This window comes from Nocardioides limicola (assembly GCF_016827675.1).
GTDB classification, from domain to species: domain Bacteria; phylum Actinomycetota; class Actinomycetes; order Propionibacteriales; family Nocardioidaceae; genus Nocardioides; species Nocardioides limicola.
On the sequence record NZ_JAERJA010000006.1, the window covers coordinates 1 to 57,671 of the forward strand.

Below are 57,671 nucleotides of genomic sequence, written 5' to 3' on the forward strand. Positions count from 1 at the left end.
CTCCTCGGCGAGCCGAACCATGTCCGGCTCCCTCACCGCTGGCAACGTCGTACTCTCAGACTCGTGCTCGCTCATGACGTGATGCTCCTTCGACCACGGACCCAGCCCGTGGCATCACGCCGATGCGCTTACACAAAATTCCTGACAGACCCCGGCCAGGAGCAGGACCGCATCAGCAAGGCCCTCGCCAGCATCACCAGCGAGCTCAAGGCCACCGAAGCCGAGTGGGACACCGTCGAGACCAACCTCCAGATGGCCCTCGACCTCGCGACCGACTGCCACGCCGCCTACCTCAGCGCGCCCGAGCACATCCGGCGCATGTTCAACCAGGCGTTCTTCGAACGGATCCTCGTCCTGCCCGACGACAACGACCGCGTCGGCATCCGGCTCGAAGCCGAACTCGCAGAACCGTTCGACACGCTGCTCACCAAAGCAAAGAGGCCCGCCGGTGAAACCAGCGAGCCTCTTGACTCATCAAACTCTTCGGCGGCACTTACTCAGTCCATATGTTTGAGTAGCGCCACCATGGTGGAGCCTAGGGTGTGATCCGTCAGGACATCCCGGACACATCTCTCAAGACATCCCGGACAACTGACCAAGCAGCACATGCACCTACCGGCAGCCTCAGGCCATGTCGAAAGCACGGCTGGTCATCACCGCAGTCGAGATCGAAGGACGAACCGTCACCGAGGTCGCCAACACCTACGCCGTGTCCCGGTCCTGGATCTACGAACTCCTCGCCCGCTACCGCACCGAAGGCGACGCCGCGTTCGAACCCAGATCGCGACGACCACACTCATCGCCCACAGCGATTGACCGGGCCACCGTCGACCTGATCATGCGGATCCGGAAGCAGTTAACCGAGTCCGGACTCGACGCCGGCCCCGACACCATCGCCTGGCACCTCCAACACCGACACCAGGTCACAACCTCGGTCAGCACCGTTGCCCGGACCCTGACCCGCCAGAGCCTGGTCGAACCACAGCCGAAGAAGCGACCCAAATCCTCCTACATCCGTTTCGAAGCCGAACAACCCAACGAGACCTGGCAGTCCGACTTCACCCACTACTGCCTCGCCGGCGACAACGGCCCCGGTCAGGACACCGAGGTCATCACCTGGCTCGACGACCACTCCCGCTACGCACTCCACGTCTCAGCTCACCACCGGATCACCGGCCAGATCGTGCTCGACACATTCACCAAAACCGCAGATCAACACGGGTACCCCGGGTCCGTGCTCACCGACAACGGACTCGTCTACACCACCCGATTCGCCGGCGGCCGAGGCGGCCGCAACGGCCTGGAGTCCGAACTGCAACGCCTCGACATCGTCCAGAAGAACTCCCGACCCAACCACCCCACGACCTGCGGCAAGGTCGAGCGATATCAACAAACGATGAAGAACTGGCTCAGCGCCCAACCCGAGCAACCCACCACCATCGGCGAACTACAGGCGACGATCGACGCCTTCGTCGTGGCCTTCAACCACCACCGCCCGCACCGCTCCCTCACCCACCGAGCGACCCCAGCCACGACCTACCAAGCACGCCCGAACCCAAGTCCTCAAACTCGTCGACGGACTCCACGTCCGCATCATCAACGCCGCCACCGGCGAACTGCTGCGCGAGCTCACCATCGACCCCACCCGCAACTACCAGCCACTCGGCCGACCACCCGGACCACGCCCCGGAAAAACCAGAAGACCGGACCCAAGTTCTGGGTCCGGTCTGTCCGGTATCTCCTGAGAGATCACATGGTGGAGCCTAGGGGACTCGAACCCCTAACCCCCTGCTTGCAAAGCAGGTGCGCTACCAATTGCGCCAAGGCCCCTGGGCCGGCAACGGGGTGCCGGCGGCGGGTGTCAGGCCCGGTCGACGTTGTCGGTGGCCTCGGCCCACAGGGCCTGCTCACGCTTGGACTCGTCGTACTTCTTCCAGGCCACAGCGGCACCGGCGGCCGCGATCAGCAGGACAATGATCTTCTTCACGGCTCTACTCCATCGTCGATGGTGGGTTGCCCGCAGAAGGGGCACCACGGGACGGATCCCGTGCTGGTGGGCCTAACAGGACTTGAACCTGTGACCTCTTCCTTATCAGGGAAGCGCTCTAACCGTCTGAGCTATAGGCCCGCATGAACCGACGGGGAAGATTACCGCAGGTTCCGGTGCGGCGACAAAACGGGGTCGCCGCGAGGACTCAGTCCTCCGCGAGGGTGACTTCGATGCCGCCCAGCAGGGCCGCGGCCATGTTGTACAGGAACGCGGACAAGGTGGCGATCGCGGTCAGCAGGATCACGTCCACCACCGACACCAGCATGGTGAAGCCGAGCACCCGGGTCATCCCGACGTACGACTCGATGTCGAAGTTCGCGCCCTCGTCGCCGCCGATCACGTCCTGGACGGCGGCGTTGATCGAGTCCCAGACCCCGGCCGCGCCCAGCACCGACCAGACGATGAAGACCGACACCACGGTCACCACCGCGAACGCCACCGAGAGCAGGAACGCGGTCTTCATCACCGACCAGGGGTCGATCCTGGTCAGCCGGAGTCGGGCACGCCGCTGCTTGCGGGGACCGTCGACCATCACTGAACCCCTCTCGGCCTCGGCGGCCTCACGCAACTCCGCGGTGGCCTGCGCGAGCTTCTCCTGGACGCGGTTGGCGAACCCGGACCGGATCGCGGTGTCCTCGGGTGCGTCACTCATGATTCCTCGTCTCGTGGCTGGTCGTCGGCGGCCATTGTGGCATCGGCGCCCGAATCGACAGATTCGCCAGCGACCTCCTCGTCAACCTCGTCGGCGACCTTGGCCTCCACCGACCGGGTCACCACGGCCACGCTGTCGCCCTTCTTCGGGGAGACGAACTTGACGCCCTGGGTGGACCGACCGGTGGGCCGGAACTGGTCGTCGATCGGGCTGCGCACCACCTGACCGGCGGCGGTGATGGCGAGCACCTCGTCACCGTCGGTGGCGATGAAGGCACCCACCAGCTGGCCGCGCTCGGTGTTGGCCAGCGACATCGCCTTGATGCCCAGACCGCCCCGCGACTGCAGGCGATACTCCGAGATCCGGCTCCGCTTCGCGAACCCGCCGTCGGTCATCGTGAAGACGTACTGCACGTCCTCGTCGGCGTCCTCGACAGCCGCCTGCGCGGCCCGGATCACCGACATCGACAGCATCGAGTCCTCGTTGCGGAACTTCATCCCCGTGACACCGCCGGTGGCCCGGCCCATCGGCCGCAACTGCGCGTCGTCGGCGTGGAAGCGGATCGCCTGCCCCTTCCGGGAGACCAGCAGGATGTCGTCGTCGGCCGAGACCAGCTCGGCGCCGATCAGCTCATCGGTCTCGGAGCGGAAGTTGATCGCAATGACGCCGGCCTGACGCGGCGAGTTGTAGTCGGCCAACCGCGTCTTCTTGACCAGCCCGTCCCGGGTGGCCAGCACCAGGTAGGGAGCCTGCTCGTAGTCGCGGATCGCCAGCACCTGAGCGATCTGCTCATCCGGCTGGAAGGAGAGCAGCCCCGCCACGTGACCGCCCTTGGCGTCCCGGGAGGACTCGGGCAGGTTGTAGACCTTGGTCCGGTAGACCCGTCCGGCGGTAGTGAAGAAGAGCAGCCAGTGATGGTTGCTGGTGGCCAGCAGGTGCTGCACCACGTCGTCGCCGCGCAGCGCGGCGCCGCGCACCCCCTTGCCGCCCCGCTTCTGGGTGCGATAGGAGTCGGCGCGGGTCCGCTTCGCATACCCGCCGCGAGTGATCGAGACGACCATCTCCTCGTCCGGGATCAGGTCCTCCATGGACAGGTCGCCGTCGGCGGGGATGATCTGGGAGCGCCGGTCGTCGCCGAACTTCTCGACGATCTCGTTGAGCTCCTCGCCGATGATCCGGCGCTGCCGCGACTCGCTGGCCAGGATGTCCTGGAGGTCGGCGATGATCCGCTCCAGCTCGGCGAGCTTGTCGATGATCTTCTGCCGCTCCAGGGCCGCCAGCCGGCGCAGCTGCATCTCCAGGATCGCGTTGGCCTGGAGTTCGTCGATGCCGAGCAGGTTGATCAGCCCGGTGCGGGCCTCCTCCACGTCGGGCGACCGGCGGATCAGCGCGATCACCTCATCCAGCGCATCGAGCGCCTTCACCAGGCCGCGCTGGATGTGCGCGTCCTCCTCGGCCCGGCGTAGCCGGAAGCGGGTCCGCCGCTGGATGACCTCGAGCTGGTGGGTGACCCAGCTGCTGATGAACTGGTCGATGGTCAGGGTGCGCGGCACCCCGTCGACCAGCGCCAACATGTTGGCGGAGAAGTTGGTCTGCAGCTCGGTGTGCTTGAGCAGGTTGTTCAGCACCACCCGGGCGACCGCGTCACGCTTGAGTACGACGACCAGTCGCTGGCCGGTGCGCCCCGACGAGTCGTCGCGGACGTCGGAGATGCCCTGCACCTTGCCGGTGTCGACGAGCATGGCGATCTTCTCGGCCAGGTTGTCGGGGTTGACCATGTAGGGCAGCTCGGTGATCGAGAGGCAGGTGCGGCCCTTGTTGTCCTCGTCGATCTCGATGACCGCCCGCTGGGTGACCGAGCCCCGACCGGTGCGGTAGGCCTGCTCGATGCCCTGGCGGCCCACGATCAGCGCGCCGTTGGGGAAGTCGGGGCCCTTGATCCGCTCGATCAGCGCGTCCTGCAGCTCCTCGCGGGTGGCGTCGGGGTGCTCCAGCGCCCACCGGGCACCGTCGGCGACCTCGCGCAGGTTGTGCGGCGGAATGTTGGTGGCCATCCCGACCGCGATCCCCGCCGACCCGTTGACCAGCAGGTTCGGGTAGCGCGAGGGCAGCACGGTCGGCTCGGTGGAGCGACCGTCGTAGTTGGGCTGGAAGTCGACGGTCTCCTGCTCGATGTCGCGGACCATCTCCAGCGCCAGCGGCGCCATCCGGCACTCGGTGTATCGCATCGCGGCGGCCGCGTCGTTGCCCGGCGAACCGAAGTTGCCCTGCCCCTGCACCAGCGGCGCGCGCATCACCCACGGCTGGGCGAGCCGGACCAGGGTGTCGTAGATCGCCGAGTCGCCGTGCGGGTGGTACTGACCCATCACGTCGCCGACGACGCGCGAGCACTTGGAGAAGCCGCGGTCGGGGCGGTAGCCGCCGTCGTACATCGCGTAGAGCACCCGGCGGTGCACCGGCTTGAGTCCGTCGCGTACGTCGGGCAGGGCCCGGCCCACGATGACCGCCATCGCGTAGTCGATGTAGGCGCGCTGCATGGAGGTCTGCAGCTCGATCGGTTCGATGCGTCCGCCGCTGGGAGTCTCGGTCACGATTGCTCTCTCTGCCTATGTCTAACGGAGTCTAGGGAATGTCGAAGAGTGGTCTCGACAAGCTCGACCGACGAACGCCGCCGGCGTGCGGGGTCTCGACAAGCTCGACCGACGATTGGCTCATCAGATGTCGAGGAAGCGGACGTCTTTAGCGTTGCGCTGGATGAAGGAGCGGCGCTGCTCGACGTCCTCCCCCATCAGCGTCGAGAAGACCTCGTCGGCCTGGGCGGCGTCGTCGAGGGTGACCTGGAGCATCAGCCGCTGCTCGGGGTTCATCGTGGTCTCCCACAGCTCCTCGGCGTTCATCTCGCCGAGACCCTTGTACCGCTGCACCGCGTTCTCCTTGGGCAGCTTCTTGCCCTGGGCGAGACCGTCGCGGGTGAGCGCGTCGCGCTCGGGGTCGGAGTAGACGAACTCGTGCTCGTGCGGCTTGTTCCACCGCAGTCGGTACAGCGGCGGCTGGGCCATGTACACGTAGCCCTGCTCGATCAGCGGCTTCATGAACCGGAACAGCAACGTCAGCAGCAGGGTGTTGATGTGGTGGCCGTCGACGTCGGCGTCGGCCATCAGCACCACCTTGTGGTAGCGCAGCTTCTCCAGCGAGAACTCCTCGTGGATGCCGGTGCCCAGCGCCGAGATGATCGCCTGCACCTCGGTGTTGGCGAGCACCTTGTCGATGCGCGCCTTCTCGACGTTGAGGATCTTGCCGCGGATCGGCAGGATCGCCTGCACCCGCGGGTCGCGGCCCTGCCGGGCGGAGCCGCCGGCGGAGTCACCCTCGACGATGAAGACCTCGCACTCGGCCGGGTTCGTGGACTGGCAGTCCGACAGCTTGCCGGGCAGTCCGCCGCCGCCGAGCAGGCCCTTGCGGTTGCGGGCCAGGTCCCGGGCCTTGCGGGCCGCGATCCGGGCCGACGCCGCCGCCTGAGCCTTCCGGACGATGTCGCGCCCCTCGGCCGGGTTCTGCTCCAGCCAGGCGCCGAGCTGGTCGTTGACCAGCCGTTGCACGAAGCCCTTGGCCTCGGTGTTGCCGAGCTTGGTCTTGGTCTGCCCCTCGAACTGGGGCTCGGCCAGCTTGATCGAGATGATCGCGGTGAGGCCTTCGCGGATGTCGTCGCCGGAGACCCGGTCCTCGCGCTTCTTGATCAGCCCCCACTCCTCGCCCCAGTGGTTCACCAGGGTGGTCAGCGCGGCCCGGAAGCCCTCCTCGTGGGTGCCGCCCTCGTGGGTGTTGATGGTGTTGGCGAAGGTGTGCACCGACTCGGTGAACGAGGTGTTCCACTGCATGGCCACTTCGAGGCTCATGTGGTTCTCGACGGAGTCGGGAGTCTCGTCCTCGAAGGAGATGACCGTCGGGTTCGCCTTGTCCTTGCGCCGGTTCAGGTGCTCGACGTAGTCGACCAGTCCGCGGTCGTAGCGGTAGCGGCTCTCCAGGCCGACCCCCTCGGCCGGGTGCACCTGGTCCTCGCCGTTGTCCGCCTCCGGCTCCAGCCCCTCGGCCACGTCCTCGGCGGTCTGGCGCTCGTCGCGTACGACGATCTCGAGGCCCTTGTTGAGGAAAGCCATCTCCCGGATCCGGGTGGTGATGGTCTCCAGGGAGAAGGTGGTGGACTCGAAGATGTCCTCCGAGGGCCAGAAGGTGACCGTGGTGCCGGTCCCCTCCCCCTCGGCGAGCGGCCGCACCTCTTCGAGGTCGGCGTCGGGGGTGCCGAGTGAGAAGCTCTGCTGCCAGAGCCGGCCCCGGTTGCGCACCTCGACGAGCAGTCGGCTCGACAGCGCGTTCACCACCGAGACGCCGACGCCGTGCAGTCCGCCGGAGACCTTGTAGCCGCCGCCGCCGAACTTGCCGCCGGCGTGCAGGACGGTCAACGCCAAGGTGACGGCGGGGATGGACTGGCCGGGAGCGGTGTCGGTGGGGATGCCGCGGCCGTTGTCCTCGACCCGGACCGCACCGTCGTCGGTGAGGGTGACCACGATCCGGTCGCAGTGTCCGGCCAGGGCCTCGTCGACAGCGTTGTCGACGATCTCCCAGATCAGGTGGTGCAGGCCACGGGCGCCGGTGGAGCCGATGTACATGCCAGGTCGCTTGCGGACCGCTTCGAGGCCCTCCAGGACCTGGATCGCTGACGCGTCGTAGGCGACCTGCTCGGTGGCCTTCGTTGGCTGCTCGTCGGTCACCTGATTGTCGTCGACCACGCGCACTCCGTCCTACTCCCTCGGCGTACCGCCGCACGAGCGCGCAGCGGACATGGAACGGGTCGCAACCGGGGGTTATGCCGCGTTGCGACCTCGTGGGCCATGATACCCCGCAGAGGGCCTCAGAACACGCTCGTGCGTCCCCAGGGCAGGGTCGAAACATGCCCTGTGAGCTCTATTTGGCCCGTTGCGGCCGTTTTCGCGCGTTCGAGGTGCTCGTGTGGGGTGCCCCTTGCACCCCACACGAGCATCCTGAGTCAGGCGGCGATCGGCTCGTTGTGCAGTGAGCGGAACGCGTACGCCGTCAACAGCGTGCCGATCGGGATGGCCGCGATCAGGCCCACCAGGCACAGGATGGCGCCGACGATGGTGACCGCCAGCACGCACAGGTAGACCAGCAGGACCTGGACGAAGTTGTCCTTGACGAAGTTGAAGCTGGCCTTGATCGCCTCGACCGCGGTCAGGTTGCGGTCACCCACGAAGTGCAGGGTGTAGGAGGTGAAGAAGTAGAACACGATGCCCGGCAGCACGCAGAGCAGCAGGCCGATGGTGCCGCCGATGGCGATCAGCACCGCGGCCACGAAGACCTGCACGAGCTGGTCGGTGCGGAACATGCTGGCCGCCGTCACCGGTCGGCCGGCGGTGATGTCGAGGGCGGACCGGATCATGCCGGCCATGATCAGCATCGCGACCAGGTTGACGACCAGTCCGATGACGCCGTTGACCAGGTTCGTGGCGATGAAGCCGAGGCCGCCGCTGGTCACCCAGCGGCCGGTCTCCATGTCGAAGACCAGCGTGGGGTTGCTCATCGAGCTGATCACCGCCTGGACGATGCCGCCGAAGACCAGCACACCGAAGATGGCCAGGCCCGCGATCACGAACGGACCGAGGTTGGCCTGGAACTTCTCGAAGGCGTACTTGAACGCCGCACCGATGTCCACGCTCGGGCCCGGTGCCCCGGCCGGCGGGGGCGGCGGCGCCCCGTAGCCCGGCGGCGGCGGGGGTGGCTGGTTCGGGGGCTCGTTGGGTGGCTCGTTGGTGCTCATCGGATCCCTCCTGATCGTCTTGCCGAGTCAAGTGATGACAAAGATGTGTCGTCACCGCACTGCAGCCTAGCGGTGAACGGTGTTCGTTGGGGCGGATCGGGTGCCGGGGGTGCGGGGTCTCGACAAGCTCGACCAACGAATCCACACCACCCGGCGACCAACGTGCTCGGCATGGCGTCGGCCGTAGGCGGCAGTCTCAGCCGTAGGCGTCAGGCGTCAGCCGTAGGTGTCGCGGGGGCCGCGGCCGTCGCGCACCGACCGGGGGCCCTTCTTCCAGGTCGGCCCGTGCGGGCCGAGGACCTCGATGAAGGTGACCGTGTCGTGGCCGAGCTCGGTGTTGAGGCGCTTGAGCAGCGTCGGGGCCAGCAGCCGCAACTGGGTGGCCCAGGCGGTGGAGTCGGTGCGCACCGACAACCGGCCCTCGGCGAAGGACTCCGGCGTGCAGTGGGTGGCGATGTCGTCACCGACCAGCTCCGCCCACCGGCCGAAGACCCCGTGCACTTTCAGGTCGACGGTCCAGCCGTGCTCGGTGACCAGCCGGCCGAGCACGTTGTCGAGCAGCTGCGGGTCGCGATCGTCCGGATGCGCCCCGGACGCCTCCGCGGGGGCGGCCCTGCGACGCCGTCCCCGACGGCCCCGGGCCCGGGAGGTGACCTGGAGCCGGGACACAGCGCGGGCCTGGGCGCGGGCGAAGTCGAGTCCGTCCGGGGTCGGCTCCTCCGGTTCGGTCACTGGCGGCGCACCTCCCCTGCGGAGACCTCGTAGCGCACCGCGTCCAGCTGCATCGGTACGTCGTCGGGCACTGCGGCCGTGACCAGCACCTGCTCGGTGCCGAGCACACGGTCGGCGAGTCGGTCCCGCCGGCCCTGGTCGAGCTCGGCGAAGACGTCGTCCAGGATCAGGATCGGGTCTTCGCCCTCATCGCGCAACAGGTCGTAGGAGGCCAGCCGCAGCGCGAGCGCGAACGACCACGACTCTCCGTGCGAGGCGTAGCCCTTCACCGGCAGCTCGAGCTGGCCGTCGCCCAGGGTCAGCAGCCACTCGTCGCGGTGCGGTCCGACCAGGGTGATGCCCCGATCCAGCTCGTCGCGGCGCCGCTCCTCGAGCGCGGCCTGGATCGCCGCGGCCACGCCGGCGATCTCCCGGGGCGACTCGGCCTCATCCTCGGCCCAGGACGGCCGGTAGCTGGTGCGCGCCTGCGACCGGTGCACCCCGTCGGCCACGTCGGCGTACGCCGCGATCAGGTACGGCGCCAGGTCCTCGTCCAGTTGCAGCCGGGCTGCGGTCAGTTCGGCACCGAACGCCACCAGATGCTCGTTCCACAGATCCAGGGTGGACTCGGCCGCCTCCCGGGCCGCCCGGTTGCTGCGGGCGCTGCGCAGCAGCGAGTTGCGTTGCTTCAGCACCCGGTCGTAGTCCGCGCGCACCCCGGCCAGCCGCGGCGTACGGAGCACCAACAGGTCGTCGAGGAAGCGGCGCCGCATCGACGGGTCGCCCTTGACCAGGGCCAGGTCGTCGGGGGCGAAGACGACGGTGCGGACCAGGCCGATCAGGTCGCGTGGCCGAGGCAGCGCGGCCCGGTTGATCCGGGCCCGGTTGGCGCGCCCCGGGTTGAGCTCGACCTCCAGGGTGGCGGTCCGGCCCTCCTTGACCACGGCGGCGCGCACCAGCGCCTGCTCGGCACCGGCACGCACCAGAGGCGCATCGCTGGCGACCCGATGCGAGGCCAGCCGCGACAGGTAGTCGATCGCCTCGACCAGGTTGGTCTTGCCCTGGCCGTTGCGGCCCAGGAAGGCCGACCGGCCGGGCTCCAGCGCCAGGTCGAGGTCCCCGTAGGAACGGAAGTCGTGCAGGGTCAGGTGCGCGATGTGCATGCGCTACGACGAGTCGCCCTCGGTGCGCACCGCGTGGCCACCGAACTGGTTGCGCATCGCGGCGATCGCCTTCATCGCCGGGCTGTCGTCCTGCCGGGAGGTGAACCGGGCGAACAGGGAGGCGGCGATGGTGGGCAGCGGCACCGCATGCTCGATGCCCGCCTCGACCGTCCACCGACCCTCGCCCGAGTCCTCGGCGTAGCCGCGGATGCTGGCCAGATCCGGCTCGGCGTCCAGCGCGTTGACGAAGAGATCCAGCAGCCAGGACCTGATCACGGTCCCCTCCCGCCAGGAGGCGAAGACCTCGGGCACGTTGTCGACCATGTCGACCTTCTGCAGCAGCTCCCAGCCCTCGGCGTAGGCCTGCATCATCGCGTACTCGATGCCGTTGTGGACCATCTTGGAGAAGTGCCCGGCGCCCACCGACCCGGCGTGCACCGCACCCAGGTCGCCGGGGGGCTTGAGGGCGTCGAACGCCGGCTGCACCTTGGCCACGTCGGCGGCGTCGCCGCCGTACATCAGGGCGTAGCCGTTCTCCAGACCCCAGACCCCGCCGGACACTCCGCAGTCGACGTAGCCGATCTCCCGCTCGGCCAGCAGCCGGGCGTGCTCGAGGTCGTCGGTCCAGCGGGAGTTGCCGCCGTCGACGACCACGTCACCGGCGGCGAGCAGGTCGGCGAGCTCGGCGACCGTGCTGCGGGTCGGATCACCGGCGGGCACCATCACCCAGACCACCCGCGGTGCCGGCAGGGCAGCCACCAGGGCGGCGAGCGAGTCGACATCGGCCAGCTCCGGGTCATGGTCGAAGCCGACGACACTATGCCCGGCGCGGCGCAGCCGCTCCGCCATGTTGCCGCCCATCTTGCCCAAGCCGATGAGTCCGATGTGCATGAGGTGCGCTCCTGAGGTGAGCCGTGGCGGGGTCAGGACAACAGTCTGCGGGGCATCAGCAAGTACTTGAACCCCGGATCCTCGGAGCCGTCGCTGGGGATGCCGCGCATCACCACCGGCTTCGACGCCTGGGTGAAGGCCAGCTCGACCACCGGCTCGTCAACCGCGTTCAGCCCCTCGAGCAGGAACGAGTGGTTGAAGCCGGTGGTCAACTCGGCGCCGCTGATGTCGGCCGCCACCTGCTCGGTGGCCTGGGCCTGGTCACCGGAGCCGGCATCGAGGGTGACGCCGCCGTCACCGAAGGCGAGCTGGACCGCGGTGTTGCGTTCGGCGACCAGCGCGACGCGCTTGACCGACTCGATCAGCGCGGCCTTGTCGACCAGGGCGGTGGTCAGGTGCTCGGCCGGGAAGAGGCTGCGGACCTTGGGGAACTCCCCGTCCAGCAGGCGGGTGGTGGTACGACGTACGCCGCCGGGGCCGGCGCCCTCGAAGCCGATGATGCCCTCGCCCGCGGCGCTTCCGGACAGCGAGATGGTCACCTCGCTGCCCGAGGTGAGCGACTTGGCGGTGCCCTCCAGAACCTTCGCCGGGACCAGCGCGGCCGCGGACTCGTCCGGGGAGTGCGGGTTCCACTCCAGCTCGCGGTGGGACAACCGGAACCGGTCGGTGGCCAGCAGCGAGATCGTGGAGCCGCTGATCTCGATCCGGACCCCGGTCAGCACCGGCAGCATGTCGTCGCGGCCCGCGGCGGTCACCGCCTGGCTGACGGCGTGGGCGAAGAGCTGGCTGTCCACGGTGCCGGTGGCGGCCGGCATCGGCGGCAGCGTCGGGTAGTCCTCGACCGGGATGGTCTGCAGGCTGAACCGGGCCGAGCCACAGGTCAGCGAGACGCGGGGACCCTCGAGCACCATCTCGACCGGCTTGTCGGGCAGGCTGCGGCAGATCTCGGAGAGCAGCTTGCCGCTGACCAGGGCGCGGCCCTCCTCGCTGACCTCGGCGGCCAGCGTGGCGCGGGCGGAGGTCTCGAAGTCGAAGGCGGACAGCACCAGGCCCTGATCACCGGCCTCGATGAGCATGCCGGCCAGCGCCGGTGAGCTCGGGGCTCGCAACGGCAGGGTGCGCGCTGCCCAGGTGACAGCATCGGCGAGAACGTCACGGTCGACGCGGAACTTCACGTGGCCTCCATGGTCGTGAACTTCAAGTCTGGTCCGGGACGGGCCCCGGGGTGAGCATCCTGCCACGTGTCGGCTCCGCACCACAGGGGTGCGGGGGGCGAGAGCGGGTTATCCCCAGGAGTGGGCCGGTTCGAATTGCACGAGTTTTGTGAGTTGTAGATGGGTTATGAGTGGTCATAGCAACGGTGGAAACTGTGGACAACCCCTGTCCGTGCAGGTCAGAGCCGATTTCTTCGTGCACAGGGGGTGTGTGTCGAGCGTGGGAGGAGTGACGCCGGCATGTGGGTCCACGTCGTCGGTCGACGCCGGGTGGCTGGTCATCCACACGATGTCCCCCGCCGATGCACAGGCGAGTGAACAGGGTGGAACCACAGATTCGCGGGGCGATCTGGTGTGGCGAACTACGATGACGCCATCACCATGACGTCCGATGCCCGCAAACTCCTCCTCGTCGTCGACGCGCCGTCGCTGCTGCACCGCAACCACCACGCCCGGGCGCACACTCGGATCACCGACCGCTCGGGCAGGCCGGCCTGGGCCCTGCACGGGATGCTGCGGCAGATCATCGAGTCGATCGAGCAGTTCGCCCCGGACGCGGTGATCTTCGGGCTCGACGACCGCACCGCGTCTGTGCGCCGGGACCGCTACCCCGACTACAAGGCCGGCCGCGCCGAGAAGGACCCGGCGCTCGTCGACCAGCTCGAGCGCGCCGGCGCCCTGCTCGACGCGCTCGGCCTGGCCACGCTCACCCCGCCGGGGCTGGAGGCTGACGACGTGAACGCGTCCGGCGCCGCCTGGGCGGTCCGGCACGACTGGAACTGCGTGATCATCACCTCCGACCGGGACGCATTCGCCTGCCTCAGCGACCACACCCAGGTGCTGCGCCTGATCAACGGCGGCATCAACGGGTCACCGCTGCTGAACCCCGCCCGTCTCTTCGCGATGTACGGGGTCGCCGCGCACCACTACCTCGACTACGCCGCGCTGCGCGGCGATGCCAGCGACAACCTGCCCGGCGTCTCCGGCCTCGGGGAGAAGTCCGCGGCCGCGCTGCTCGCAGCCGCCGGCTCCATGCAGGCGGTCTGGGCCGACATCGAGCACGACCAGGGACGCGCGGTCACCGCCGCCCTGGACGCGTTGGCGCAGGAGAACGGCGTACGCCGGATGGGGTCCACGGTGGTGCGGCGGCTGCGGGCGCCGGGCGCCCGGGAGCGCTACGAGTTCAACGTGGAGATGATGCGCGGCCACGAGGAGCTCGACCTGGGACTGACCCCGGAGATCCCCGGCACCCCCGGGCTGCTGCCGCTCGACATCGACCGGGTCAGCCGGGTGCTCGGGTTCCTCAACGTCGAAGCCACCACCGCGCTCGCGGTCCGGGTGCTCACCGGCGACCCGGCCTCGGCGGCCCGGCTGCGCAGCTGAGCGTTCGTCAGGGGGTTCGTCAGGACTGGCGGGCCTGCAGCTTGATCCGGTTGGTCAGTTCGCTGACCTGGTTGAAGACCGAGCGCCGTTCGGCCAGCAGCTGGTTGATCTTGCGGTCGGCGTACATCACCGTGGTGTGGTCCCGGTTGCCGAACTGGGCGCCGATCTTGGGCAGCGACAGGTCGGTCAGTTCGCGGCACAGGTACATCGCGATCTGGCGGCCCTGGACCAGGTGCCGGCCGCGGCTCGGGCCGGTCAGGTCCTCGATGCTGACGCCGAAGTAGGCGGCCGTCTGGGCGATGATCAGCGCCGCGGTGATCTCCGGCTCGCCGCCCTCGGGGATCAGGTCCTTCAGCACGATCTCGGCCAGCGTCAGATCGACCTCCTGGCGGTTCAGGTTGGCGAACGCGGTGACCCGGATCAGCGCCCCCTCGAGCTCGCGGATGTTGGTCTGGATCTTGCTGGCGATGAACTCGAGCACGTCGGCCGGGGCCGAGAGCCGGTCCATCGCGGCCTTCTTCTGCAGGATCGCGATCCGGGTCTCCAGGTCGGGAGGCTGGACGTCGGTGATCAGACCCCACTCGAACCGGTTGCGGAGCCGATCCTCCAGGGCCTCGAGCCGCTTGGGTGCCCGGTCCGAGGTGAGCACGATCTGCTTGTTCGCGTTGTGCAGCGTGTTGAAGGTGTGGAAGAACTCCTCCTGGGTCTGGGTCTTGCCCTCCAGGAACTGGATGTCGTCGATGAGCAGGACGTCGACATCGCGGTAGCGGCGCTTGAACCGATCCTGCCGGTCGTCACGGATCGCGTTGATGAACTCGTTGGTGAACTCCTCGCTGGAGACGTAGCGCACCTTGGCGCCGGCGTACAGGGAGCGCACGTAGTGGCCGATGGCGTGCAGCAGGTGGGTCTTGCCCAGACCGGAGTCGCCGTAGACCAGCAGCGGGTTGTAGGCCTTGCCGGGCGCCTCGGCGACGGCGACGGCCGCGGCGTGCGGGAACCGGTTCGAGGAGCCGATGACGAAGGTCTCGAAGGTGTACTTCGGGTTGAGCCTGGTCTCCAGGGCGCTGGCCTTGGCGGCGGGATCGCCTCCGGCCGGGTCCTCCCCCAACCCAGTAAAGTCAATTTGTTGATTTGTCGATATATCTACAACAGGGGCCGGGGGTGGCGGGGTGGGTGCCGCGTCGGGCTCCAGCGCCGGGTTGATGGTGACCGCGATCCGGATCTCTCGACCGAAGGCATCCGAGAGCGCATCCTCGAGCTGGCCGCGCAGCCGACCCTCGATCTGACCGCGGGTGAAGTCGTTGGCGACCGCGATGATCGCGGTGCTCTCGTGCAGGGTCACCGGCTGGCTGGCGCGCAGCCAGGCGCGCTGATGGGCCTGCAGGTCGGCGATCACCTGGTCCCAGGCCTCGGCGATGCCGATCGATGACTCGTCTGTGCCTGGAATGTCGGTCACGCCTGTTCCTCCTCGGGTGGGTGTCCACAGTTTTGTCCACAGGTTGTGAACTGACCCGCGAGGGTGGTCAGGTCCCCGCTGCGACCTGGCCCCCGTACACCGGCTGACCGTGACGTTCTCCCAGTTCAGCACGGCATTGGGCACCGTATGTCCCGAGCCCTGCTCCGGGTGATCCGGTCGGTGTGGGCCGGTTCCGGTTCAGCCTCGGTGAACCGGAAACATAACTCCCGGCGCACCTGTGGATCAACCCTTCATCCACAGGGCGTGCCTGCGACCACTGGCACAGGTTTCGTGAGTTTGACCCGGATTGCCGGCACCGCGTACCGTTGCAAGGTCGCCCACCGCCTGTCCGCGCCGGATTCGAGTGCTGGTGGGCCGCCAGACTTCGAACCCGATCGAATACGAGGATGCCGTGAGCAAGCGTACGTACCAGCCGAACAACCGTCGTCGTCACAAGGTGCACGGCTTCCGTCTCCGGATGCGGACCCGTGCCGGCCGCGCGATCATGAACTCGCGTCGCCGCAAGGGCCGCAAGTCGCTGACTGTCTGACTCGGCGTCGACGCGGTCTCGTGCTGCCCCGTGCACACCGCGTGGTGTCCGGTGACGATTTCTCGTTCGCCGTACGCCGTGGGCAGCGCGCCGGAACGGATTCACTGGTCGCCCATGTGGCCGCAGGTGGCGCCAGCCCCAGCGCCCTGGAGCCGGCCCGGATCGGTTTCGTGGTCAGCCGCGCCGTCGGCGGATCTGTGGTCCGCAACCGCGTGAAGCGACGGCTCCGGCACCTGGTCGCGTCCCGACTGGCGGTGCTGCCGGCCGGGATCGTGGTGGTGATCCGGGCGTTGCCGGCCTCGGCAGCGATGTCCTCGGAGCAACTGGCCGGGGATCTTGACTCTGCCCTGGACCGCGCGATCGACCGGTTGGGGTCGCCCGTGCGGCCTAGCAGCGCCGCCTCATGAAGTATCTGCTGATCGGCTTCCTGCGGCTCTACCGAGCGTTCATCAGTCCCCTGTACGGCCAGGTCTGCCGCTATCACCCGTCCTGTTCGGCGTACGCCCTGGAGGCCGTGCAGGTGCACGGTAGTCTCCGTGGTGGTTGGTTCGCCGTTCGACGCCTCGGACGCTGTCATCCGTGGGCCCCCGGGGGCTACGACCCCGTCCCTCCGCGCCGCTCCAGTGGCGCCACCACCTGAAGGAGCTTCTGCGTTGTTCGAGTTCTTCGGCGCCATCGGCGGGTTCATCATGACGCCGCTGTACTACCTGGTGTCGTTCATCATGGTGTTGTTCCACCGTCTGCTCACCGACGTGATGGGACTGGACCCGGACGGCGGTCTCTCCTGGACCCTGGCCATCGTCGGCCTGACGCTCGTCATCCGTACGCTGTTGATCCCGCTCTTCGTGAAGCAGATCAAGTCGTCGCGGAACATGCAGCTCATCCAGCCGCGGGTCAAGGAGCTGCAGAAGAAGTACGGGCACGACAAGGAGCGGCTCGCCCAGGAGACGATGAAGCTCTACCGCGACACGGGCACCAACCCGTTCGCCTCCTGCCTGCCGATCCTGCTGCAGATGCCGATCTTCTTCGCGCTGTTCCGGATGATCGACCAGGCCGCCCGGCACCACCGCGGCAAGGGAGTCCTCACCGACGCCCAGGCCACCCAGTTCCAAGAGGCTGAGCTGCTCGGCGTACCGATCTCGCAGACGTTCATCGGTGCCGGCGGCCAGATCGGCGTGATGGTGATGGCCGCGGTCCTGGTGCTCGCGATGACCGCCACCACCTTCCTCACCCAGCGTCAGCTGATGAGCAAGAACATGCCCCCGGACGCACTGACCGGGCCGTACGCGCGCCAGCAGAAGATGCTGCTCTACGTGCTGCCGCTGGTCTTCGCCGTCGGTGGTGTCGCCTTCCCGATCGGCGTGTTGGTCTACTGGACCACCTCGAACCTGTGGACGATGTGCCAGCAGTTCTACGTGATCCGGAACAACCCCGCTCCGAACACCGCCGCGGCGGCTGCCAAGGAGGCCCGGGACCGGGTCAAGGCCCACAAGAAGGGCAAGAAGACCCCCGCCGAGCTGGCTGAGGAAGAGGAGCGGCTCAAGGCCGAGGAGGAGGCCGCCAGCAAGCCGGCCCGCCAGCAGCCGAAGAAGCAGCCGCGCGCAGCGCGCAAGGGCGGCAAGTCAGGCAAGAACCCCCAGAACAGGAAGAAGTAGAACGGTGACGGAGAACGTGGTCGAGGCCGATTCGGTGCAGCAGTTGGAGCGCGAGGGCGACATCGCCGCTGACTACCTCGAAGAGTTGTTGGACATCGCCGACCTCGACGGTGACCTGGACATCGACGTGGACGGCGACCGCGCATCGGTCTCCATCGTGGGCGCGGACCTGAGCCAGTTGGTCGGGCGCGACGGCGAGGTTCTCGAGGCGCTGCAGGAGCTCGCGCGGCTGGCCGTGCACCGGGAGACGGGCGAGCGGTCCCGGCTGATGCTCGACATCTCCGGGCACCGGGCGCAGAAGCGGGCTTCCCTCGAGGAGTTGGCCAAGGAGGCCATCGAGCGTGCGCGGGCCGAGGGCGAGCGGATCTCGCTGGCGCCGATGAGCCCGTTCGAGCGCAAGGTGGTGCACGACGTGGTGGCGGCCGCAGGCCTGACCTCGGAGTCCGAGGGCGCTGAGCCGAACCGGCACGTCGTCATCGTGCCGTGAGTGTCGACGCCTGAGTCTTGATGACCCCTGTTTCACGTGAAACATCTCCCCCGGCGGTGGCCGAGACGCTCTTCGGCGATCGGCTCCCGCTGGCGGTGGAGTACGCCGAGTGGCTGAGCGGCCCGGGCGTGGAGCGCGGCCTGATCGGTCCACGCGAGACGCCGCGCCTGTGGGAGCGCCACATCCTCAACTGCGCCCTGCTCGGTGACCTGGTGCCGACCGGTGCTTCGGTGTGTGACGTCGGCTCCGGTGCCGGCCTGCCGGGTCTGGTGCTGGCGATCCTGCGGCCCGACGTCGAAGTGACGTTGGTCGAGCCGCTGCTGCGTCGGACCACGTTCCTCGACGAGGTGGTCTCGGCCCTCTCCCTCCAGGTGGAGGTGATCCGGGGTCGGGCCGACGTGCTGCACGGTGCCCGGACCTTCGACGTGGTCACCTCGCGTGCGGTGGCCCGGTTGCCCAAACTGCTCGCCTGGTCGATGCCGTTGGTGGCGCGCGGTGGCGCGCTGGTGGCTCTGAAGGGCGCGTCGCTGCCCGAGGAGATCACCGAGGCGTCGGGGGCGGTGCGTAGCATGGGCTTGAAGCAGCCCGAGGTCGTGGTGTTGGAGTATCCCGGGATTGAATCCACGACAGCCGTTCGTGTGGCTTGGAAGGCTTCCCGCCGGTAGGTTGTACCTCTGCATCCGTGCGGGGTAGCCAGAGTTATCCACCGATGAGAATCGGTCTCTGAGCGTGGTTGTCCACAGGTGGGGCGGTTTCATCCACAGGATGGCGGCGCTCGACGCGGGTGGTGTGAGGACGTGGCTGGACACAAGTGAGAGTGAGTTGAACGTGGTTTCACGTGAAACATGGGCCGTGCGGACGGCCGGAGATCGAGCCGACGAACCCACCCCGCTGGTCGATGCGAGCACTCCCCTGGCCCAGGCCGCCGAGCACTCGGTGTTGATCCGTCGCGGCTTCCAGAGTGGCAGTCCGCTGCCCCGCCCGGAACGCACTCGGGTCTTCGTGGTGGCGAACCAGAAGGGTGGCGTCGGGAAGACCACGAGCACGGTCAACCTCGCCGCCGCGCTGGCACATCTGGGCCAGCGGGTTCTGGTGATCGACCTGGACCCCCAGGGCAACGCCTCCACGGCGCTGGCCATCGAGCACCGACGCGGAGTGCCCTCGACGTACGACCTCCTGGTGGACGGGCGGCCTCTGACCGAGGTCATCCAGCCCTGCCCCGATGTGCCCGGACTGGATGTGGTCCCCTCGACGATCGACCTGGCCGGCGCCGAGATCGAACTCGTCAGCGTGGTGGCCCGGGAGAGCCGACTGAGCAAGGCCATCGTCGCCCATCCACGCGTCGGCGGTCCCGAGGCCGGCGAGGATCGCTACGACTACGTGCTGATCGACTGCCCCCCCTCACTGGGCCTGCTCACCCTGAACGCCCTGGTGGCCGGCCAGGAGATGCTGATCCCGATCCAGGCCGAGTACTACGCCCTGGAGGGGCTGGGTCAACTGATCGAGACGGTCGAGATGGTCCGCAAGCACCTGAACCCGGCGTTGTGGGTCTCCACCATCCTGGTCACCATGTACGACGCCCGGACCCGGCTGGCCGCCGGCGTCGCCGACGAGGTGCGTTCGCACTTCGGTGATCAGGTCCTCAAGACCACCATCCCCCGGTCGGTGCGCGTCTCCGAGGCGCCGTCGTACGCCCAGACCGTGATGACCTACGACCCGGGTTCGCCGGGCGCACTGAGCTACCTCGAGGCAGCGCGCGAGATCGTGACCAAGGAAGGGCGCAAGTGAGCAACAAGCAGCGAGGCCTCGGTCGTGGACTGGGCGCCCTGATCCCGACGGCGCCACCCGACTTCGAACCGGGTGGCCCCATCGAACCGAGTGGCCCCACTGAATCGAATGCACCCCTCGGAGCGAATGGCGGCCCAGCGGTCTCCGTCGACCCGGTGACCCCTCCCCCCGCCGGAGGCGCCTTCTTCATCGAGCTCCCCGTCGGTGCGATCCGGCCCAACCCGCGTCAGCCCCGCCAGGTCTTCGAAGAGGAGGCGATGGCGGAGCTGGTGCACTCGATCTCGGAGGTCGGGCTGCTGCAACCGGTCGTGGTGCGCCCGGTCGGCGACGACTACGAACTGGTGATGGGTGAGCGGCGCTGGCGGGCCACCCAGGCCGCCGGCCTGACGATGATCCCGGCGATCGTCCGGCCCACCGACGACGACGACCTGCTGCGCGACGCGCTGCTGGAGAACCTGCACCGATCCCAGCTGAACCCGCTCGAAGAAGCCGCGGCGTACGGGCAGCTGCTGGAGGACTTCGGCTGCACCCACGAGGAGCTGGCCCAGCGGATCGGCCGCTCCCGGCCACAGATCAGCAACACGCTGCGGCTGCTCAAGCTCTCCCCCGCCGTCCAGCGCCGGGTGGCCGCCGGCGTCCTGTCCGCCGGCCACGCCCGATCGCTGCTGGCGATCGAGGACGGAGACCTGCAGGACCGGCTGGCCCAGCGGGTGGTGGCCGAGGGGATCAGCGTCCGTGGTCTCGAGGAGATCGTTGCGGTCGGTGAGCACCGCGGCAGCGGCGGGCAGCGTGGCCCCCGGAACCGGCCCAAGGCGCCGGGGCTCGACGACCTCGCCGAGCGGCTGTCGCACCGGTTGGAGACCAGGGTCAAGGTGGACCTGGGCAAGTCCAAGGGGAAGATCACGGTGGAGTTCGCCTCCCTCGACGACCTGCGCCGGATCGTCGACATCATGGATCCCCAGACGACGCCGGAGCACTGACCACGACTTATCCATAAAGCGATAAGTAACTTTGTCGACAAAGAGCCTCGCGGGGGGTGACGGATGCACCAGGAACAGCACCTGGCACGGCAACTGTCCCCGTTCGCCGCTGCCCTGGCGGCCGCTATCCGAGCCTCCGGCAGCACCCTCGACCGGCTCAGCAGGAAGCTGGCCGCCCACGGCCACACGGTCAGCGTCACCACGCTGAGCAACTGGCAGCGGGGGGTGGCCCACCCGCGCAGGATCGCCTCGCTGCTCGCCCTGGCCGACCTTGAGCTGCTGTTGGCCCTCGGACCCGGTGAGTTGAGCTCCCTGGTCGAGCACCACCGCCGGGGTCCGGTGGCCGAGGACGACCTCGACCGGCCGCTGGTGCCGGACCATCCCGCGCTGCAGCGACTCCGGGCCCGCGTCGGTGCGGACCGGATCGGCGGCTTCGACATCCTCGGGCTGCACGAGCACCATCGGATCGGCTCCGACCGAACCCCGGTCGGCCACCACAGCCGAATGGTCATCCGGGCGACCCGCCCCGGCGTGGACAGCCACCACTTCTTCTATCTCCCGCGCAGCGGACTCGACGGAGGTGGCCACCGGGCGGTGGTCACCGCCGGACAGGGATGCAGCGTCGGCGAAACCTGGCAGGAACCCCCCGACCTGGCCTGTGCCGAACTCAGGTTCCCCAAAGTGCTGGGCCCGGACGAGACGCACCTGTTCGACTACTCGGTGGCGTTGGCCTACGACGACCCCCCGGTGCCCGAGTTCCGCCGCGGACTACGCAAGCCGGCCCAGCAGATGGTGCTCCAGGTGACCTTCGACCCGGACTGCACCCCGCACCGAGTGCTCGCCAGCCACTGGGAGGCTCCGGACGCGCCCCCGACCGACCTGAGCACCCTCAGCATCGACGACGAGGGCAGCGCGCACCACGTGCTGCTGAACCCCGGGGTCGGCATCCACGGACTGCGCTGGGAATGGAACGGAACAACGGGAAAACCTTGACGCTGGCTCTCCCCGAGAACGCTGTGCCGTACGCCGGATCCACGCCATGATGGGGCGAGGCCGATCCGGGGGGACCGGCCGCCGGGCCGACGCCGACACGGCGCCAGCCGGCAACGCAGGTTGACGGGGGCTTGTTCGGCGCCCACCCGACCCGGGTGGGCACCGAACAAGCGTCGCGCTACTTCTTCTTGCCACCCTTCGTGTTGCCGGCCCTCTTCGCCGCCTTGCGGGCGGCCCGCTGACGCAGCTCCTCCGCGTCCAGCTCCAACGCCTGCTCCGGCGTCGGCGCCGAACCGCCGTACGCCGCCGGCAGCCACCAGGCACCCGGAGGCTTCTCGTCCTCGGGGTACTCGGCGATGCACCGGTCCAGGAGTGCCTCCATCGCGGACTTCAACGCGGCGGTGTCGGCGGCGGGATCCTCGCCGGTGGGATAGAGCGGCTCGCCCGTCTTGATCAGGATGGTCTTGCGCCGGGAGAAGTCCCGGGGGTGGTCCTTGGTCTGGATCCGGTGCGCCCCGAAGTGGACCATCGGGATCAACGGCACCCCCGCGTCGGCGGCGATCCGAGCCGCCCCGGACTTGAGCTCCTTGATCATGAAGCTGCGCGAGATGGTGGCCTCGGGGTAGATGCCGACCAGCTCACCCCGCCGGCACGCCTCGGCGGCCGCACGCAACGACCCAGCCCCAGCGGCCCGGTCGACACTGATGTGCTTGAACGACCGCATCAGCAGACCGCCGACCGGGTGGTCGAACACCTCACGCTTGGCCATGAACCGGGTGTAGCGACCCTGGGTCTCCGGCGGGTAGCCGGCCATCACGAAATCCAGGTGGGAGCTGTGGTTGCAGGCGAGCACCGCACCGCCCGACCGCGGAATGTGCTCGTTGCCCTCCATCCGCACGTCGATGCCCCAGAGGCGGAACCAACTCTTCGCGGCAGCGATGACGACGGGATAGGTGAGGTCAGGCACCGGCGCTCCTTTGCTGGATCAGGGCCGCGACACGGCCGCTGTGATCAGAGACCCTACGAGTTCTCCCAGGTCGAGTCCATCCGCAGCCACCGACAGCGGCACGGTCGAGGTCTCGGTGAAGCCCGGCGCCACGTTCACCTCGAGGAACCAGACCCGGCCCTCATCGTCGACGATCAGATCGGAACGCGACAGGTGTCGCAGGCCGAGCGCGGTGTGTGCGGCGACCGCCACGTCCGCGCAGGCGGTCAGCACGTCGGCCGGAAGGTCGGCCGGCACCCGGAACTCGGTGGAGCCGGCCGTGTAGCGGGCCGTGTAGTCGTAGACGCCCCCATCGGGACGGATCGAGACCACCGGCAACGCCCGCGGGCCGTCCCCGGTGTCGAAGACCGGCACGGCGACCTCGTGGCCGACCACGAACTGCTCCAGCAACGCCACGTCCCCGTAGGCGAAGGCGGCCACCATCGCCGCCGGCAGGTGCGCCGCGTCCCGGACCACCGTGCAGCCCAGTGCGGACCCGCTCCTGGCCGGCTTCACCATCAGCGGCAGGCCGAGCCGAGCGACCAGCAGCTCCATCACCGCCGCGGCGCCCAACTCCCGGAAGGTCTCGTGCGGCAGGCACACCGAAGCCGGGGTGAGCAGTCCGGCGCGCTCCACCACCGCCTTGGCCACCGGCTTGTCGAAGGCGGTCCGGCAGGCGGCCGGCACCGAGCCGACATAGGGCAGGTCGAGCAGCTCCAGCACCTCACGAACGGCGCCGTCCTCACCGGTCTCCCCGTGCAGCATCGGCACCACGCAGATCGGTCGATCCGCCCCCAGCACGGCGAGCAGCGACGCGTCCACGTCGCGCTCCTCCACGGCGTACCCGGCCGAGCGGAGCGCTTCGGCGACCCGTCGCCCGGATCGCAGCGACACGTCCCGCTCGTGTGACAGACCGCCGGCGAGCACCAGCACCCGTCCCTCCATGGTCATCTCCTCAGGTCAGATCACTGCTGGGTGCGTCATAGCCGCTGCGTGGAGCCTCCAGCGACCCGGGAAGGGCGCCGAACGTCTCCCGCAACTCCATCTCCTGCTCGAGCACCCCGGCCAGTCGGCGCACCCCTTCCCGGATCCGCTCCGGGGTGGGGTAGCAGAACGACAGGCGCATCGAGCTCGAGCCGAAGCCGTCGGCGAAGAAGGCGGTGCCCGGCACGTAGGCGACCCGGGCGGTGACCGCGCGAGGCAGCATCGCCTTCGCGTCGATCCCAGGTGGCAGCGTCAGCCACACGTAGAAGCCGCCGGAGGGCACGTTCCACTGGCAGGCGGCCGGCATCAGGTCATCCAGGGCCTGCACCATCGCATCCCGGCGGGCGCGGTACATCTCCTGGAACTGCTTGACCTGCCCCTGCCAGTCGTGGCGGGACAGGTAGGCGGAGATGGCCATCTGGCTGAACTGCGGCGGGCACAGCGTCGCCGACTCCTGAGCCAGCACCAGCTTCTCCCGCACCGCGTGCGGCGCCAACGCCCACCCGACCCGGAAGCCGGGGGCGAACGTCTTCGAGAACGAGCCGAGGTAGATGACGCCCTCGGCCTCGTCGGCGCGCAGCGCCCGGACCGGCTCGGCGTCGAACCCGAGCAGCCCGTAGGGGTTGTCCTCCAGCACCAGGATGTCGTGGCGGCGGCAGATGTCCAGGATCTGCGGGCGGCGCTCAGCGCTGAGCGTGACACCGGCCGGGTTGTGGAAGTTCGGGATCGTGTACAGGAACTTGATGGTGCGCCCGGACGCCTTGGTGGCCACGATGGCCTGCTCCAGCGCCTCGGGCACCAGGCCGTCGGCGTCCATCGCGGCGTGCACCACGTCGCACTCGTAGGCCTTGAAGACGCCCAGGGCGCCGACGTACGACGGGGCCTCGCAGATCACCACGTCGCCGGGATCGCAGAAGATCCGGGTGACCAGGTCGACCGCCTGCTGGGAGCCGACCGTCACCACCACGTCGTCGGGGTGCGCATCGATGCCCTCCAGCCGCATCACGCCGCAGATCTGCTCGCGCAACGCCGGCATCCCCTGGCCCGAGCCGTACTGCAGCGCGGTGGCGCCGTCGTGGGCGATCAGGTCGCTGATCGCGCTGCCGACCACGTCCAGGGGCAGCCCGGTGATGTTCGGCATGCCGCCGGCCAGGGAGACCACCTCGGGACGCGACGCCACCGAGAAGAGGGCGCGGATCTCCGACGCGGTCATGCCCTGCGTGCGCGCGGCATACCGGTCGACGTAGGAGTCGAGTCGGGTGCTGGCCTCGGCGGGCACCGGGTGGGTGCCCGAGGCGCGTGGGGTGTTTTCGGTCATCGCACCGCCTAGCATGGCTGATGAGGGCCGATCCCGACCACTCGGGCCGCGAAGCGGACATCAGGAGCGAGGATGCGGGCGCAGACACATCGGCTGACCGCCGACACCGTGGAGTTGCTGCCGGCTGCCTGCCGCACCTGCCTGGTCTGGGAGTTGGACCCGGTACGACGCGCCCGCTGCGGCGACCACGGCGCCGAGAAGGCGCACTGGGTCTCGGAGGTGCTGCGTGAGTGGGGTTCGTGTGGCCGGCTGGTGATGATGGACGACACAGTGATCGGCTACGCGATCTGGGCGCCCGCGTCGTACCTGCCCGGAATGGCGTCCTTCCCGACGGCGCCGGCCTCGGCGGATGCGGTGGTGCTGGCCGGGATGCGGGTGGAGCCGGAGTGGACCGGACACGGGATCGGTCGAGTGCTGATCCAGCAGATGGCCGGCGATCTGGTGCGCCGCCAGCACCGGGCGGTGGAGACCTTCGCCGACCATGACGGCCGCACCGGTCACTGCGTGCTGCCGCTGGGGTTCCTGACCGCGGTGGGGTTCCGCACCCAGCGTGACCATCCGACCCGACCGCGGATGCGGATGGACCTGAGGACCACGGTGGCCTGGCGCGACGAGGTGGAGCACGCCCTGGAGCGACTGCTCGCCGGTCTGCGGCCCGCTCCGGCAACGGAAAGGGCCGCCGCGCCTGATGCGCGACGGCCCTGACCGAGGGCGTCAGCCGGTGACGGCTGGGCCTCAGATGTACTCGGCGAGCTCCTTGAGCATCGCGGACTTGGGCTTGGCGCCCACGATCGTCTTGACCAGCTCGCCGCCGGAGTAGACGTTGATGGTGGGGATCGAGGTGATCCGGTAGGACGCGGGGGTCACCGGGTTCTCGTCGACGTTCATCTTGACGAAGGTGACCTTGTCACCGTGCTCCCCGGCGATCTCGTCGAGGATCGGGGCCACCTGGCGGCACGGACCGCACCATTCGGCCCAGAAGTCCACGAGGACCGGCTTGTCGGACTTGAGCACCGTCGCCTCGAAGTCGGCGTCGGACACGGCAGCGAGGTTCGCCACGGTGATTCCTTCCTGTGCGGTGGATGGGGTGCAACACCGGTTCAAACACCGGGTGGATCGTCAAGATTCCCGGGTCCCCGGGTGGATCAGGCCGGCGGTGCGGCGGCGCCGACCGGCTGGGTGGCTGCCTGCGTGGCCGACTGGGCGTCCGGCTGGGTGGCCGCCAGATGGTCGAGGTCGGCCAGGTAGCGCTCGGCGTCCAGGGCGGCGGCGCAGCCGGTCCCGGCGGCGGTGATCGCCTGCCGGTAGGTGTGGTCGACCAGGTCGCCGGCGGCGAAGACGCCGGGCAGGTTGGTGGCCGTCGACGGCTGCTTGACCAGCACGTAGCCCTCGTCGTCGAGGTCGACCTGGCCGGTCAACAGCTCCGAGCGGGGGTCGTGGCCGACGGCGATGAAGAGGCCGGTGACGGCCAGGTCGCGCCGCTCCCCGGTCACGGTGTCCTTCAGGGTCACCGACTCGAGCTTGTCGGCACCGTTGATGGCGTCGACCTCGGCGTTCCAGACCAGCTCCAGCTTCGGGTCCGCGAAGGCGCGCTCGGCCATGATCTTGGAGGCCCGGAGCTCGTCGCGCCGGTGGATCAGATAGACCTTCGAGGCGAACCGGGTCAAGAAGGTGGCCTCCTCGACGGCCGAGTCCCCGCCACCGACCACGGCGATCACCTGGTCGCGGAAGAAGAAGCCGTCGCAGGTGGCGCACCAGGAGACACCGTGCCCGGAGAGCTCGTCCTCGCCGGCGATACCCAGCTTGCGGTAGCCCGATCCCATCGCCAGGATCACCGACCGGGCGGTGTAGGTGTCGGTCTCGGTCCGGACCACCTTGACGTCGCCGGTCAGGTCGACCTCGATCACGTCGTCGGCGACCAGTTCGGCGCCGAAGCGCTCCGCCTGGGCGCGCATCTCGTCCATCAGGTCGGGGCCCTGGATCCCGTCGCGGAACCCGGGGAAGTTCTCCACCTCGGTGGTGGTCATCAACGCGCCACCGGCGGAGACCGAGCCGGTGAAGACCAGCGGCTCCAGGCTGGCCCGAGCGGCGTACACCGCAGCGGTGTAGCCGGAGGGTCCGGAGCCGATGATGATGACGTTGCGGTCGGCCGTGTGGCCCATGGAGCGCTCCTCGAACGAAAGGCGTGGCGTTGGCACAACCGATCGTAGGTCAGCGGCATTCCCGGGGTCGCCGGTGTCCGCTCAGGGGGCGGGCAGCACCGTGCTCAGCACCGGCTCCGGCTCCCCGCAGACGATCAGGTTGACCACCTGCCCACCGTCGGTGGGCGGCAGGTACCACAACCAGCCGGGGGTGCCGTACCAACTGACGGGCACCGAGTCGCCGCGGGCGGCGGCCCGCATCTGGTCCGCGCAGGCCTTCAGTGCGTCCGCGGACATCCGCCCTTCTCTGAGGGTGCGCTGACCGGCGTCGCTGCCTGGGATCGCGGTGTGATCCTCATCGGCTTCGGGCTGGTCGGCGTACCCCTCGTCGAAGGGCGAACCTCCCAAACCCAGCGCCTGGCCGGACGAGAGGTTCACGATCTGACCGCGCAGGCGGGCGGCGTCCTCGGCGAAGGACTCCTCGGTGATCACCCAGGCGGCCTGGTAGTACTGCGGCGAGGCCGGCTCCGTGGCCCCGTCGTCGGCCTCCTCGGCGACATCGCGCTCCGCCGCCGGTGCCTCGGCGGCCGTGGTCAGCCCGTCACCTCCGGAGAGGGAGCCCCACTGGGATCCGATCCCGACCCCGGCCACCACCACCGCGGCGGCGGCGACCAGTCCGGTCATCGCGGTACGCCGGCGGCGCCGGGCGCGCAACTCGGTGACGGTGGCCACCGGCTCGGCGCCGAGGCCCGTCAGGGTCTCCTGCATCCTGGCCAGCACCTCCGCCGGCATCGGCTCGGTATGCCGGGCCTGCGCGAGGGCGCGACGCACCAGCTCTTCGTCGGGCGTTTCGGTCACGGCATTCACCTCCTAGGAGTCGGACGTGCCGGTCGGGTGACGGGTTCCGTCCTGGAGCAGCCCATTCTCTGTGAGCCACGTCGCCAGTCTGGCCCGACCACGGGCACACCGTGACTTCACCGTGCCCTCCGCACAGTCGAGCATCTGCGCGGCCTCGGCGATCGGATGGCCCTCCATGTCGACCAGCACCAGGGCCGCCCGCTGCTCGGCGGGGAGCTGTCGCAGTCCGGCCAGCACCGCGGCCCGCCGCTCGTTGCGGATGGCCAGGTCCGCGGGGTCGGGCACCGCCGCGGTGCCGGGCTCCCACCGATCCAGGTCGTCGGGCAGCGGCTCAGCGGCGCGCACCTTGCCGGCGCGGATCCGGTCCAGGCAGGCGTTGACGACGACGCGATGCAGCCAGGTGGTCACCGCGGACTCGCCGCGGAACGAGCCCGCCCGGCGGTAGGCGGCGATCAGGCCGTCCTGAAGGCCGTCGGCGGCGTCGTCGGGGTTGCCCATCGTCCGCAGCGCGACCGCCCAGAGCCGGTCCCGGTGCCGGGCGAAGAGCTCACCGAAGGCGTCGTGGTCACCGGCGACGTGCGCAGCCAACAGCTCCGCATCGTCCCTCACGGATGCACCACCACGTCGGCGATCTCGGCACGGAAGCCCCCGTCCACGCTGGGCAGGGACGTCAGCCAGATCAGCAGGTAGCGCCCCTCGACCCGGTCCTCGAAGGTCACCGTGTGCTCGACCCCGGCTGCGGTCTCCTCCGCGACCAGCGTCAGGTCGTCGAGGTCGGCCGGCTCCTGGTCGCCGACATGGATCTCGAACTCGGTGGGGCTGCCCCGGAAGAGCACGTCCACCGACCCGATCAGCCGGGACTCGCCGAGATCGAGGACCAGACCCAGGCCGGACTTGAGGCCACCGGGGCCGAAGTTCTGGAAGTACACCTTGGTCCGCCAGGCGGTCTCCGGGTCCCCGTCGATGGCCAGGCCGACCAGGTCCCGGTTCTCCTCCGGCGGAGTGCCCTGGGGATCGAGGTCGATGATCCCGGCCACCTCGAACGCCTCGGCCGGGACCGGGCCGCCGTTCCCGTTGCCGTTGCCCGGCTCCTCCGGGTCGGTGCGCGACGAACCCAACCCCAACTGGTAGGCGAAGGCCAGCGCCACCACCAGCGCCACGACGGCGGCGATCAGCATCGCCAGCCGCAGCCAGGACCGGCCGGGCACGGGGTCCTGCTCCCCGGTGCGGACGCCGGGCAGGGAGCCGCCGCCGGTGCTGTCGAACGGCCAGTACTCGGCGGGCGCCGGTGAGCCGGGGACAGGCACCGGGGCTGCCGAGGACACCGGCAACCGACTGCCGGGGGGTGAGTCGGGTGCGAACAGCGGGCGCTCCGGGAGGTCGTCGAACGGCGGCGGCGGTGGTGGCCGGTCATCGCGCGGGGAGAGCCAACTGACGTCCTCGGAGGCGTCGTCGAAGATCGGTAGCCCGGCCTGGGTGGGCATCTCGGAGTGCTCCGCGGCCGGCCCTGAGTGTGCAGCGGTGTCGGGGTCCGAGTCGTCGGGGTCCGCGGCGTCGTCGGGGTCCACCGAGCCCTCCGGCACCGTGCCCGGTGGGTGCTCGACCGGGTCCTCGAGCGCCGGCGCCGCAGCCACCTGCTCGGCGTGCTCGGCGGGGGCCCGGCCGTGCGGCCGGGTGGCCTCCTGGGCGGCCATCACCGCCGGGTCGCCGACGAAGTCCCGCAGCGAGGCGGTGAGCCCACGCGCAGTCTTCAGATCGTGTCCGTCCCGGACGTGCGCCCCCACCTCGGCCGGGTTCAGCACCCGGTCGCACAGGGAGTCGAGCGCCCGCGGGATGCCGGCACGCACCCGGCGCGGCCGCAGCACCCGGCCCGCGTCATCGGGAGCGGCGGGTACGACGGACCTGCTCACGCCCGCCCACTTGCCGGTGAGCGCGGCGTACACCAGCGCGCCCAGGTCGACGACGTCGGCGGACTCACGCCCATCGGGGAGACCGTGCAGCGCGGCGTCGACGGCGAAGCCGATGATCCGCACCGCGCCCGACAGGTCGACCAGCACGTTCTCCGGCACCAGGCGGCCGTGGGTGACGCCGGCGGCGTGCGCGGCGGTGATGGCGATGCCCACCTCCGAACAGATCCAGGCGGCGCGTTTGGGCTCCAGCGGCCCCTCGATGCTGAGCAGGTTGTCCAACGAGATCCCGGACCCCCACTCGTTCACCACATAGCAGAGGCCGTCGCCCTCGTCGGCGTCCAGCACCCGCAGCAGATGCCGGTCGGTGACGGTGGCCGATCGCCGTGCGGCGGCCAGCAGTCGGTCGGCCCGGGGGTCCTCGGACGGGATCACGTGCACGGCGACGTGCCGGGCCAGGATCTGATCGTGGGCTCGCCAGAACTGGCCGCCACGGCTCTCGCTCAGTAGGTCTGCGAGCCGGTACCGGCCGGCGAGCACGTCGCCCGCTGAAGTCGGCATCCTCACCCCCTGACCTTCGCAGTCATCGTAGTTCGCCTGACGCCCGCGTCACTCGGGCACGCCGGAGCCGCGATCGGATCGTGACCTTCGCCGCCCGGGCAGCCGACGGGTGACCAGAGCACCGATCTCGCTCACCTCGCGGATCCGGGCGATCCGGGCCAGCAGCAGGTACGCGATGCCGGCCACCATGGTCGTGGTGACGAGCACCAGCAGCGATGCCGGTTTGCCGGCGGCGATCGCCGCGTCGGGCAGGTGGGTGTCGATGAGGCTGTCCAGACCGCGGGCGGCCATCCAGCCCACCGCCACCGCGAGCACCGCGACCGGGACCAGGCGGACCAGGAAGAGCAGCAACCGGCCGGTCTCGAGGCCGCCGACCAGCCGCCGGAGCACCAGGTAGGAGACACAGGCCCCGATCAGATAGGCGCCACCCCAGGCCACCGCCAGCGCCGGCGCGGTGCCGGCAATCGAGGCGCGCGGCACCAGGATCAGCGCCAGGGACACGTTGGCGGTGGCGATCACGCACTGCACCCAGAACGCGGTCCGGTTGCGCTCCAGGGCGAAGAAGCCGCGCAGCATCATGTAGTGCACGGTGAACAGCACCAGCGCCGGACCGAACAACCCCAGGGTCGGCGCATAGTTGCTGGCGGTGAGGCTGGCCGCGCCGTACCCCCAGACGATCTCGGCGATGTCGTAGGCCAGCAACGGCAGCAGCACCCCGGCCGGGACGATGAACGCCAGCGCGGTGCGCAGCGTCCCCGACAGGGTGCGGCGTACGCCGTCCATCTCGCCGCCGGCGGCGCTGGCCGACAGCCGCGGCAGGATCGCGGTCGCCAACGAGACGGTGACCACGGCATGGGGGGCCATCATCAGCAGGTAGGCGCCGGCGTAGACGGTGTAGCCGGTGGCGGAGTCGCCGCCGTCGGCGAAGTCGACCAGGGTTCCGGACGAGGCCAACCGGACCACCACGGTGTAGGCGATCTGGTTGACGATCACGAAGCCGAGCGTCCATGCGCCCAGCCGCAGGGTGTGGCCCAGCCCGGTGTCGCGGAAGTCGAAACGCGGCCGGTAGCTGAACCCGGCCGCCTTGAGGTAGGGCAACAGGATCAGGAACTGGACCGCGATCCCGAACGTCGATCCCAGACCCAGCAGCAGCTCCTGGCTGGGTTCGTAGCCGCCGCGCAACTGGTCACCGCGGGCCGGGCCGAAGACGAACAGATAGACCAGCAGCACCGCGATCGAGACGGCGTTGTTGGCGATCGGCGCCCACATCATCGGGCCGAACCGGCGCCGGGAGTTGAGGATCTGACCGACCAGCACGAACATCCCGTAGAAGAAGACCTGCGGCAGGCAGTAGCGGGCGAAGTTGATCACCGACTGCCGTTGCTCGTCGTACTCCGCGGTGTAGAACTGCGGGTCCAGGTAGAGGCGCATCACCCAGGGGGCGCAGACGACCAGGAGCACCGACACCGCCACCAGGAAGAGCGCCGCCAGGGTGATCACCCGGTTGGTGTAGGCCTCACCGCCGTCGGGGTCGTTCTGCATCGCCCGGACCAACTGCGGCACCAGCACCGCGTTGAAGATGCCGCCGGCCAGCAGGATGTAGATCATGTTGGGCACGGTGTTGGCGATGGTGAACACGTCGGCGTGCAGCAGGTTGCCCAGGGCGGCTGCCAGCAGGATGTTGCGCAGGTAGCCGGAGATGCGGGAGAAGACGGTGCCGGTGGCCATCAGTGCGCTGCTGGACAGCACCGCCGACCGCTCCTCGGAGCTCACGGGACCCTCCGCCGTCGGCGACGGATGCGGAGCACGACGGCGACCACGAAGAAGATCGCGCCGGCGGCGATCACCACCCAGATCACCTGACTCACCTGGCCGGCCTGCACCGGCAGTCGGGCGCTGTCGCCCAACTCCCGGCCGTTCTCGTCGGTGAGCACGAACTCCACGTTGTGGACACCGATGATCGGGGATCGCACCGACACCAGCACGGTGCTCTGGGCGCCCGGCCCGATGACGATCGAGTCGCCGGTGCTGACTTCGAGCGGAGCCTCGGCGCGCGCCTCCAGCCGCACCGTGACCGTCTGATCCAGCCCGTTGGCGACGGTGACCGGGATCCGGCCGGTCTCGCTGGTCAGGGTGCCGTAGCTGGGCGCGTCCACGGTGACCAGCCCCAGACGCTGCTGCACCTGATCGCCGGCTCGACGCAGCATGTCCAGCGAGACCTCGGGGGCGGCGGTGTAGGACAGCGTGGTCATCGCCTCGGCCAGGATCACCTCGGCGAGCTCGTCGTCCTCGGTGAGCACCGACTGCAGCACCTCGGCCGCTTCGGTGAGTTCGACGAACGCTGCCACGTGTTCGGCGCGCAGGGCGGAGGTGGCGTCAAGGACCAGTGACGTCGTGGGGATCGCGGTGGCCTCGTCGTCGTTGACCCGTGTCAGGCTCACCCAGTCCAGCCAGTCGTGCCGCAGGCCGGCGAAGAACTGTCGCGGTCGGTCGCTGCCCGACCAGGTCTCCGGCAGCACCACGACCAGCGGCTGGGGCGTCTCGTCGGCGAGCCGGAGCGCCGCTTCGGCGAGCAGTCGCTGTCGCAGGCCGACCATGTCGGTCGCATCGCCGGGTCCCGGCCCCCCGGCGGCCGCGCCGGACGAGGCCACCGTCGCTTCCCGGCCGGCCACCCGGACCCGGGTCGGGACGGGTCCTTCGACGTCGAGCTGGTCGTCGGTGGTGAGCACCGGGGCCCCGGACAGGGCGGTGAGCAGCACCCGGTCGAGAGCCTGGGGCGCCAACACCGGGAGGCTGGGCACTCCGTAGTGCTGCATCGTCGCGTCACCGAGGAGCAGCGCCGCTTCGACCAGGCGCGCGTCGTACTGCACCGCGGCGGCCAGGTCGAGGTTGCCGTAGGGCAGCGCCAGGACGTCGTGGTCGCCGAACGCCGCCACCAGTGCGTCGAGGTGCGCCAGGTCGGGTTCGGGTTCCGGTGCGGGCTCGGCCTGCGGGTCCTCCTCGACGACAGCTGGCCAGCGGTCCGGGTTGCCGGCACCGATCCGGGCCAGGGCGTCGAGCAGGGCCGGGTCGACGAGGAAGCTCAGCCGGCCGGGGCTGTGGGTGGCCAACCCCTCGATCCGTGCCACGTCCACCTGGGCGGTGAGCTCCTCGGGGTCGGCCACCGCTCCGTCGGAGGTGTAACGCACCGGCGGTCTGAGGGGCACCACCAGGCTGGCCTCGACGCGATCAGCCGCGTCGGCCGGCACCGCCGGCAGGAACGTGCGGGCCCGGCCCACGGCGACGGTGGCGCGACCGTCCTGGTTCGCCCCGAGCGCGTGCACGCCGAGCCAGTAGACGCCTGGACCGGCCTGGTTACCGACGGGCAGCGCGTCCCGGTCCACGCGGAGGGTGAACTCGACACTCGCCCCCGGGGCCAGCAGCTCCACCGAGGCGAAGTTGCCGATCGAGGTGATCCGGTCGCCCACGGGTTGCCGGGGATCGGACAACGCGGCCTCGGCCAACTCCACCCTGTCGGTGATCGGGGCCGCCGACAGCACCGGATGAAGGTTGATCTCCCGCCAGGTGTCGTCGCTGACGTTGCGCAGGATGCCGGTGATCCGCAGCCGCCCCTGGTCGGGCAGTACCGCGGGGTTGACGTTGGTCAGCTCGATGAGGAGCGGGTCGCCGGGAACGTCGAGTTCGGTGCTGCTCAGGCTCGCCGCGGTGGGGGTGCCGATCAGGGTCAACAGTGCGACCGTCGCTGCCGCCAGGAGGGCGGCTGCGGGCGATCGGGACACGGAGTGGACTCTATCGTTGGCGGCCAGCGACGACGGCCGCACGTGGCCGTGGGTCGTCGGATCTGCGTGGAGCCGCTCGTGCCGCCCACCGCAACCCCCCGTCTTTCGGGTCACGGGCGGCGGCTCGAGCTCGGCGTATGTCCCCCACTCTGGGACTAAGGTCCCTCTCGCCGCATCGGTCAATCGACCTATTTCGCTGCCTGTCCTGCCTCAGGGCTGCCAGAATGGGGCTCCGGGAGCCTGACGGGTTGCCGGAGGGGGTGAGGCGGTGAGAGTGACCCCGGAGACCCTGGTGGGTCGCAGCCGGGAGCGTTCTTGGCTCGACGCTGCCCTCACCCGGACCGTGGCCGGCTCCCCGACCGTGCGGATCGTGGCCGGCGAAGCAGGGATCGGCAAGACCCGACTGGTCCGCTCGGTGCTCGAGGCGCGGGCCAACGAACTCCTGGTGCTGGCCGGCGGCTGTGTCGAGGCCGGCCAACACGGTCTGCCCTATGCCCCGGTCACCTCGTTGTTGCGGACGCTCGGCCGCACCGAACTCGGCGCGACGTTGCTGGCCGAGCTGAACCAGCGTTCACCCGGGCTGCTGCCGCTCGTCGACAGCGGATCCGGCGCCGTGGACACCACCACCGGGCTGGACCAGGTCCGCCTGTTCGATGCCCTGACCCGGCTCCTGGACGAGCTGAGTCGGAGCCGACCGACGGTGCTGGTGGTGGAGGACCTGCACTGGGCCGACCGGTCGACGCTCTCCTTCCTCTCCTTCCTGTGCCGCAACCTCGTCGCCGGCAGGTTCGCGCTGATCCTGACCGTGCGCACCGAGGAGTTGAGGTTCGGACACCCGGTCCGGCAGGCGTTGGTCGAGATGGCCAACCTGCCCGACGTCGATCGGGTCGACCTGGAGCCGTTCGACGCCGCGGTGATGGGTGAGCTGCTGGGCCGGATCTCCGGGGCGGCGCTGCCCTTGAGCACGGTCCGGGAGATCACCGACCGCAGTGGCGGCAACCCGTTCCTGGCCGAGCAGCTGCTGGCCGTCAGCGCCGAGGAGGCGTTCGCCGGACGGCGCGGCCGCAGCCGACTGCCCGCCCCTCTCGATGACCTGCTGCGCCGCCCGTTGCACTCGCTCAGCGCCGAGGCGCTCCGGCTGGTGCAGGCCGCGGCGCTGGCCGGCCGGCCGGTCGAGCACGAGCTGTTGATGCAGGTGGTCGGCTTCGACGAGGGCACCGGCCTGACCGCGACGAGGGAGCTGCTCGAGCTGCGTCTGCTCGAGGTCAACGACGACAGCCGCTACACCTTCCGGCACGCGCTGTTGGCGGACAAGATCGCCGCCGACCTGCTGGCGGTGGAGCGCCAGCAGATCCACCGCCGGTACGCCGAGCTGCTCACCGGTCACACGGCACCGGCCGTGGTCACCCGGCACCGGTTGGGTGCCGGCGACCTGGCCGGGGCGTTCCGGGCCAGCCACGAGGCTGCCCTCGACGCCCACGACAAGGCGGCCCGCGGCGACGAGCTGGCCCACTGGGAGCGGGTGCTGGAGCTGTGGCCGCATGCTGACCCGGAGGATCGGCAGGCGGTGGGGGGACTCTCCCGGGTCGCCAGGCAGGCGGCGACTGCCGCCGCCGAGGCGGGCGCGATCACCTCGGCGATCGACCTGGCCCGACGCGCCCTGGCCACCGCGGAGACCGCTGACGAGCGCGCCCGAGCCCGCCTCGTACTGGCGCCGCTGTTGACCCCGCTGGTCTCCGGCTCCTTCGACGAGGTGGAGGTGGCGCTGGCCGCGGTGGGGGACGCGGAGGAGGTCGGTGACCCCGAACTGCTGACCGAGGCGCGGTTCGTGCTGGCCCGCGGCTACTACCAGGCGGGTCGTTTCGCCCGGGCCGAGGAGTTGGCGGCCGAGGTGGCCGAGCAGGCGACCGGAGCGATCGCAGTAGGCGCGGCGACCACCGCCTGGCTGGCGCATCAGTCCCAGCTGACCCGGCCCCAGGAACGGAACGCACCCGGCCAACTCAAGGAGCAGGAACTGGTCGACGCGGCCCTCGGCTGCGGCGACGCGGAGACGTCGCTGTGGGTGCTCACCCACCTGGCCGACTGGTGGTGGCCGATCGACCTGCTGCAGGCGGAGGAACGCGGCGCGCTGGCCTACGAGTACGCCACCTCCCACGGTCTGCGCAGCAGCATCCGCGGGATCTGGGCCCGTGAGACGTTGACCCTGTGCCGGTTGCTGAACGGCAACTGGGACGCGGTGGAGCACCTCTCCCGCACCGACCCGCTGCCGCACAACGACCTGACCGCGGCCACCATCGCGCTGGAGGCCCAGGTCGAGATCCACCGCGGCCGGCTGGAGCACGGGCGACGCAAGCTCGGTCTGGCGCGCACCCTCTCCGGGGATGCGCTCGGCCACGGCTACGTGGCGATGGCCGAGCTCAGCCTGCACCTGGCCGAGGGCGACCCCGCTGCGGCGGTGGCGGCGTGTGTGGCCCGACTCGACCGCCTCCCCCCCGACACCGGGTACGACGACATCGAGGCGTCCCTGGTCGCCCGGGCGGTCGGGGCACTGGCCGAGGCCCGCGAGCACGAGGCCCGCGAGCACGGGGCCCGCGAGCACGGGGCCCAGGAGCACGGGGTCGACCCCCACCACGCGGCGGAACTGTTGCGGGTGGCGGACCGGATCCAACAGCGCGCCGCGGACCGGCCACGCAGGCACACCTCCAGCCCGTTGACGCTGCTGCTGGCTCAGCGCAGCCGGCTTGACGAACCGAGCGTGGAGCTGTGGCAGGCAGCCGTCGACCACCGGGCCCAGCGGCCCCACGACCAGGCGGCCTGCCGGATCCACCTGGCCGAGGCGATGCTGGCCGCCGGCGACACGGCCGGAGCAGTGACCCAGGCCAGGCTCGCCCTCGACACCGCGGACCGGCTCGGGGCCGCCGCGCTCAAGGAGCGCGTGCTGCGGCTGGCCGACAGTGCCCGGCTGCCGGTGGTCGAGGCGACACAGGACCCAGATCCCGCCGCCCTGCGGTGGGGACTCACCGGCCGGGAGGTCGAGGTGCTGGCACTGCTCGCCGAAGGAGCCACCAACCGGGCGATCGGAGACAAGCTGTTCATCAGCGCCAAGACGGTCAGCGTGCACGTCTCCAAGATCCTCGCCAAGCTGGACGCAGCCAACCGGGGAGAGGCCGCCGCCATCGCCCGCCGGAACGGATTGCTCCGGGGCGACTAGAGTTCTCGGTCGTGCCCGAGAACCCGCCACTGCGCATCGCCGACGTGCAGGCCGCCGTCGACGCCGAACTGCAGCGCATCGGGCCGGTGATCGACGAGCTGGGTGACCGGTTCGCCGCCGCCGGAGAGACGCTGGCGCTGGTCGGCGGTCCGGTCCGCGACGCGATGCTCGGCCGCAGCTCCCAGGATCTGGACTTCACCACCTCGGCGCCGCCGGAGGTCACCGAGCGGCTGCTGCGGGGCTGGGCCGACGCGCTCTGGGACATCGGTCGTGAGTTCGGCACCATCGGCGCCCAGGTCGGCGGCTGGCAGGTGGAGATCACCACCTACCGGGCCGAGAAGTACGACCGGGACTCGCGCAAGCCCGATGTCAGCTACGGCGACTCCCTCAACGGCGACCTGGTGCGCCGGGACTTCACCGTCAACGCGATGGCGATCACCCTTCCCGACCGCACCGTGGTGGATCCGCACGGAGGCGTGGTCGACCTGGCGACCCAGGTGTTGCGCACCCCGGGGACCCCGGAGGACTCCTTCTCCGACGACCCGCTGCGGATGATGCGCGCGGCCCGGTTCGTGGCCCAGCTGGGCTTCACCCCGGCCCCGGAGGTGGTCGAGGCGATGACCGCGATGGCGTCGCGGATCGAGATCATCTCCGCCGAACGCGTCCGGGACGAGCTCGTCAAGCTGATCTGCGCGCCGCGGCCCCGCGCCGGGCTCGCCCTGCTCGTGGAGACCGGGCTCGCGGCGTACGTGCTTCCCGAGCTGCCCGCGCTGAAGCTGGAGCGCGACGAGCACCACCGGCACAAGGACGTCTACGAGCACACGCTGACGGTGCTGGAGCAGGCGATCGACCTGGAGGACCGGCTGCCGCAGAGTCCCGACTTCGTCTCCCGGTTCGCGGCCCTGATGCACGACGTGGGCAAGCCGAAGACGCGCCGCTTCCAGCCGGACGGGTCGGTGACGTTCCACCACCACGACGTGGTCGGCGCGAAGATCACCCGGAAGCGGATGAAGGCGCTGCGGTTCTCGGGGGACGAGATCGACGCCGTCTCCACCCTCGTCGAACTGCACCTGAGGTTCCACGGCTACGGCACCGGGGAGTGGACCGACTCGGCGGTGCGTCGCTATGTCCGCGACGCCGGCGACCAGCTCGACCGTCTGCATGTGCTGACCCGGGCCGACTGCACCACCCGGAACAAGCGGAAGGCGGACCGGCTGCGCCGCACCTACGACGACCTCGAGCACCGGATCGCGGTGCTCTCGGAGGCCGAGGAGCTGGCCTCGATCCGCCCGGACCTGGACGGCAACCAGATCATGGCCGTCCTGGGCATCGGCCCCGGCCGCGAGGTCGGCGAGGCCTACAAGTTCCTGCTGGAGCTGCGGATGGATCGCGGCCCGCTCGACGAGGCGGAGGCGACGGCGGCGCTGCGGCAATGGTGGCAGGAAGGTTCGCGGTGAGCGTGGGATTTACCCGCGACATGTGATCTCGATTACCTGTTGGTAGCGAAGGCACGTCCCGTGACTAGGGTGACGGGCGTACCCCATTCCTGAGGAGACCGCATGCCGCTCACCGACGTTGCCCCGATCGAAGCCACCATCGACATCGACGCGCCCCCCAGCGTGGTCTGGGCGCTGGTCGGCGACCTGCGCAACATGAAGCGCTGGAGCCCGCAAAACCGCGGCACCCTGGTGCTCGGCGGGAAGACCGAGGTGGGGGCCACCTTCTTCAACCTCAACCGTCGTGGGCCGCTGTTCTGGCCGACCCGCGGCAAGGTCGTCGAGGTGGAGCCGGAGCGCCGGCTGGCCTTCCGGATCTCCGAGAACTGGACCGTGTGGTCCTTCGAGCTGGAGGCCACTGAGACCGGCACCAGGGTGACCCAGCGGCGAGAGGCGCCCCAGGGCATCTCGGACCTCTCGGTCGGCCTGACCAAGTCCGTGCTCGGCGGCATCGGCCAGTTCACCGACGAGTTGGCGCAAGGCATGGCGAAGACCCTGGCCGGCATCAAGGCGGACGCGGAGAAGTGACCCCGAACTGACCGTGGCACCCGCAGAGGGGCTGCTCCCACCAGGTGGGGGCAGCCCCTTCGGCTTTCCCATCTGCCTGTCCAGGGCCCTGTGGATAACTCGCGAGACGGTCTGCGGATCCTTCGTAGGGTGAGTGCGCGGCGACGTTCTGCGTCGCCGGACCGAATCTCGGGCGGTCGGTTCTCGGATCGATCGCGTGCACTGATCCCTAGGGGAAGACATGAAGACACGCGTTCCAGCGGCCCTCGCGGCCGTGATGCTCACCTGCACTCTCACCACCGCCATCGGCAGCGCGCCGACTCAGGCGGCTTCGCCGGAGTCGGGCTTCCAGATCGCCGCGAACGGCCAGGCCAACGGCGGCTGGATCGGTGCCCGCCGCGTCCGCGGCCAGACGGCGTACCGGATCCAGCCCGGCAAGCAGGCCACCAGCGGCCGCTACCGGCCCTTCGTCCGTCGCGGCAGCGCCGACGCGGTGCCGGTGCGCTCCGACCGGGCGCTGCGGCGTACCGCCTGGATCCTGTCCCGCTACGGCGGGCGTCGCCACGACGTCCAGGCGGCGGCGGTGGACGCTGCGGTGCTGCACCTGACCCGGGGGAGGTCGTGGCGGATCGGCAAGCGGGACGGGCGCGCCAGGATCCGGCAGACGCCGTACCCGCGCCAGGTCGGCGACTGGGCGCGGCAGATGCTGCGCGAATCACAGCAGTACGCCGGGCCGTACCGGCTCACCCTCGACGTGGGCCGCGCCGAGGCCGGCTCGGGGAGCCGGTCCAGGGTGCAACTGCTGTCGGCTCGCGATGCCGCGATCGAAGGCATCACGGTCCGGTTCCGCTACGACGGCGTGGTGCGGACGGCCGTGACCAACCGGCACGGCATCGCCGCGGTCACCTTCACCGCCAAGGCCGGCGCCCATTCGGTCACCGCCCGGGCGCTCGGCCTCCCGGAGGTCGCGCTGCACGTCGCGAAGCCGCGCCGCCGCGGGTCGATGGTGGCTGCCGCCGGGCGGACCCGGACCATGTCGGCCTCGGCGCCGCTGGTCGCGGCCGGCGCCCAGCAGGTGCGGATCACCCCACCGACCACGGCGCTGCTGGCCGGGCGGGACCTCGGCCACCGGTACACGATCTCCGGGGCGATCGGCAGCCAGCAGGTCCGGCAGCGGGTGCACGGCCCCTTCACCACCTCGGGCGAGGCCAGTTGCGCGACCAGCTCCAGCCAGAGCACGAGCACGACCAGGACCGGGGACGGGACCTGGGCGTTCTCCGCCTACGCCACCCCCCGGTCGGGTTGGTACCGGCGCCACCTCGTTGCCGCCGGGAACTCCTCGACCCATGCCGCCGACGTCTGCGGCCCGGCGGTGCGGGTGATGAAGCAGTCCGGGATCGGTCAGGCCCGTCGCGGTGACACCCGGGTCAAGGCTCCCGGCCAGGTCTTCGGGATCGACGTGACCCTGTCCGGCTTCGACCGCACCGAGACGCGCACCGTACGCGCCCATCTCTACGGACCGTTCGGCAGCCGGGAGGCGGCCCGGTACTACGACTGCGCCGGGGATCCCCATGCCAAACGGCGCAAGACGGTGCCCAAGTCGATGAGCGGCAACCAGAGCGCAGCCTTCACCACCACCATCGCCCGCAAGAACGCCGGCCACTACGTGTGGCGGGCGGTGAACCCCGACGGCGACCTGATCAAGGGGGCCTCGACCGGCTGCGGGGTGCACTTCCACGTGAAGGCGGAGTGAGCCTGGCGCCGGGTGAGCGCTGCTCCGGGTGAGCCTGGCCCCGAGAGGGCCGGGGCTCACCAGGGGGACGGTTCGTAGTCCTTCAGGAAGCAGCCGAACAGATCCTCGCCGGCCTCACCACGGACGATCGGGTCATAGACCCGGGCGGCGCCGTCGACCAGGTCGAGGGGGGCGTGCCAGCCCTCGGCGGCGATCCGCAGCTTCTCGTGGTGCGGGCGCTCGTCGGTGATCCAACCGGTGTCGACAGCGGTCATCAGGATCCGGTCGGTCTCGAACATCTCCCCCGCACTGGTCCGGGTCAGCATGTTCAGCGCCGCCTTGGCCATGTTGGTGTGCGGATGCCCGGCGCCCTTGTACCGACGCGAGAACTGCCCCTCCATCGCGCTCACGTTGACCACGTAGACGCGTCGGGCGCCACCGGCCACGGCGGCGCGCATCGCCGGCCGCAGCCGGGAGACCAGCAGGAACGGAGCGATCGAGTTGCAGAACTGCACCTCCAGCAACTCCAGCGGATCGACCTCGTCGACCACCTGGGTCCAGGAGTTGTTGGTCTGCATGTCGGGCAGCAGCCCACCCGCGTCGACCGCGGTGCCGGCCAGATGAGCCTCCAGCGACGCGCTCCCCGCCTTGAGGGCCAGCGCGGTCAGGGACGCTGCGTTGTGCGCCGCCACCGCATGCTCGACCGACTCGCCCTCGTGATGGGCGACCGCGTGGCGCTCCAACGCGCCGGCGATCGCGGCCGGGTGCGCCTCGGAGATCCGGTCGAAGGTGACCATCTCCGGCAGCGCCCGGCCATCGGGGAGCTCCGCCAGCGGGGCGCTCTCCCCCTCGATCAGGTGGCTGTACGCGCCAGGAGTACGACGCACCGTCTGGCAGGCGTTGTTGACCAGGATGTCCAGCGGGCCGTCCGCGGCCACGTCGTCGGTCAACGCGATCACCTGGGTGGGATCACGCAGGTCGATACCGACGACCTTGAGTCGGTGCAGCCAGTCGCCGGAGTCCTCCATCGCCGAGAACCGTCGTACCGCATCCCGGGGGAAGCGGGTGGTGATCGTCAGGTGCGCACCGTCGCGGAGCAGCCGCAGCGCGATGTACATGCCGATCTTGGCGCGGCCGCCGGTGAGCAGCGCCCGCTTCCCGGTCAGGTCGGTGCGTTGGTCCCGCTTGCCGTGGCTCATCGCCGCGCAGGAGGGGCAGAGCCAGTGGTAGAAGGCGTCGACGAGAGTGAAGTCCTCCTTGCAGATGTAGCAGCCGCGGGCGGTGATCAGCTCCCCGGCGAAGGCCCCCTGCGTGGTCGAGACCAGCGGGATCCCCGCGGTCTCGTCGTCGATCCGCATCCGTGACCCGGTCGCCGTCCGCTCGATGATCTCCTGGTCGTGGCGGAACCGTTCGGCCCGGATCTCGGCTCGCCGCGCCTTCTTGATCATCTTGTACATGAAGGAGGCCGCCCGCTTCACCGTGCGGATGTCCTCATGGTCAGGCGGCAGATGCGGCAGCTGGGCGAGCACCTCGAGCGTGGTGGCCAGCTTCTCCGGGTCGATCCGGTCCATCGATACTTCCTTTCGCGACGGGCATCGTCGCATGCGCCGGCCGGACCGGCAGAACAGATCAGCCGAGCTGGCACAGGGCGCCCTGGTGCGGCGTGGCCTGTGCCAACTCGGCTGTCAGCAAGTCGAGGTGAGGATCACTCCTCGCCGCGGATGAACGCCTCCACCCGGGCGCGGCCCTCGTCGTCGGGCAGCTGCACCGGCGGGGACTTCATCAGGTACGACGAGGCGGAGATGATCGGGCCACCGACGCCGCGGTCCTTGGCGATCTTCGCGGCGCGGATCGCGTCGATGATGATGCCCGCCGAGTTCGGGGAGTCCCAGACCTCGAGCTTGTACTCCATGTTCAGCGGGGCGTCGCCGAACGCGCGACCCTCGAGGCGGACGTAGGCCCACTTCCGGTCATCGAGCCAGGCCACGTAGTCCGACGGACCGATGTGCACGTTGCGGTCGTTGATCTTGCCGGCCAGCGGGCCGTTCAGGTTCGAGGTGACCGCCTGGGTCTTGGAGACCTTCTTGGACTCCAACCGCTCCCGCTCGAGCATGTTCTTGAAGTCCATGTTGCCGCCGACGTTGAGTTGGAAGGTGCGGTCCAGCACCACGCCGCGGTCCTCGAACAGCTTCGCCATCACCCGGTGGGTGATGGTGGCGCCGACCTGGGACTTGATGTCGTCACCGATGATCGGGACGCCGGCGTCCTCGAACTTCTTGGCCCACTCGGGGTCGGAGGCGATGAAGACGGGCAGCGCGTTGACGAAGGCGACGCCCGCGTCGATCGCGCACTGGGCGTAGAACTTGTCCGCCTGCTCCGAGCCCACCGGGAGGTAGGAGACCATCACGTCGACCTCGGCGTCCTTGAGGACCTGCACGACGTCGACCGCCTCGGCCGGCGACTCCTCGATGGTCTCGAGGTAGTACTTGCCGAGGCCGTCCAGGGTCGGGCCACGCTGCACGATCACGCCGGTCGGCGGGACGTCGCAGATCTTGATCGTGTTGTTCTCCGAGGCCTGGGTGGCGTCCGCGAGGTCGAAGCCGACCTTCTTGGCGTCCACGTCGAACGCGACCACGAACTCGACGTCGCTGACGTGGTACTCGCCGAACGCGACGTGCATCAGACCGGGCACGGTCGAGTCAGCCGAGGCATTCCGGTAGTACTCGACACCCTGGATCAGTGAGGTGGCGCAGTTGCCCACTCCCACGATTGCTACTCGTACCGAACCCATCTTCGGTCTCCTTAGTCTCGACTTGCGGTGCTGGGGGATTCTGTTGCGGTGCTGGCGGATTCTGGGGGTGGCGACTGCGTCGTCGCCGTGTTGCGCTCGGCCTGGATCAGGTCCGACAGCCAGCGGACCTCACGCTCCACCGACTCCACACCGTGGCGCTGGAGCTCCTCGGCGTACCGGTCGACCTCGGCCTGGGTGCGGACCAGTTCGGACTGGACCCGCTGCAACCGTTCCTGGAGGCGAGTACGACGTCCCTCGAGGACGCGCAGCCGGATCTCCATGTCGGTGCGGCTGAAGAAGGCGAACCGGATGTCGAAGTTGTCGTCCTCCCACGCGGCAGGACCCACCTCCGTCATCAGTCGGCCGAACTCCTCCCGGCCGCTGTCGGTCACTTCGTAGACGATCCGCTTCCGCCGCGAGACGGGAGCGGTGCCCGAGGGCGCCGTCTCGGTGATCAGTGCAGCCCGGAGCATCTTCTTCAAGGTGGGGTAGAGCGAGCCATAGGAGAGCACCCGGCTCCACCCGAGCATGAGGTTCAACCGCTTGCGCAACTCGTAGCCGTGCATGGGTGCCTCGTGCAGCAGTCCGAGGACTGCGAGCTCGATGGTTTCTCCACGACGTGCCACGTTGACCTATCGTAGCGATATATCCGTCTTTAGTGAACTTCCGGTGAAGCAGGGGCATCGGCACGGGTGTGTGAGCCGCCAGAACTCCGCCGTTTAGACCCTCTCGCCGTACTCTTGAACGAGATGCCCGGGCTCGGCCCGGGTCGCTGGGCTGAGTGCGGCCCGGTGCCGAGGAGAGGGCAGTGGAGAACGAGTGGTGAGCGGCAAGCGTCGGAAGATCGTGGGTACGGCCAAGAAGGGCGCCGCCAAGCCGAACCCGAAGGCCAAGCGGAGCCGGCTGCGTCAGGCGGTCCGCCTGGTCGTGGTGACCTCGATGGTGCTGGTCCTGGTGGGGCTGGGTGGCCTGGTGTTCCTCTATCAGAGCACCGACCTGCCGCGCACCAACGCCGGCTTCGAGACCGAGACCACCTATGTCTTCTACGACGGCGGCACCGACGAGGTCGGCCGGTTCGCCGCCGACCAGAACCGCGAATCCATTCCGCTCTCGGACATGCCCGATCTGCTCAAGGACGCAGTGGTGGCCGCGGAGAACCGGAGCTTCTGGACCGACCGCGGCCTCGACCCCAAGGGGATCCTGAGGGCCGCGTTCACGAACGCCACCACCGGCAGCTCCCAGGGCGCCTCGACGATCACCCAGCAGTACGTCAAGATCCTCTACCTGACCAGCGAGCAGCGCCTGCAGCGCAAGCTCACCGAGGCGATCCTGTCGCTGAAGATCCAGCGCCAGATGAGCAAGCAGCGGGTGCTCGAGGGCTACCTCAACACCATCTACTTCGGCCGGGGCGCGTACGGCGTCCAGGCGGCCTCGAAGACCTACTTCGGGATCGACGCGAAGAAGCTGAACCTGCGCCAGAGCGCCTTCCTGGCCACCGTGATCAACAACCCGACGCGCTTCGACCCCGCCAACGGCAAACCGAACCGACAGGCCGCCCGAGCCCGGTACCAGTACGTGCTCAACGGGATGCTGGAGATGGGGGCCATCAACTCCACCCAGCACGCCAAGGCCGCCAAGGCACTCCCCAAGTTCTCCGAACGACAGAGCCAGAGCGCCTACGGCGGTCACCGCGGCCACATGCTGACGATGGTCCGCAAGGAGCTGATCCGGCTGGGCTTCTCCGAGGCCGAGGTCGAGGGCGGCGGTCTGCGGATCACCACCACCTTCACGCCCGAGGCGATGGAGGCTGCCCGCGAGGGTGTCGAGTCGGTGCGCCCGGCCGGGTTCAGCACCGAGGACCTGCATGTCGGCGTCGGCATGGTCGAGCCCGGCACCGGCGCGGTGCGGGGCTTCTACGCCGGCCAGGACTTCCTGGAGTCCCAGATCAACTGGGCCGTCGCCGGAGGCCAGGCCGGCTCCACCTTCAAGGCGTTCGCGGTGGCCGCCGGCATCGAGCAGGGCTTCTCCCTGAAGAACCAGTTCGACGGCAACAGCCCCTACAAGTTGCCTGACGGCACCGTGGTGGGCAACCAGTTCGACCGCAGCTACGGCCGGGTGGACCTGACCCGGGCCACCCAGGACTCCATCAACACCGCCTTCATCGACATGACCCTGGCGATGGATCGTGGTCCGCAGTCGATCGTCGACACCGCGGTGGCGATGGGCATCCCGCCGCGGGAGAACGACGCGAGTGCCCCCGGCTTCCCGAACACCTCGCCGGGGTTGAACCCGAACACCGGCGTCGCGCTCGGCTCCCAGACGGTCAGCCCGATCAACATGGCAAACGGGTACGCCACCTTGGCCAACGGTGGCGTGGCCGCTGAGCCGTACATCATCGAGCGGGTCGTCGACCGGTCCGGCCAGGTGCGCTACGAGCACGAGATCGAGACCGAGCGGGCGGTGGACGAGGACATCGCCGCTGACGTCACCTATGCGCTGCAGCAGGTGGTGGAGAAGGGCAGTGGGTCCGCGGCGAAGGCGGTGGGCCGTCCGGTGGCCGGCAAGACCGGCACCGCCACCAACGCCCGCAAGGAGGTCTCCTCGGCCTGGTTCGCCGGCTACACGCCGCAGATGTCGGTGGCGGTGATGTACGTGCGTGGCAAGGGCAACGAGCAACTCAAGGACTGGCTGCCCGAGTACTTCGGCGGTGCCTACCCGGCGCGCACCTTCGCCACCGTGATGCGGCAGGCGCTCGAGGGTCAGCCGGTGGAGCAGTTCCCGCCGCCGGCCAACGTGACCGGCACCCCGCCGTCGACCGGCCACGAGCCGTACACGCCCCCGCCGCCCCCGCCGCCGAAGGAGAAGAAGCCGACGAAGGAGAAGAAGGACGACGTCGACCCGACGCCCACCCCGACGCCTACTCCGGCTCCGACTACCCCGCCGACCTCGCCGATCCCGCCCCCCGAGTGCGACCTGTCCGGTTGCTCACCGCCGCCCACCCCTGGGCCCGGGGACGGTGACGACGAGGGCGACGACGGCAGTACTGATCCACCCGGGGACGGGGAGAACGGCCGGCGCCCCTGACCCCCCGCCGACTTGGGCCCCATCCGCCCCGACTTGGGCCCCATCCCCGCCGACTTGGGCCCCATCCGCCCCGACTTGGGCCCCATCCGCGTCGAGTTGGGCCTTGTACGGCGCGACTTGGGCCTCGTCCGCGTCGAGTGGGCGTCGTACGGCGCGACGTGAGCCGTCAGCTGATGACGGTGCGGTCGAACGTGGTCGCCGTGAACCGGACCTGCAGCTCGAGCCGGTCGCCGACCGCGGGCAGCCGAACCTGCGGCGGGGCCCACAACATCGAGGCCTGCATGTGCGGCGGCTCCGCGAACCAGCACTGCTCGCCGTCCACCCAGAACGGTGAGCGGGCCTTGCCGACCGCGTCCAGGCCGCCCCGGGCCACACTCGCCGCGCCGGCACGCATCGACAGCGCTCCGGTCGGCGCGGCCAGCCCGATCCCGTGCGCGGTGCCGCCGCTGACCACCAGCAGGTGCCCCGCCTTCGACGCGCGCCGAGCCCGGTAGCCGTACTCATGCCCGCGCAGCACCGAATGCACGTCGAGCACGGTGCCGGTCACCCGCAACGCATCCCGTACGCCGAGCCACAAGGACGTGCCGATCCGGGGCCGCCAGGTGTGGTCACCGTAGGCGCCACGCAACTGTTCCAACTCGGCCGCGGAGAGGTGGCTGACCCAGATCGGGGTGCCGGTGAGACCGGCGGCGGTCACCTCGGTGAGCAGCGTCTCCACTTCGTAGCCGTGGTGGGACGAGAGCGGCAGGTGCAGTGCGATGCCTTCCAGCCTGGCTCCGGCAGGCAGCAGCTCGGCCGCTTGCTGCAGTTCACCGGCGCCGAGTCCGTGTCGGCGCATGCTGGTCATCAGCTCCAGCACGAACCTCGCCTCCGGGTTGGCCGACAGCAGCACGGTGAGGTCCTCGACCCGGCTGATGGTGTGCACGACCCGCGGGTCGGCACTGTGCTCGACGGCCTCATCGAAGGGACGCCACGGGGTGAGCACCAGCAGCGACCCGTGGTAGCGGTCGCGGACGGCATCGAGCTCGTGATAGGTGCCGACGGCGAGAGTGTCCGCGCCCAGCCACTGGGCCTTGCGGGCCAGCCGGGCCAGGCCCAGGCCATAGCCGTTGCCCTTCGCCACCGGGACCAGACCGGGGTTCGCCTCGGCGACCGCGCGCAGGTGGGTCCGCCACCGGTCGCCGTCGACGGTCAGCACCAGGCTCATCCGCGCCTCCTCAGGTACCACTGGAACGCCCGGTACAAGGACTTGCGCAGCGGCAGGTCCCACTCGCCGGCGTACTCGACGGCCTCGCCGCCGGTGCCCACCTTGAACTGGATCAGCCCGGCGTGCGGGTCCTCGGCGTTGACGGTGTCGGTGATGCCGCGCAGGTCATAGATCCGCGCTCCCGCGGCCAACGCGTCGGAGATCATCGCCCACTGGACGGCGTTCGAGCCGCGGACCTCCCGCTTCTCGGTCGAGGAGGCGCCGTAGGAGTACCAGGCGTGGGTGCCGACCCGGATCGAGATGGTCGCGGCGACCAGGTCCCCCTCATGTCGGGCCAGCCACAGCGTGATCCGGCCGGGGTCCTCGGCGCCGAGCGAGGTCAGCATGGTGCGGAAGTAGGACAGCGGCCTGGGGGTGAAACCGTCACGACCGGCCGTGTGCACGTACAGCTCGTGGAAGGCGGCCAGGTCGGCGTCGTCCACCTCGGTGCCGGCGATCCGGGCCACCTCGACGCCCTCCTTGGTGGCCTTCTTGATGTTGCGCCGCCACTGCTGGTTCATCAGCTTCAGCACCTGCTCGCCGGAGAGCGCGGCACCCTCGGCGTCGGTGAGGCGGAGCCAGAAGTTGTGTTGGGGTTGCCCGGCGGCGAACCCGTCGTCCACCGACTGGGGCAGCCAGCCCAGCCGCCGCAGTTCGGCGACGACGCGAGCACCGGCCGGGTTCCGGTGGCTGGGGGTGAGCTCGGTGAGCCGGCGCACCGACTCGTCGGCGAGGCCTGCCTTGATGGTGGCGGCGTCCCAGGTGCGGGTGACCACCGGCGGGCCCATCCGCACGCCGAAGGCGCCCTTGCCCTTGAGGTGGGCGGCGAGCGGGTCGAGCCAGGGCGCGAGCTCGTCGTCCTCCCAGTCGATGACCGGGCCCTCGGGCAGGTAGGCGAGGTAGCGCTTGACCTTGGGCAGTTGCCGGAACAGCACCAGACCGACGCCGGCGAGCTCGCCGGTGTCGGGGCGGAACCAGCCCAGCGACTCGGCCTGCCACTCGGCCTTCACCCGTGCCCAGGCCGGTGTCTGCAGGAAGCTCGCCGAATCCCGACTGGTCAGGAACCCCAGGTGCTCGTCCTTGGTGATGGCGCGTACGACGAGTCGGGGGGTCACGCCCGCCAACGCTACCGCCTCGGCCGCGTGCGCTGCGCCAGCGACCTGCGGCGGTCACCGGCGCAGCGCCCGGTCAGTCCCCTCGTCCCCGGCTGTCGACGCCCGGGGTGGAGGCCGGCGTCACGTGGGCCGAGTTCGGCGCCACCACCGTGACGTTGAAGTCCTTGTCCGTGAGCGTTCCCGTGGTGCCGTACGTAAACACCCGGATGATGCCGCTACCTCCGGCACCCTGGGCCCCGAAGCCGCCGCTCCCGACGATGGTCACCTGGACGATTGAGTCGATCCCCACCTGAGACTCGAGGCCAGGGAAGGCGATGGAGTAGTCCCCGGTGCTGTTCTTGGTCACCACCGGGACGCCGCCGACCCGGTTGAACCAGTTGTGGATGGACACCCCGTTCGCGGAGATGTCAGCTCCGGCGACGGCGATCCCGGGCACGACTCGGGCGATCTTCTCCGAGCTCACCGACCGGTTGGCCAACTTCGGCCCGGTGACGGCGCCGTTGGCCAGGTGGCCGGTGCCCACAGCTCCGGCAGCGATCTTGGACGCGAGCACCGCGCCGTTCTGGATCTTCGCGGTGCGCACGGCGTTGTTGGCCAGCTTCGCGGGCTTCACCGACCGGTTCGCCAACTTCTTGGTGGTGACGGCCCTGTTCGCGATGTCACTGGTCTGCACGTTCAGGTGGCTCGCTGCCACCGGCGCCACGTTGACCGCAACCATCACCGCCGTGAGTACGCCGGCGACCAAGGTGAGGCGGCGCCGACCACGCTGACGCTCCGCAGCCAGAGCGGCGCGAGTTTCGGTGCGCAACTGGTCGAGCCGCTCCTCCCACTCGGCGCGAGACTTCTCTTCACTGTTCATGGGTGGAACTCCTGTCAGATCTGGCCTTCCCGGCAGGCAAGGACGAGGAGCTCAGCGTAGAACCGCAGGACGCGTGTCGTCGGGTCAGCCGAGGCGCTCCCGGAGCCAGGCGATGTCTGCGGTGTGCTCGGCTGCTCCACCGGGGGTCTCCAGGACCACCGGGGCGTTCGCGTCCCGCACCACTGCGGCGAGCAGTTCCGGGTCGATCCGGCCCTGGCCGCAGTTGGTATGCCGGTCGGCGCCGGAGTCGAACTCGTCGCGGCTGTCGTTGCAGTGCACCAGGTCGATCCGGCCGGTGATCGCGGTGACGTCGGCGACGACGGTCTCCAGCGCGTTGCCGCCGGCGTGCGCGTGGCAGGTGTCGAGACAGAAGCCGACCCGGTCGAAGCCCTCGGCGGTCGAGATCGCCTCCCAGACCCGAGCGATCCGGTCCAGGTGCCGGGCCATCGCGTGCTCGCCGCCGGCGGTGTTCTCGATCAGCACCGGCACCTTCAGGTCGGTCGCCTCGATCGCCTTGCGCCAGTTGTCGAAGCCCTTCTCGGGATCGTCGGCGGCATTGACGTGGCCGCCGTGCACCACCAGCCCCTTGGCGCCGATCTCGGCGGCGGTGTCGACGTGCTGTTGCAGGAGCTTGCGGCTGGGGATCCGGATCCGGTTGTTCGTGGTGGCCACGTTGATGATGTACGGCGCGTGCACGTAGAGGTCCACGCCCGCCTGCTCGGCCTCCTCGCGCAGCGCCTGGGCGCCGCCGGGATGGTTGACCACCGGCCCCTTGTAGCTCTGTGGGTCGCCGAGGAAGATCTGGACGAGGGAGGCGCCGCGCGCCCGGGCCTCGTCGATCGGGTCGGTCTGGTCGACGTGGGCACCGATGGCGAGGGGACTCATGGCGGCCAGTCTAGGAACCGGCTCGGACAGTGAGGCCCCGGCGTACGGCGAGGTAGAAGCGCCGCAGCGGGTCGATCAGAGCAGCGACCGATTCCGGGTCGTCGGGGTCGCCGTCGATCAACCACAGTGAGACCAGGTCGTACATGCCGCCGATCAGCGCCACGCCGATCGCGTGGTGGTCGCCGGACACCCCGAAGCGTTGCCAGAAGCCCTCGATGAACCGGGCCGCCCACTCGCGGTTGACCCGGCGCCGGGCCTCGATCGCTGGGGTGATCAGCCGCTCCGGACCGAACAGCACCTGGGCTCGCCGCCGGTCGGCGAAGACGGTGTCCACGAATCCCTGCAGCAGCAGTTCGGTGGCTTCGTCCTCTGTCTCCGGGAGGCCCTCCAGTCGGTGCAGCATCTCCTCGTGGAGCTGGTCCGTGGTGCGGATGAACAGGGCCAGGTAGCAGTCCTCGCGGTTGCCGAACTGCTCGTAGAAGCTCTTGGTGCTGACGAAGGCCGCCTGGCAGAGCTGCTCGACGCTGGTGGCGGCGTACCCCCCGGCAGCGAAGAGGTCCAGTGCGGCGTCCAGGAGCGCGGTGCGTCGCTGGAGGCGCCGCTCGTGGGGGCTGAGGCCGCGGATCCGTCGGGCGGGGTCGGTACGGCGGTCAGCCGAGGCCGGGGTGGACATGGGGCAAGCCTAGGCCGCCGAACTGTAGGAAACGACCTCTTGTTCTCTACATGGACGCATGTTTTACTGTGACCCACGCCACCGCCGGACCGCTGCCGGCCGCCCCACAAGGAGACCCCATGTCCCGCCACCGTTCCCTGACCGCGGCGCTGGTGTCGTCGCTGGCCCTGGTCGCCTCGCTGCTGCTGGCCTCGCCGGTCCACGCGGCCACCTCCGAGGTCAACGACTGGACCTGTCAGCCCTCGGCCGCCCAGCCGCGTCCGGTGGTGCTGCTGCACGGCCTGAGCGCCAACGCCGAGGCCAACTGGAGCTTCCACGGTCCGCGGATCGCGGCCGCCGGCTACTGCGTCTTCTCGCTCACCTACGGCGTCGGCCCGTGGGGCCCGAGCTCGGGCGGCTGGGTGCCCATCGACGAATCCGCCGACGAGATCGGCGCGTTCATCGACGAGGTGCTCCTCGCCACCGGAGCCGCGCAGGTGGACCTGGTCGGGCACTCCGAAGGCGCCTTCCAGTCGCTGTACGTGACCAAGGTCAAGGAGTACGCCGACAGGGTGGGCCGGGTGGTAGCGCTGGCGCCGCCCACACACGGCACCTCGGTCGCCGGCCTGGTCACCCTCGGCTACCTGCTGGGTGGGCAGAGTCTGGTCGAGGCCTTCACCTCCCTGGCCCAGTGCCCGGCGTGCGCCGACCTGGTGGTCGGCGGCGGTGCGGTGGGCCTGCTCACCGATGGTCCGATCGCCCAGCCGGGGGTCACCTACACGATCGTCGCCTCCAGGTACGATGCGGTGGTCACGCCACCGACCACGTCCTTCGTGAAGGAGCCGGGCGTGACGAACTACTTCGTGCAGGACCGCTGCCCCTTCGATCTGGTGGGCCATGTCGGCATCGCGGTGGACCCGACACTCACCTCGATGATCCTGCGCGGCCTCGACGGCAGCTCCAAGATCACCTGCGGCTTCGGCCCGCCGCTCTGATCGCCCGGGTGGCGTCCTCGGCGCGACCAGGTCCCAACAAGTTGGGCTCTCCACGACAGCGGCCGACCAAGAGGTGACGGACGCGGAGATTCCCTGGAATCTCAGCGACAGCGGGCCGTGTGCTCCCTACAGTTGAAGCATGTGGGCCTTCCTCGCGGAGGGGATGGTCGTGTTCCACCTGGCCTATCTCCTCTACCTCAGCCTCGGTGGGTTGTTGGCGCTGCGATCCATCCGCTGGCTGGTGCCGCACGTGGCTGTTGTGGCCTGGGCGATCATCGTCGTCGTCATGCAGTGGCGATGCCCGCTGACGACGCTGGAGAAGGACTGGTGGGCGCGGGCTGGCGAGACGCCGTACACCGGGTCGTTCCTGGACCACTACATCTTCGGCACCTACCTCCCCGACGGGAGCCAGGCTCTGGTGTACGCACTGCAGCTGACCCTGATCGCGGTGCTCTACGTCTTTGTCGCGCGGCGTCTCCGGGATCCCGCGGGGGCGGGCGCCACCCCGGTGGCGAACCCGGGGAGCGCCCGGTTGGCGGACTGACACACGATGCCCCGGACGCGGACGCACCAGAAGCCTCGGCGGGGGCTGGTGCGCGGGACCGTCCGCGACGCTGGGCAGGACTCGGCGCGACGGTGGCTCGCCTGGTCGTGCGTCGCGGTCGTCCTCGTCCGGGCCGTGTACGTCTTCTTGCCGCTGCGCTCCGACGAGGGTGGCTACCTCCTCATCGCGCGGCAGTGGCAAGCGGGTGGGGAGTTCCTGTACGGCGACTACCACGTGGACCGCCCACCACTGCTGATGGTGATCTTCCGGCTGGCCGCGACGACCGAGTGGGACCAGGCGATCCGGCTGCTGAGCATCCCCTTCGCCGTGCTGTTCGTGGTGGCGGCGGCCCGTGCGGGCCACCTCGTAGCGGGGCCGGCGGGCAGCAGATGGTCTGCCGTGGTGGCCGCCGCCCTCGTGGTCACCCCCGCCGTAGCCGCCGACCAGGCCAACGGCGGGCTCTTCGCGGTGCCATTGGTGATGGGCAGCATCGCCCTCACCCTGGAGGCATGGCGCCGGCCGCCGGGAGCGAGAATGGTGTGGCTCGCCGTGGCCGCGGGGGTGCTCGCCGGTGCCGCCCCACTGGTCAAGCAGAACTTCCTCGAGGGGTTCGTGTTCGCCGTCCTGCTCGTCCTGGCCGCCGCCGTACGCCGGCGCGTGCTCGACACCCGGTCACTGCGTCTCCTCGCGGCTGGAGCGCTCGGAGCTGCCCTCCCGCATGCCGTCGTCTATGTGTGGGCCAGGGCGGTCGGGGTCGACCCAGGCCGGATCTGGAGGGAGCTGGCGGTCTTCCGCGGCGAGGCCTTCGAGGTGATCTGGGGCCACAGCCTCGACAAGCCCCTCACCCGGGCGGCCATGCTGCTCGGCCTGGCCCTGCTGAGCGGCATCCTGCCGCTCGCGCGCGCCTGGCTGCTCGCCACCCGCGAGCAGTCCACGCCCAGGCTCGACGAGACCTGGGGCATCCTCGGCTGCCTGGTCTTCGGGCTCGCCGCCATCGTCGCCGGGGGAAGCTACTGGACCCACTACCTCCTGCAGGTCGCTCCCGCACTCGCCCTCGCCGCGGGGGTCGCAGCGGCGGCGCCATCGGTGGCAGGGGCCCGGATGCGCTGGTGGGCCCGCTTCACCGCCGGCTCGGCGGTATTCAGCGTGGTCGTGATGCTGGTCGTCTACGCCACCGTGCCCTGGGCGTGGTTCCACCAGCGGACCGGGGAGTGGCTGGCAGCCTCAAGCCAGCCCGGTGACACCGCTGTCGTCCTGTATGGCAACCCCTCGATCCTCGAGGCCGCGGACCTCCCCACCCCCTACCCGTACCTCTGGAGCCTCCCGATGCGGACGCTCGACCCTCACCAGGACCGGCTGCGCGCGACGCTGGCCGGCCCCGAGGCCCCCACTTGGGTCGTCCAGGTCAACCACCCGAACTCCTGGGGCATCGACGAGGGCGGCCGGCTGAGGCGACTGCTCGAGGAGAGGTACGACGTGGTCACGACCGTCTGCGGGAACCCGGTCTGGCTGCGCTCGGACCTGGTGCGCCGGACCGTGGAGCCCCCACGCTGCTGAACGGGTGACGCGAGGGAGCGATCGCTCACCCGGTATGCGGTGCGACCGTCGAGTCGGGGGGTGAAGAGCTCCTGGACGAACCCGAACGCGATGCTCCCGAGAGCGTGGATCCCTCAACGGCGCCGGCCGCGGCGGCCCTGCCGGCCGTCGTGTCCCGGCGGCGGTGGCCGGCGTCGGGCCGGGACCACCCCGGACCCGGCCGGCACCCCGGGCGCATCGGTGTCGCCGAGCCGGTCGATCACGTCGACCGGCGGCTCGCCCGGGCGCCGGAACGGCACCCCGAGGGCGGCCAGCTCGGCGCGGACAGCGGCAGCGGACGCGGGCCGGGCGAACGGATCCTCCGCGGTCATCCGGCTCAGCAGGTCGGCCAGCGAACCCTCGGTGGGCGGCTGCTGACGGCGGGGCCGGTGTCCGGTGAGCAGTTCCAGGGCGACCCGCCCAGCGGCGTACAGATCCTGAACCGGATGCGGCGGCGCCCCGGCCGCCTGCTCGGGAGGCATGTAGCCGTCGGTGCCGGAGACCCCCGGGAAGTGCACCCGGTCGCCGGCCTGGGCAGCGATCCCGAAGTCGGCCAACCGCACGAACGGCATCCCGGTCCCGGTCGGCTCCAGCAGCAGGTTCGCCGGCTTCAGGTCCCGGTGCACGATCCCGGCGTCGTGGGCGGCACCGAGCGCGACCAGGACCTGGTCGAGCAGGACGGCGACGAAACCCTCCGGGAGCGGGCCGTGCTCGGCGAGCAGGTCGGCCACCGAACCCCCGGCGACCAGGTCCATCGCCAACGCGACGGTGTCGTCGTCGGCGGCCCAACTGGTCGGCGCGACGACGTGGGGGTGGGTGATCCGGAAGGACTGTTCGCGCACGAACCGGAGCAGCATCTCGCCGTCGGCGGCTCGCATCACCTTGACCGCGATGAAGCGCTCGGTACGACGGTCCCAGGCGCGCCAGACCTCGCCCATGCCCCCGGCCCCGATCGGCGTGAGAAGGACGAACCGGCCCGCGATCTCGGCGTCCACGTCGTTCACGGTAGCCGACGGAGCCGGATCGCTGCGGGCCGGCTGCACAGGCCGTCGTCGGGGATTGGTCGCCCGGGTCGGCCGGTTGGTACTCTTCCCTGTCCGCTGTCCACCCGCCGAGTGGTGGAGAGCACGGCAAAGCCCTCCTGCCACGGAGAGACCGTGGCCGCCCGAGACCACAGGAGGTGGAGAACGCTTTGCGCGCCTACGAAGCAATGATCATCATTGAGCCGACTCTCGATGAACGAGTTGTCGAGCAGAACCTCACCAAGTACCTCGACGTCATCCGGACCAGCGGTGGTTCGGTCGAGACCGTCGACGTGTGGGGTCGTCGCCGTCTTGCCTACGAGATCAACAAGCAGGCCGAGGGAATCTACGTCGTGGTGACCCTCAAGGCTGAGCCCGCCGCGGTGAAGGAGTTCGACCGGCAGCTCGGTCTGAACGAGCAGATCCTGCGGACGAAGATCGTGCGCCTCGACGGCTGATCGCCGTCACCGGAACGGCACCTGTGGATGAAGACTTCCACTTGTCGCCGAAGCCGGGCACGATGCTTCCACACGACTGAGTCCTAAGGAGACCTGATATGGCAGGCGAGACCGTCATCACTGTGGTCGGCAACCTCGTCGACGACCCGGAGCTCCGCTTCACCCCCTCGGGTGCCGCGGTGGCGAACTTCCGGATCGCGTCGACCCCCCGCACCTTCGACCGGCAGACCAACGAGTGGAAGGACGGCGAAGCGCTGTTCCTGTCCTGCTCGGTCTGGCGGCAGGCGGCCGAGAACGTCGCGGAGTCCTTGCAGAAGGGCATGCGCGTCGTCGTCCAGGGCCGCTTGAAGCAGCGCAGCTATGAGACCCGCGAGGGCGAGAAGCGCAGCGTCATCGAGCTGGAGGTCGAAGAGGTCGGCCCGTCGTTGAAGTACGCGACTGCCAAGGTCTCCCGCACCACCCGCTCCGGCGGTGGTGGCGGCGGTTACTCCGGCGGCGCGCCCGCCGGTGGTGACCCGTGGTCCACCCCGCAGCAGTCCGCTCCGCAGGCCGGCGGCAACGCCGGTGGCTGGGGCGGTGCCCAGGGTGGCGGCGGCCAGGGCGGTGGCGCTCCGGCGCAGGACCCGTGGGCCGCTCCCGGTGTGAACGCCGGCGACGAGCCTCCGTTCTGACCGGACTCAGTCCCTCACCAACACACCCGGCTCCGGCCGGAGCAACACACCATTCCGGCGTGATCCGCCGGGCTTCACAAGGAGAAGCACCACAATGGCCAAGCCAGTAATTCGAAAGCCGAAGAAGAAGGCGAACCCGCTGAAGGCAGCGGGCGTCACCAAGGTCGACTACAAGGACACCGCGCTGCTGCGCAAGTTCATCTCCGACCGAGGCAAGATCCGCGCCCGCCGGGTGACCGGGGTGTCCGTCCAGGAGCAGCGACAGATCGCGATGGCGATCAAGAACGCTCGTGAGATGGCCCTGCTGCCCTACTCCTCGACCGGTCGCTGAGAGGACACGCGCAGATGAAGATCATCCTGACCCAGGAAGTTCCCGGCCTCGGAGCCCCCGGCGACGTCGTCGAAGTCAAGGACGGCTACGGCCGCAACTACCTGCTGCCTCGCGGCGAAGCGGTCCGTTGGACCCGCGGCGGCGAGAAGCAGGTCGAG

53 protein-coding genes, 2 tRNA genes and 1 pseudogene (1 of these 56 running past the window's edge) are annotated in these 57,671 nt (G+C 69.8%); 25 read left to right on the forward strand and 31 right to left on the reverse strand.

Annotation, left to right across the window (positions count from 1 at the left end):
* Together JKG67_RS12300 and JKG67_RS19230 are read left to right on the forward strand one after the other, a co-directional pair.
* A partial coding sequence (locus JKG67_RS12300) for a hypothetical protein (RefSeq protein WP_238998386.1) occupies positions 1-546 on the forward strand: 546 nt, incomplete at its 5' end.
* Positions 547-631: 85 nt separating this feature from the next.
* A pseudogene (locus JKG67_RS19230) lies at positions 632-1,480 on the forward strand (DDE-type integrase/transposase/recombinase); the annotation flags it as partial.
* A gap of 274 nt (positions 1,481-1,754) precedes the next feature.
* Here the strand turns inward: JKG67_RS19230 and JKG67_RS12310 are convergent.
* The 11 genes from JKG67_RS12310 to dnaN form a co-directional block, all read right to left on the reverse strand.
* Positions 1,755-1,830 (reverse strand) — tRNA-Ala (locus tag JKG67_RS12310).
* Positions 1,831-1,861: 31 nt separating this feature from the next.
* Entirely contained in the window at positions 1,862-1,987 is a 126-nt protein-coding gene (locus JKG67_RS18895; RefSeq protein WP_307816539.1) for a DLW-39 family protein, read from the reverse strand.
* 64 nt (positions 1,988-2,051) lie between these two features.
* Positions 2,052-2,128 (reverse strand) — tRNA-Ile (locus JKG67_RS12315).
* A gap of 67 nt (positions 2,129-2,195) precedes the next feature.
* The gene (locus JKG67_RS12320; RefSeq protein WP_203337624.1) at positions 2,196-2,702 is read right to left on the reverse strand and encodes a DUF3566 domain-containing protein; all 507 of its coding nucleotides are present in this window, start codon (positions 2,700-2,702) and stop codon (positions 2,196-2,198) included.
* Positions 2,699-5,239, reverse strand: a complete 2,541-nt coding sequence (gene gyrA / locus JKG67_RS12325) for a DNA gyrase subunit A (RefSeq protein ID WP_238998399.1) — start codon at positions 5,237-5,239, stop codon at positions 2,699-2,701. The genes JKG67_RS12320 and gyrA overlap by 4 nt, the downstream gene beginning before the upstream one ends.
* Positions 5,240-5,416: 177 nt before the next feature.
* Positions 5,417-7,489, reverse strand: coding sequence for a DNA topoisomerase (ATP-hydrolyzing) subunit B (gyrB, locus tag JKG67_RS12330; RefSeq protein WP_307816540.1), 2,073 nt, complete (start codon positions 7,487-7,489; stop codon positions 5,417-5,419).
* Between the two features lie 257 nt (positions 7,490-7,746).
* Positions 7,747-8,535: a DUF2189 domain-containing protein gene (locus JKG67_RS12335; RefSeq protein WP_203337627.1), complete on the reverse strand. Its 789-nt coding sequence runs from the start codon at positions 8,533-8,535 to the stop codon at positions 7,747-7,749.
* Positions 8,536-8,751: 216 nt separating this feature from the next.
* On the reverse strand, positions 8,752-9,267 hold the full coding sequence (locus JKG67_RS18540; RefSeq protein WP_203337628.1) for a DciA family protein: 516 nt from the start codon (positions 9,265-9,267) through the stop codon (positions 8,752-8,754).
* Positions 9,264-10,409, reverse strand: coding sequence for a DNA replication/repair protein RecF (gene recF, locus JKG67_RS12345; RefSeq protein WP_203337629.1), 1,146 nt, complete (start codon positions 10,407-10,409; stop codon positions 9,264-9,266). Before recF ends, JKG67_RS18540 begins: the two co-directional genes overlap by 4 nt.
* A 3-nt stretch (positions 10,410-10,412) precedes the next feature.
* Positions 10,413-11,300 (reverse strand): phosphogluconate dehydrogenase (NAD(+)-dependent, decarboxylating), encoded by an 888-nt coding sequence (gene gnd, locus JKG67_RS12350; protein WP_203337630.1) that lies wholly within the window; start codon positions 11,298-11,300, stop codon positions 10,413-10,415.
* Between the two features lie 32 nt (positions 11,301-11,332).
* Entirely contained in the window at positions 11,333-12,475 is a 1,143-nt protein-coding gene (dnaN, locus tag JKG67_RS12355; RefSeq protein WP_203337631.1) for a DNA polymerase III subunit beta, read from the reverse strand.
* 393 nt (positions 12,476-12,868) lie between these two features.
* Between dnaN and JKG67_RS12360 the strand changes: the two genes are divergently transcribed.
* Positions 12,869-13,897, forward strand: coding sequence for a 5'-3' exonuclease (locus JKG67_RS12360; RefSeq protein ID WP_307816541.1), 1,029 nt, complete (start codon positions 12,869-12,871; stop codon positions 13,895-13,897).
* 19 nt (positions 13,898-13,916) lie between these two features.
* Here the strand turns inward: JKG67_RS12360 and dnaA are convergent, their stop codons facing one another.
* Entirely contained in the window at positions 13,917-15,353 is a 1,437-nt protein-coding gene (gene dnaA, locus JKG67_RS12365) for a chromosomal replication initiator protein DnaA (RefSeq protein ID WP_372442081.1), read from the reverse strand.
* A 412-nt stretch (positions 15,354-15,765) separates the two neighbouring features.
* Here dnaA and rpmH point away from each other — a divergent pair, with 412 nt between their 5' ends.
* The 9 genes from rpmH to JKG67_RS12410 all read left to right on the forward strand — a co-directional run bounded on the left by rpmH (position 15,766) and on the right by JKG67_RS12410 (position 21,806).
* Complete coding sequence (gene rpmH / locus JKG67_RS12370) at positions 15,766-15,903, forward strand: 50S ribosomal protein L34 (protein WP_203337632.1); 138 nt, start codon at positions 15,766-15,768, stop codon at positions 15,901-15,903.
* A gap of 20 nt (positions 15,904-15,923) precedes the next feature.
* Positions 15,924-16,310 carry a ribonuclease P protein component gene (gene rnpA, locus JKG67_RS12375; protein WP_203337633.1) on the forward strand — a complete coding sequence of 129 codons (387 nt, stop codon included), beginning with the start codon at positions 15,924-15,926 and terminating at the stop codon, positions 16,308-16,310.
* Positions 16,307-16,543 carry a membrane protein insertion efficiency factor YidD gene (yidD, locus tag JKG67_RS12380; RefSeq protein WP_203337634.1) on the forward strand — a complete coding sequence of 79 codons (237 nt, stop codon included), beginning with the start codon at positions 16,307-16,309 and terminating at the stop codon, positions 16,541-16,543. The genes rnpA and yidD overlap by 4 nt, the downstream gene beginning before the upstream one ends.
* A gap of 49 nt (positions 16,544-16,592) precedes the next feature.
* Positions 16,593-17,558 (forward strand): membrane protein insertase YidC, encoded by a 966-nt coding sequence (yidC, locus tag JKG67_RS12385; RefSeq protein ID WP_372442091.1) that lies wholly within the window; start codon positions 16,593-16,595, stop codon positions 17,556-17,558.
* A 4-nt stretch (positions 17,559-17,562) separates the two neighbouring features.
* Positions 17,563-18,045, forward strand: coding sequence for a R3H domain-containing nucleic acid-binding protein (locus tag JKG67_RS12390; protein ID WP_203337636.1), 483 nt, complete (start codon positions 17,563-17,565; stop codon positions 18,043-18,045).
* Positions 18,046-18,101: 56 nt separating this feature from the next.
* On the forward strand, positions 18,102-18,710 hold the full coding sequence (gene rsmG, locus JKG67_RS12395; RefSeq protein WP_307816542.1) for a 16S rRNA (guanine(527)-N(7))-methyltransferase RsmG: 609 nt from the start codon (positions 18,102-18,104) through the stop codon (positions 18,708-18,710).
* A gap of 187 nt (positions 18,711-18,897) precedes the next feature.
* The gene (locus JKG67_RS12400; protein ID WP_307816543.1) at positions 18,898-19,833 is read left to right on the forward strand and encodes a ParA family protein; all 936 of its coding nucleotides are present in this window, start codon (positions 18,898-18,900) and stop codon (positions 19,831-19,833) included.
* A gap of 155 nt (positions 19,834-19,988) precedes the next feature.
* Positions 19,989-20,813: a ParB/RepB/Spo0J family partition protein gene (locus tag JKG67_RS12405; protein WP_307816544.1), complete on the forward strand. Its 825-nt coding sequence runs from the start codon at positions 19,989-19,991 to the stop codon at positions 20,811-20,813.
* Between the two features lie 63 nt (positions 20,814-20,876).
* Positions 20,877-21,806, forward strand: a complete 930-nt coding sequence (locus JKG67_RS12410) for a hypothetical protein (RefSeq protein WP_203337640.1) — start codon at positions 20,877-20,879, stop codon at positions 21,804-21,806.
* A 178-nt stretch (positions 21,807-21,984) separates the two neighbouring features.
* Here the strand turns inward: JKG67_RS12410 and JKG67_RS12415 are convergent, their stop codons facing one another.
* Genes JKG67_RS12415 through JKG67_RS12425 form a run of 3 tightly spaced genes read right to left on the reverse strand, consistent with a single transcriptional unit; the run spans position 21,985 to position 25,093 of the window.
* Entirely contained in the window at positions 21,985-22,773 is a 789-nt protein-coding gene (locus tag JKG67_RS12415) for a lysophospholipid acyltransferase family protein (RefSeq protein WP_203337641.1), read from the reverse strand.
* Positions 22,774-22,791: 18 nt separating this feature from the next.
* Positions 22,792-23,742, reverse strand: coding sequence for a D-alanine--D-alanine ligase family protein (locus JKG67_RS12420; RefSeq protein ID WP_372442083.1), 951 nt, complete (start codon positions 23,740-23,742; stop codon positions 22,792-22,794).
* Between the two features lie 4 nt (positions 23,743-23,746).
* Complete coding sequence (locus JKG67_RS12425) at positions 23,747-25,093, reverse strand: aminotransferase-like domain-containing protein (RefSeq protein WP_203337643.1); 1,347 nt, start codon at positions 25,091-25,093, stop codon at positions 23,747-23,749.
* A gap of 72 nt (positions 25,094-25,165) precedes the next feature.
* Here JKG67_RS12425 and JKG67_RS12430 point away from each other — a divergent pair, with 72 nt between their 5' ends.
* Positions 25,166-25,798, forward strand: a complete 633-nt coding sequence (locus tag JKG67_RS12430) for a GNAT family N-acetyltransferase (RefSeq protein ID WP_203337644.1) — start codon at positions 25,166-25,168, stop codon at positions 25,796-25,798.
* 30 nt (positions 25,799-25,828) lie between these two features.
* On the opposite strand, the gene trxA is transcribed toward JKG67_RS12430, so the two are convergent.
* From trxA to JKG67_RS12465, 7 genes are all read right to left on the reverse strand, one after another.
* Entirely contained in the window at positions 25,829-26,152 is a 324-nt protein-coding gene (gene trxA, locus JKG67_RS12435; RefSeq protein WP_203337645.1) for a thioredoxin, read from the reverse strand.
* An 86-nt stretch (positions 26,153-26,238) separates the two neighbouring features.
* Positions 26,239-27,255, reverse strand: coding sequence for a thioredoxin-disulfide reductase (gene trxB / locus JKG67_RS12440; protein WP_203337646.1), 1,017 nt, complete (start codon positions 27,253-27,255; stop codon positions 26,239-26,241).
* Positions 27,256-27,336: 81 nt separating this feature from the next.
* Positions 27,337-28,092: a hypothetical protein gene (locus JKG67_RS12445; protein ID WP_203337647.1), complete on the reverse strand. Its 756-nt coding sequence runs from the start codon at positions 28,090-28,092 to the stop codon at positions 27,337-27,339.
* A gap of 12 nt (positions 28,093-28,104) precedes the next feature.
* Positions 28,105-28,701 carry an RNA polymerase sigma factor SigM gene (gene sigM / locus JKG67_RS12450; protein WP_203337648.1) on the reverse strand — a complete coding sequence of 199 codons (597 nt, stop codon included), beginning with the start codon at positions 28,699-28,701 and terminating at the stop codon, positions 28,105-28,107.
* The gene (locus JKG67_RS12455; protein ID WP_203337649.1) at positions 28,698-30,560 is read right to left on the reverse strand and encodes a protein kinase family protein; all 1,863 of its coding nucleotides are present in this window, start codon (positions 30,558-30,560) and stop codon (positions 28,698-28,700) included. The genes sigM and JKG67_RS12455 overlap by 4 nt, the downstream gene beginning before the upstream one ends.
* 48 nt (positions 30,561-30,608) lie before the next feature.
* Entirely contained in the window at positions 30,609-32,333 is a 1,725-nt protein-coding gene (murJ, locus tag JKG67_RS12460) for a murein biosynthesis integral membrane protein MurJ (RefSeq protein ID WP_307816545.1), read from the reverse strand.
* Positions 32,330-34,339, reverse strand: coding sequence for a DUF6049 family protein (locus JKG67_RS12465; protein ID WP_203337650.1), 2,010 nt, complete (start codon positions 34,337-34,339; stop codon positions 32,330-32,332). Before JKG67_RS12465 ends, murJ begins: the two co-directional genes overlap by 4 nt.
* Before the next feature lie 274 nt (positions 34,340-34,613).
* On the opposite strand from JKG67_RS12465, the gene JKG67_RS12470 reads away from it, so the two are divergent.
* From JKG67_RS12470 to JKG67_RS12485, 4 genes are all read left to right on the forward strand, one after another.
* A complete protein-coding gene (locus tag JKG67_RS12470; RefSeq protein WP_203337651.1) occupies positions 34,614-37,550 on the forward strand; it encodes a helix-turn-helix transcriptional regulator in 2,937 nt (978 codons plus the stop codon).
* 11 nt (positions 37,551-37,561) lie between these two features.
* A complete protein-coding gene (locus tag JKG67_RS12475; protein WP_203337652.1) occupies positions 37,562-39,007 on the forward strand; it encodes a CCA tRNA nucleotidyltransferase in 1,446 nt (481 codons plus the stop codon).
* 102 nt (positions 39,008-39,109) lie between these two features.
* Positions 39,110-39,574 (forward strand): SRPBCC family protein, encoded by a 465-nt coding sequence (locus tag JKG67_RS12480; protein ID WP_203337653.1) that lies wholly within the window; start codon positions 39,110-39,112, stop codon positions 39,572-39,574.
* 220 nt (positions 39,575-39,794) lie between these two features.
* Positions 39,795-41,306, forward strand: coding sequence for an Ig-like domain-containing protein (locus JKG67_RS12485; RefSeq protein WP_203337654.1), 1,512 nt, complete (start codon positions 39,795-39,797; stop codon positions 41,304-41,306).
* Between the two features lie 56 nt (positions 41,307-41,362).
* Here JKG67_RS12485 and JKG67_RS12490 read toward each other — a convergent pair whose 3' ends face one another.
* The 3 genes from JKG67_RS12490 to JKG67_RS12500 all read right to left on the reverse strand — a co-directional run bounded on the left by JKG67_RS12490 (position 41,363) and on the right by JKG67_RS12500 (position 44,702).
* Positions 41,363-42,856: an SDR family NAD(P)-dependent oxidoreductase gene (locus JKG67_RS12490; protein ID WP_203337655.1), complete on the reverse strand. Its 1,494-nt coding sequence runs from the start codon at positions 42,854-42,856 to the stop codon at positions 41,363-41,365.
* Positions 42,857-42,990: 134 nt separating this feature from the next.
* The gene (locus JKG67_RS12495; RefSeq protein ID WP_203337656.1) at positions 42,991-44,076 is read right to left on the reverse strand and encodes an inositol-3-phosphate synthase; all 1,086 of its coding nucleotides are present in this window, start codon (positions 44,074-44,076) and stop codon (positions 42,991-42,993) included.
* 11 nt (positions 44,077-44,087) lie between these two features.
* Positions 44,088-44,702, reverse strand: coding sequence for a PadR family transcriptional regulator (locus JKG67_RS12500; protein WP_203337657.1), 615 nt, complete (start codon positions 44,700-44,702; stop codon positions 44,088-44,090).
* Positions 44,703-44,898: 196 nt separating this feature from the next.
* On the opposite strand from JKG67_RS12500, the gene JKG67_RS12505 reads away from it, so the two are divergent.
* On the forward strand, positions 44,899-47,160 hold the full coding sequence (locus tag JKG67_RS12505; RefSeq protein WP_307816546.1) for a transglycosylase domain-containing protein: 2,262 nt from the start codon (positions 44,899-44,901) through the stop codon (positions 47,158-47,160).
* Between the two features lie 166 nt (positions 47,161-47,326).
* Here the strand turns inward: JKG67_RS12505 and JKG67_RS12510 are convergent, their stop codons facing one another.
* From JKG67_RS12510 to JKG67_RS12530, 5 genes are all read right to left on the reverse strand, one after another.
* Positions 47,327-48,367 (reverse strand): alanine racemase, encoded by a 1,041-nt coding sequence (locus JKG67_RS12510; protein WP_203337658.1) that lies wholly within the window; start codon positions 48,365-48,367, stop codon positions 47,327-47,329.
* The gene (locus JKG67_RS12515; protein ID WP_203337659.1) at positions 48,364-49,521 is read right to left on the reverse strand and encodes a lipid II:glycine glycyltransferase FemX; all 1,158 of its coding nucleotides are present in this window, start codon (positions 49,519-49,521) and stop codon (positions 48,364-48,366) included. The genes JKG67_RS12510 and JKG67_RS12515 overlap by 4 nt, the downstream gene beginning before the upstream one ends.
* Positions 49,522-49,594: 73 nt before the next feature.
* The gene (locus JKG67_RS12520; RefSeq protein ID WP_203337660.1) at positions 49,595-50,380 is read right to left on the reverse strand and encodes a hypothetical protein; all 786 of its coding nucleotides are present in this window, start codon (positions 50,378-50,380) and stop codon (positions 49,595-49,597) included.
* A gap of 84 nt (positions 50,381-50,464) precedes the next feature.
* Entirely contained in the window at positions 50,465-51,265 is an 801-nt protein-coding gene (locus tag JKG67_RS12525) for a deoxyribonuclease IV (RefSeq protein WP_203337661.1), read from the reverse strand.
* A 10-nt stretch (positions 51,266-51,275) separates the two neighbouring features.
* Positions 51,276-51,938: a TetR/AcrR family transcriptional regulator gene (locus tag JKG67_RS12530; protein ID WP_203337662.1), complete on the reverse strand. Its 663-nt coding sequence runs from the start codon at positions 51,936-51,938 to the stop codon at positions 51,276-51,278.
* 119 nt (positions 51,939-52,057) lie between these two features.
* On the opposite strand from JKG67_RS12530, the gene JKG67_RS12535 reads away from it, so the two are divergent.
* The 3 genes from JKG67_RS12535 (at position 52,058) to JKG67_RS12545 (ending at position 55,013) form a co-directional block, all read left to right on the forward strand.
* Positions 52,058-52,912 (forward strand): esterase/lipase family protein, encoded by an 855-nt coding sequence (locus JKG67_RS12535; protein ID WP_203337663.1) that lies wholly within the window; start codon positions 52,058-52,060, stop codon positions 52,910-52,912.
* Positions 52,913-53,051: 139 nt separating this feature from the next.
* Positions 53,052-53,456 (forward strand): DUF2784 family protein, encoded by a 405-nt coding sequence (locus tag JKG67_RS12540; protein WP_203337664.1) that lies wholly within the window; start codon positions 53,052-53,054, stop codon positions 53,454-53,456.
* A gap of 48 nt (positions 53,457-53,504) precedes the next feature.
* The gene (locus JKG67_RS12545; RefSeq protein ID WP_203337665.1) at positions 53,505-55,013 is read left to right on the forward strand and encodes a hypothetical protein; all 1,509 of its coding nucleotides are present in this window, start codon (positions 53,505-53,507) and stop codon (positions 55,011-55,013) included.
* Between the two features lie 113 nt (positions 55,014-55,126).
* Here JKG67_RS12545 and JKG67_RS12550 read toward each other — a convergent pair whose 3' ends face one another.
* Positions 55,127-56,026 (reverse strand): serine/threonine-protein kinase, encoded by a 900-nt coding sequence (locus tag JKG67_RS12550; RefSeq protein ID WP_307816547.1) that lies wholly within the window; start codon positions 56,024-56,026, stop codon positions 55,127-55,129.
* A gap of 197 nt (positions 56,027-56,223) precedes the next feature.
* On the opposite strand from JKG67_RS12550, the gene rpsF reads away from it, so the two are divergent.
* The 4 genes from rpsF to rplI all read left to right on the forward strand — a co-directional run.
* Entirely contained in the window at positions 56,224-56,511 is a 288-nt protein-coding gene (gene rpsF, locus JKG67_RS12555; RefSeq protein ID WP_203337812.1) for a 30S ribosomal protein S6, read from the forward strand.
* A 98-nt stretch (positions 56,512-56,609) separates the two neighbouring features.
* Positions 56,610-57,182, forward strand: a complete 573-nt coding sequence (locus JKG67_RS12560) for a single-stranded DNA-binding protein (RefSeq protein ID WP_203337666.1) — start codon at positions 56,610-56,612, stop codon at positions 57,180-57,182.
* A gap of 94 nt (positions 57,183-57,276) precedes the next feature.
* Positions 57,277-57,513, forward strand: coding sequence for a 30S ribosomal protein S18 (rpsR, locus tag JKG67_RS12565; RefSeq protein ID WP_203337667.1), 237 nt, complete (start codon positions 57,277-57,279; stop codon positions 57,511-57,513).
* A gap of 14 nt (positions 57,514-57,527) precedes the next feature.
* Positions 57,528-57,671: the 5' end (the start) of a 50S ribosomal protein L9 gene (rplI, locus tag JKG67_RS12570; RefSeq protein WP_203337668.1), read on the forward strand. It continues 306 nt past the right edge of the window; only the first 144 of its 450 coding nucleotides appear in the window; it begins with the start codon at positions 57,528-57,530; the stop codon falls past the right edge of the window.

Excerpts from the sequence above, each read along its gene's own strand:
- JKG67_RS12320 (WP_203337624.1), bottom strand. The coding sequence starts at position 2,702 with ATGAGTGACGCACCCGAGGACACCGCGATCCGGTCCGGGTTCGCCAAC.
- gyrA (WP_238998399.1), bottom strand. The coding sequence starts at position 5,239 with ATGCAGCGCGCCTACATCGACTACGCGATGGCGGTCATCGTGGGCCGG.
- JKG67_RS12335 (WP_203337627.1), bottom strand. The coding sequence starts at position 8,535 with ATGAGCACCAACGAGCCACCCAACGAGCCCCCGAACCAGCCACCCCCG.
- recF (WP_203337629.1), bottom strand. The coding sequence starts at position 10,409 with ATGCACATCGCGCACCTGACCCTGCACGACTTCCGTTCCTACGGGGAC.
- gnd (WP_203337630.1), bottom strand. The coding sequence starts at position 11,300 with ATGCACATCGGACTCATCGGCTTGGGCAAGATGGGCGGCAACATGGCG.
- yidD (WP_203337634.1), top strand. The coding sequence starts at position 16,307 with ATGAAGTATCTGCTGATCGGCTTCCTGCGGCTCTACCGAGCGTTCATC.
- yidC (WP_372442091.1), top strand. The coding sequence starts at position 16,593 with ATGACGCCGCTGTACTACCTGGTGTCGTTCATCATGGTGTTGTTCCAC.
- JKG67_RS12410 (WP_203337640.1), top strand. The coding sequence starts at position 20,877 with ATGCACCAGGAACAGCACCTGGCACGGCAACTGTCCCCGTTCGCCGCT.
- JKG67_RS12420 (WP_372442083.1), bottom strand. The coding sequence starts at position 23,742 with ATGACCATGGAGGGACGGGTGCTGGTGCTCGCCGGCGGTCTGTCACAC.
- JKG67_RS12425 (WP_203337643.1), bottom strand. The coding sequence starts at position 25,093 with ATGACCGAAAACACCCCACGCGCCTCGGGCACCCACCCGGTGCCCGCC.
- JKG67_RS12430 (WP_203337644.1), top strand. The coding sequence starts at position 25,166 with ATGCGGGCGCAGACACATCGGCTGACCGCCGACACCGTGGAGTTGCTG.
- trxB (WP_203337646.1), bottom strand. The coding sequence starts at position 27,255 with ATGGGCCACACGGCCGACCGCAACGTCATCATCATCGGCTCCGGACCC.
- JKG67_RS12455 (WP_203337649.1), bottom strand. The coding sequence starts at position 30,560 with ATGCCGACTTCAGCGGGCGACGTGCTCGCCGGCCGGTACCGGCTCGCA.
- JKG67_RS12480 (WP_203337653.1), top strand. The coding sequence starts at position 39,110 with ATGCCGCTCACCGACGTTGCCCCGATCGAAGCCACCATCGACATCGAC.
- JKG67_RS12485 (WP_203337654.1), top strand. The coding sequence starts at position 39,795 with ATGAAGACACGCGTTCCAGCGGCCCTCGCGGCCGTGATGCTCACCTGC.
- JKG67_RS12490 (WP_203337655.1), bottom strand. The coding sequence starts at position 42,856 with ATGGACCGGATCGACCCGGAGAAGCTGGCCACCACGCTCGAGGTGCTC.
- JKG67_RS12495 (WP_203337656.1), bottom strand. The coding sequence starts at position 44,076 with ATGGGTTCGGTACGAGTAGCAATCGTGGGAGTGGGCAACTGCGCCACC.
- JKG67_RS12510 (WP_203337658.1), bottom strand. The coding sequence starts at position 48,367 with ATGAGCCTGGTGCTGACCGTCGACGGCGACCGGTGGCGGACCCACCTG.
- JKG67_RS12520 (WP_203337660.1), bottom strand. The coding sequence starts at position 50,380 with ATGAACAGTGAAGAGAAGTCTCGCGCCGAGTGGGAGGAGCGGCTCGAC.
- JKG67_RS12525 (WP_203337661.1), bottom strand. The coding sequence starts at position 51,265 with ATGAGTCCCCTCGCCATCGGTGCCCACGTCGACCAGACCGACCCGATC.
- JKG67_RS12530 (WP_203337662.1), bottom strand. The coding sequence starts at position 51,938 with ATGTCCACCCCGGCCTCGGCTGACCGCCGTACCGACCCCGCCCGACGG.
- JKG67_RS12535 (WP_203337663.1), top strand. The coding sequence starts at position 52,058 with ATGTCCCGCCACCGTTCCCTGACCGCGGCGCTGGTGTCGTCGCTGGCC.
- JKG67_RS12540 (WP_203337664.1), top strand. The coding sequence starts at position 53,052 with ATGTGGGCCTTCCTCGCGGAGGGGATGGTCGTGTTCCACCTGGCCTAT.
- JKG67_RS12560 (WP_203337666.1), top strand. The coding sequence starts at position 56,610 with ATGGCAGGCGAGACCGTCATCACTGTGGTCGGCAACCTCGTCGACGAC.
- rpsR (WP_203337667.1), top strand. The coding sequence starts at position 57,277 with ATGGCCAAGCCAGTAATTCGAAAGCCGAAGAAGAAGGCGAACCCGCTG.